The 57,671-nt window shown below is 41.2% G+C and carries 45 protein-coding genes (2 of these 45 only partly in view); 30 read left to right on the top strand and 15 right to left on the bottom strand.

What is annotated here, in order from left to right; genetic code table 11:
• The 4 genes from F981_RS01625 to F981_RS01610 form a co-directional block, all read left to right on the top strand.
• Nucleotides 1–576 carry the 3' portion of an aspartate dehydrogenase gene (locus tag F981_RS01625; protein ID WP_004717614.1) on the top strand. 216 nt of this gene lie to the left of the window's left edge, so only the last 576 of its 792 coding nucleotides appear in the window; the start codon falls outside the window, past its left edge; its stop codon occupies nucleotides 574–576.
• A gap of 12 nt (nucleotides 577–588) precedes the next feature.
• Nucleotides 589–2,055, top strand: coding sequence for an aldehyde dehydrogenase (locus tag F981_RS01620; protein ID WP_004717613.1), 1,467 nt, complete (start codon nucleotides 589–591; stop codon nucleotides 2,053–2,055).
• 38 nt (nucleotides 2,056–2,093) lie between these two features.
• Nucleotides 2,094–3,734: a thiamine pyrophosphate-binding protein gene (locus F981_RS01615; protein ID WP_004717610.1), complete on the top strand. Its 1,641-nt coding sequence runs from the start codon at nucleotides 2,094–2,096 to the stop codon at nucleotides 3,732–3,734.
• 144 nt (nucleotides 3,735–3,878) lie between these two features.
• Entirely contained in the window at nucleotides 3,879–5,072 is a 1,194-nt protein-coding gene (locus F981_RS01610; protein WP_004717608.1) for a hypothetical protein, read from the top strand.
• A 217-nt stretch (nucleotides 5,073–5,289) separates the two neighbouring features.
• Here the strand turns inward: F981_RS01610 and F981_RS01605 are convergent, their stop codons facing one another.
• Together F981_RS01605 and F981_RS01600 are read right to left on the bottom strand one after the other, a co-directional pair.
• Nucleotides 5,290–6,174: a dihydrodipicolinate synthase family protein gene (locus F981_RS01605; RefSeq protein ID WP_004717606.1), complete on the bottom strand. Its 885-nt coding sequence runs from the start codon at nucleotides 6,172–6,174 to the stop codon at nucleotides 5,290–5,292.
• Nucleotides 6,175–6,179: 5 nt separating this feature from the next.
• The gene (locus F981_RS01600; protein WP_004717605.1) at nucleotides 6,180–6,962 is read right to left on the bottom strand and encodes an aldolase; all 783 of its coding nucleotides are present in this window, start codon (nucleotides 6,960–6,962) and stop codon (nucleotides 6,180–6,182) included.
• Between the two features lie 109 nt (nucleotides 6,963–7,071).
• Between F981_RS01600 and pdxR (F981_RS01595) the strand changes: the two genes are divergently transcribed.
• Nucleotides 7,072–8,502: a MocR-like pyridoxine biosynthesis transcription factor PdxR gene (pdxR, locus tag F981_RS01595; RefSeq protein ID WP_004717602.1), complete on the top strand. Its 1,431-nt coding sequence runs from the start codon at nucleotides 7,072–7,074 to the stop codon at nucleotides 8,500–8,502.
• Between the two features lie 101 nt (nucleotides 8,503–8,603).
• Here pdxR (F981_RS01595) and F981_RS01590 read toward each other — a convergent pair whose 3' ends face one another.
• The gene (locus F981_RS01590; RefSeq protein ID WP_004717600.1) at nucleotides 8,604–9,059 is read right to left on the bottom strand and encodes a GNAT family N-acetyltransferase; all 456 of its coding nucleotides are present in this window, start codon (nucleotides 9,057–9,059) and stop codon (nucleotides 8,604–8,606) included.
• 108 nt (nucleotides 9,060–9,167) lie between these two features.
• Here F981_RS01590 and pdxR (F981_RS01585) point away from each other — a divergent pair, with 108 nt between their 5' ends.
• The gene (gene pdxR, locus F981_RS01585; protein ID WP_004717597.1) at nucleotides 9,168–10,646 is read left to right on the top strand and encodes a MocR-like pyridoxine biosynthesis transcription factor PdxR; all 1,479 of its coding nucleotides are present in this window, start codon (nucleotides 9,168–9,170) and stop codon (nucleotides 10,644–10,646) included.
• 146 nt (nucleotides 10,647–10,792) lie between these two features.
• Nucleotides 10,793–13,120, top strand: a complete 2,328-nt coding sequence (locus F981_RS01580) for a TonB-dependent receptor (RefSeq protein WP_004717596.1) — start codon at nucleotides 10,793–10,795, stop codon at nucleotides 13,118–13,120.
• A 238-nt stretch (nucleotides 13,121–13,358) separates the two neighbouring features.
• Here F981_RS01580 and F981_RS01575 read toward each other — a convergent pair whose 3' ends face one another.
• Entirely contained in the window at nucleotides 13,359–13,733 is a 375-nt protein-coding gene (locus F981_RS01575; RefSeq protein WP_016539422.1) for a hypothetical protein, read from the bottom strand.
• A gap of 200 nt (nucleotides 13,734–13,933) precedes the next feature.
• Between F981_RS01575 and F981_RS01570 the strand changes: the two genes are divergently transcribed.
• The 4 genes from F981_RS01570 to F981_RS01555 all read left to right on the top strand — a co-directional run bounded on the left by F981_RS01570 (nucleotide 13,934) and on the right by F981_RS01555 (nucleotide 18,170).
• Nucleotides 13,934–15,082, top strand: coding sequence for an acetyltransferase domain-containing protein (locus F981_RS01570; protein ID WP_004717592.1), 1,149 nt, complete (start codon nucleotides 13,934–13,936; stop codon nucleotides 15,080–15,082).
• A gap of 361 nt (nucleotides 15,083–15,443) precedes the next feature.
• Nucleotides 15,444–16,310, top strand: a complete 867-nt coding sequence (locus F981_RS01565) for a metal-dependent hydrolase (protein WP_004717590.1) — start codon at nucleotides 15,444–15,446, stop codon at nucleotides 16,308–16,310.
• A 16-nt stretch (nucleotides 16,311–16,326) separates the two neighbouring features.
• Nucleotides 16,327–17,262 (top strand): metal-dependent hydrolase, encoded by a 936-nt coding sequence (locus F981_RS01560; protein ID WP_004717588.1) that lies wholly within the window; start codon nucleotides 16,327–16,329, stop codon nucleotides 17,260–17,262.
• Nucleotides 17,259–18,170, top strand: a complete 912-nt coding sequence (locus F981_RS01555; RefSeq protein ID WP_004717586.1) for an alpha/beta fold hydrolase — start codon at nucleotides 17,259–17,261, stop codon at nucleotides 18,168–18,170. The genes F981_RS01560 and F981_RS01555 overlap by 4 nt, the downstream gene beginning before the upstream one ends.
• Before the next feature lie 93 nt (nucleotides 18,171–18,263).
• On the opposite strand, the gene F981_RS01550 is transcribed toward F981_RS01555, so the two are convergent.
• The 6 genes from F981_RS01550 to betI form a co-directional block, all read right to left on the bottom strand.
• Complete coding sequence (locus F981_RS01550) at nucleotides 18,264–19,472, bottom strand: MFS transporter (protein WP_004717584.1); 1,209 nt, start codon at nucleotides 19,470–19,472, stop codon at nucleotides 18,264–18,266.
• Nucleotides 19,473–19,664: 192 nt separating this feature from the next.
• A complete protein-coding gene (locus F981_RS01545; RefSeq protein ID WP_004717582.1) occupies nucleotides 19,665–20,252 on the bottom strand; it encodes a TetR/AcrR family transcriptional regulator in 588 nt (195 codons plus the stop codon).
• Nucleotides 20,253–20,881: 629 nt separating this feature from the next.
• Nucleotides 20,882–21,676 (bottom strand): TorF family putative porin, encoded by a 795-nt coding sequence (locus tag F981_RS01535; protein ID WP_004717580.1) that lies wholly within the window; start codon nucleotides 21,674–21,676, stop codon nucleotides 20,882–20,884.
• Nucleotides 21,677–21,743: 67 nt separating this feature from the next.
• Nucleotides 21,744–23,438 carry a choline dehydrogenase gene (gene betA / locus F981_RS01530; RefSeq protein WP_004717579.1) on the bottom strand — a complete coding sequence of 565 codons (1,695 nt, stop codon included), beginning with the start codon at nucleotides 23,436–23,438 and terminating at the stop codon, nucleotides 21,744–21,746.
• Between the two features lie 90 nt (nucleotides 23,439–23,528).
• Complete coding sequence (gene betB, locus F981_RS01525) at nucleotides 23,529–25,001, bottom strand: betaine-aldehyde dehydrogenase (RefSeq protein ID WP_004717577.1); 1,473 nt, start codon at nucleotides 24,999–25,001, stop codon at nucleotides 23,529–23,531.
• A complete protein-coding gene (gene betI / locus F981_RS01520; RefSeq protein WP_004717575.1) occupies nucleotides 24,994–25,617 on the bottom strand; it encodes a transcriptional regulator BetI in 624 nt (207 codons plus the stop codon). Before betI ends, betB begins: the two co-directional genes overlap by 8 nt.
• A 263-nt stretch (nucleotides 25,618–25,880) precedes the next feature.
• Between betI and F981_RS01515 the strand changes: the two genes are divergently transcribed.
• Nucleotides 25,881–27,473 (top strand): BCCT family transporter, encoded by a 1,593-nt coding sequence (locus F981_RS01515; RefSeq protein WP_004717570.1) that lies wholly within the window; start codon nucleotides 25,881–25,883, stop codon nucleotides 27,471–27,473.
• Between the two features lie 179 nt (nucleotides 27,474–27,652).
• Here the strand turns inward: F981_RS01515 and F981_RS01510 are convergent, their stop codons facing one another.
• From F981_RS01510 to lipA, 4 genes are all read right to left on the bottom strand, one after another.
• Nucleotides 27,653–29,821 carry a TonB-dependent siderophore receptor gene (locus tag F981_RS01510; protein WP_228129008.1) on the bottom strand — a complete coding sequence of 723 codons (2,169 nt, stop codon included), beginning with the start codon at nucleotides 29,819–29,821 and terminating at the stop codon, nucleotides 27,653–27,655.
• Nucleotides 29,822–30,340: 519 nt separating this feature from the next.
• Nucleotides 30,341–31,258, bottom strand: coding sequence for a siderophore-interacting protein (locus F981_RS01505; RefSeq protein WP_004717566.1), 918 nt, complete (start codon nucleotides 31,256–31,258; stop codon nucleotides 30,341–30,343).
• 893 nt (nucleotides 31,259–32,151) lie between these two features.
• On the bottom strand, nucleotides 32,152–33,249 hold the full coding sequence (locus F981_RS01500) for a helix-turn-helix domain-containing protein (RefSeq protein ID WP_004717563.1): 1,098 nt from the start codon (nucleotides 33,247–33,249) through the stop codon (nucleotides 32,152–32,154).
• A 299-nt stretch (nucleotides 33,250–33,548) separates the two neighbouring features.
• Nucleotides 33,549–34,541 (bottom strand): lipoyl synthase, encoded by a 993-nt coding sequence (gene lipA, locus F981_RS01495; protein WP_004717562.1) that lies wholly within the window; start codon nucleotides 34,539–34,541, stop codon nucleotides 33,549–33,551.
• Nucleotides 34,542–34,903: 362 nt separating this feature from the next.
• On the opposite strand from lipA, the gene F981_RS01490 reads away from it, so the two are divergent.
• Genes F981_RS01490 through F981_RS01465 form a run of 6 tightly spaced genes read left to right on the top strand, consistent with a single transcriptional unit; the run spans nucleotide 34,904 to nucleotide 41,727 of the window.
• Nucleotides 34,904–35,866 (top strand): thiamine pyrophosphate-dependent dehydrogenase E1 component subunit alpha, encoded by a 963-nt coding sequence (locus tag F981_RS01490; RefSeq protein WP_004717560.1) that lies wholly within the window; start codon nucleotides 34,904–34,906, stop codon nucleotides 35,864–35,866.
• A 15-nt stretch (nucleotides 35,867–35,881) separates the two neighbouring features.
• Nucleotides 35,882–36,901 (top strand): alpha-ketoacid dehydrogenase subunit beta, encoded by a 1,020-nt coding sequence (locus F981_RS01485; RefSeq protein WP_004717558.1) that lies wholly within the window; start codon nucleotides 35,882–35,884, stop codon nucleotides 36,899–36,901.
• A 1-nt stretch (nucleotide 36,902) separates the two neighbouring features.
• Complete coding sequence (locus tag F981_RS01480) at nucleotides 36,903–38,438, top strand: 2-oxo acid dehydrogenase subunit E2 (protein ID WP_004717557.1); 1,536 nt, start codon at nucleotides 36,903–36,905, stop codon at nucleotides 38,436–38,438.
• A 10-nt stretch (nucleotides 38,439–38,448) separates the two neighbouring features.
• Nucleotides 38,449–39,849 carry a dihydrolipoyl dehydrogenase gene (gene lpdA, locus F981_RS01475; RefSeq protein ID WP_004717555.1) on the top strand — a complete coding sequence of 467 codons (1,401 nt, stop codon included), beginning with the start codon at nucleotides 38,449–38,451 and terminating at the stop codon, nucleotides 39,847–39,849.
• Nucleotides 39,850–39,860: 11 nt separating this feature from the next.
• The gene (locus tag F981_RS01470) at nucleotides 39,861–40,646 is read left to right on the top strand and encodes an acetoin reductase (protein ID WP_004717552.1); all 786 of its coding nucleotides are present in this window, start codon (nucleotides 39,861–39,863) and stop codon (nucleotides 40,644–40,646) included.
• Nucleotides 40,647–40,668: 22 nt separating this feature from the next.
• Nucleotides 40,669–41,727, top strand: coding sequence for a 2,3-butanediol dehydrogenase (locus F981_RS01465; protein ID WP_004717550.1), 1,059 nt, complete (start codon nucleotides 40,669–40,671; stop codon nucleotides 41,725–41,727).
• A 309-nt stretch (nucleotides 41,728–42,036) separates the two neighbouring features.
• On the opposite strand, the gene F981_RS01460 is transcribed toward F981_RS01465, so the two are convergent.
• Complete coding sequence (locus tag F981_RS01460; protein WP_004717549.1) at nucleotides 42,037–42,657, bottom strand: TetR/AcrR family transcriptional regulator; 621 nt, start codon at nucleotides 42,655–42,657, stop codon at nucleotides 42,037–42,039.
• 213 nt (nucleotides 42,658–42,870) lie between these two features.
• Here F981_RS01460 and F981_RS01455 point away from each other — a divergent pair, with 213 nt between their 5' ends.
• From F981_RS01455 to F981_RS01400, 12 genes are all read left to right on the top strand, one after another.
• Nucleotides 42,871–44,676 carry an ABC transporter ATP-binding protein gene (locus F981_RS01455; protein WP_004717546.1) on the top strand — a complete coding sequence of 602 codons (1,806 nt, stop codon included), beginning with the start codon at nucleotides 42,871–42,873 and terminating at the stop codon, nucleotides 44,674–44,676.
• On the top strand, nucleotides 44,670–46,439 hold the full coding sequence (locus F981_RS01450; RefSeq protein WP_004717544.1) for an ABC transporter ATP-binding protein: 1,770 nt from the start codon (nucleotides 44,670–44,672) through the stop codon (nucleotides 46,437–46,439). Before F981_RS01455 ends, F981_RS01450 begins: the two co-directional genes overlap by 7 nt.
• Nucleotides 46,439–47,383 (top strand): ABC transporter permease, encoded by a 945-nt coding sequence (locus tag F981_RS01445; protein ID WP_004717542.1) that lies wholly within the window; start codon nucleotides 46,439–46,441, stop codon nucleotides 47,381–47,383. The genes F981_RS01450 and F981_RS01445 overlap by 1 nt, the downstream gene beginning before the upstream one ends.
• Nucleotides 47,384–47,400: 17 nt before the next feature.
• Nucleotides 47,401–48,327 (top strand): iron chelate uptake ABC transporter family permease subunit, encoded by a 927-nt coding sequence (locus tag F981_RS01440; protein ID WP_035371991.1) that lies wholly within the window; start codon nucleotides 47,401–47,403, stop codon nucleotides 48,325–48,327.
• Nucleotides 48,324–49,094, top strand: a complete 771-nt coding sequence (locus tag F981_RS01435) for an iron ABC transporter ATP-binding protein (RefSeq protein ID WP_004717538.1) — start codon at nucleotides 48,324–48,326, stop codon at nucleotides 49,092–49,094. The genes F981_RS01440 and F981_RS01435 overlap by 4 nt, the downstream gene beginning before the upstream one ends.
• A 6-nt stretch (nucleotides 49,095–49,100) precedes the next feature.
• Nucleotides 49,101–50,075 carry a siderophore ABC transporter substrate-binding protein gene (locus F981_RS01430; protein ID WP_004717537.1) on the top strand — a complete coding sequence of 325 codons (975 nt, stop codon included), beginning with the start codon at nucleotides 49,101–49,103 and terminating at the stop codon, nucleotides 50,073–50,075.
• Nucleotides 50,076–50,217: 142 nt separating this feature from the next.
• Nucleotides 50,218–52,446, top strand: coding sequence for a TonB-dependent receptor (locus F981_RS01425; RefSeq protein WP_004717534.1), 2,229 nt, complete (start codon nucleotides 50,218–50,220; stop codon nucleotides 52,444–52,446).
• A gap of 294 nt (nucleotides 52,447–52,740) precedes the next feature.
• A complete protein-coding gene (locus F981_RS01420; RefSeq protein ID WP_004717532.1) occupies nucleotides 52,741–53,799 on the top strand; it encodes an ABC transporter substrate-binding protein in 1,059 nt (352 codons plus the stop codon).
• A gap of 15 nt (nucleotides 53,800–53,814) precedes the next feature.
• The gene (locus F981_RS01415) at nucleotides 53,815–54,525 is read left to right on the top strand and encodes a class II aldolase/adducin family protein (RefSeq protein ID WP_004717530.1); all 711 of its coding nucleotides are present in this window, start codon (nucleotides 53,815–53,817) and stop codon (nucleotides 54,523–54,525) included.
• 32 nt (nucleotides 54,526–54,557) lie between these two features.
• Entirely contained in the window at nucleotides 54,558–55,751 is a 1,194-nt protein-coding gene (locus tag F981_RS01410) for an LLM class flavin-dependent oxidoreductase (protein ID WP_004717527.1), read from the top strand.
• Between the two features lie 12 nt (nucleotides 55,752–55,763).
• Nucleotides 55,764–57,341: an ABC transporter substrate-binding protein gene (locus F981_RS01405; protein ID WP_004717524.1), complete on the top strand. Its 1,578-nt coding sequence runs from the start codon at nucleotides 55,764–55,766 to the stop codon at nucleotides 57,339–57,341.
• Between the two features lie 2 nt (nucleotides 57,342–57,343).
• Nucleotides 57,344–57,671 carry the start of an ABC transporter permease gene (locus F981_RS01400; protein ID WP_004717523.1) on the top strand. Its footprint extends 824 nt past the window's final position, so 328 of the gene's 1,152 nt are visible here — the first part of the coding sequence; it begins with the start codon at nucleotides 57,344–57,346; its stop codon lies off the right edge, out of view.

The following is a 57,671-nucleotide window of genomic DNA, read 5'->3' as shown; positions in this document are numbered from 1 at the left end:
AAAGAACATGCCCAAAAGGTGTTAGAGAAAGGTTGGACCATTGGTCTGATTTCAGTGGGAACCTTAGCCGATAGCGAATTTTTCTCTCAACTGAAACAGACTGCGGAACAACACGATGCCCATTTACATCTTTTAGCGGGTGCGATTGCGGGGATCGATGGTATCTCTGCGGCAAAAGAAGGTGGTTTGGAAAAGGTCACCTATAAAGGCTGTAAAAGCCCGAAGAGTTGGCGTGGCAGTTATGCTGAACAATTGGTTGATCTCGATCAGGTCAGTGAAGCTATGGTTTTTTTTCGTGGTACAGCCAGAGAAGCAGCACTGAAGTTTCCAGCCAATGCCAATGTTGCAGCAACCATTGCACTCGCAGGTTTAGGCATGGATGAAACCATGGTTGAGCTTACGGTTGATCCAAAAACCAATAAAAACAAGCACACCATTGTGGCAGAAGGCGTGTTTGGTGAAATGACCATTGAATTGGTGGGTGTACCTTTGGCAAGTAATCCCAAAACCTCAACTTTGGCTGCGCTTAGCGTGATTCGTGCATGTCGCAATAGCGTTGAAGCAATTCAGATTTAAAAGGATTTGATCATGGTAAAGGAAATTTATATCGCAGGTGAATGGCGATTAGGTAAAGGCAATACGATTCAAAGTCTGTTTCCAGCAGATCAATCTGTAAATGCTGAAATTTCTACAGCGAGTTTAGATGATGTCAATGAAGCAATTGAAAAAGCAGATTTGGCATGGCGACAAGCAGGCTGGCGCAATAGCATGCCACATGAACGTGCGCGTATTTTGTATAAAGTGGCAGAGATTATTGAAGCGCGTGTAGATGAGCTTGCAAAATTACAAACCCGTGATAATGGTAAGCCACTGGCTGAAACACGTGGTTTAGTGATGAGTGCAGCCGCGACAGCACGCTATGTTGCCGCAGCATGTGAAACGCTGAATGATGAACTCACCACACAACGTGCGGCTGACTTTATGACCATGAGTGTGCATGAACCTGTCGGTGTGGTGGCCGCGATTACACCGTGGAATTCACCGATTGCCAGTGAAGTTCAAAAACTTGCCCCTGCGATTGCTGCTGGAAATGCGGTGATTCTTAAACCGGCAGAGGCAACGTCTTTAATTGCCTTGGAACTCGCCAAAATCTTTGAACAAGCAGGACTGCCAAAAGGCTTACTCAGTGTTTTAGTGGGGCGTGGTTCTGTAATTGGTGATGCCATCGTAAAGCATCCTTTGGTTCGCAAAATTTCATTTACTGGCGGAACCACTACAGGGCGTCATTTGGCTCATCTTGCCGCAGATAAATTGATTACCACCTCATTAGAGCTTGGTGGAAAATCCCCTACGATTGTTATGCCTGATGCAGATATTGAATTGGCTGCTAAAGGTGTGGCTTATGGGATCTTTAGTTCCGCAGGACAAGCCTGTATTGCAGGTTCACGACTCTTCGTGCATCACAGTATTTACGATCAGTTCCTTAAGCGTTTGGTTGAAATTACCAAAGCTTTACGAGTGGGACATCCAGAAACAGCGGGTGTACATTTGGGCTCTTTAATTAATCCAAAGCATTTGGCTTCTGTCGATGCCTATGTGCAATTGGCCAAGCAAGAAGGTGGTCAAGTTGTAGTGGGTGGTCAAGCGCTGACGGATGGTGATTTGGCGAAAGGAAGTTATTACTTACCGACCATCATCACGGGCTTAAATAATACTGCACAAACCTGTCAAGAAGAGATTTTTGGTCCGGTCTTGGTGGTGATGAAGTATCACGATGAAGCTGATTTAATCACCCAAGCCAACGACAGTTGTTTTGGGCTTGCAGCAGGAATCTGGACTGAAAACTACCGTAAAGCTTGGCAAATTGCACGTGCTTTGGAAGTCGGTACAGTCTGGATTAATACCTATAAAAAATTCTCTATTTCGGCACCGTTTGGTGGCTTTAAAGAAAGTGGTATCGGGCGTGAAAAAGGGCGTTTAGGTATTTTGTCTTATATGCAGCAAAAAAGTATTTATATGGGATTAAGCGAACAGCCAAATCCTTGGTGTGAATAATAAATTCATGGAATGAAAAAGTTTTCGAGGAATAAACAATGACAGAACGTGTAAATGTAGGCGAAGCAATCGCGCGTGTTTTAGAAGCACACCAAGTGGAAAGTATCTATGGGGTGATTTCAATTCATAACCTACCAATTGCAGATGCCGTAGGGCGTCGTGAAAAAATTCGTTTTGTGGCAGCGCGTGGCGAAGCAGGTGCAGTCACGATGGCAGATGGTCACTCACGCTTTAAAGGTTTAGGGGTTGCTTTGACCAGTACCGGTGCAGGTGCAGGCAATGCAGTAGGCTCATTGATTGAAGCGATGAATGCTGGGAGTCCTGTGTTGCATTTAACTGGGCAAGTTGAACGTGAATATCTTGATCGTGATGCTAGCTTTATCCATGAAACCAAAGATCAACTGACCTTCTTACGTGCTTCAAGCAAAGCTGCATTTCGTATTACCAGCCCAGACAATGCTGTGGGTGTAATTCGTGAAGCAATTCGTGTTGCAACCACAGTACCGATGGGGCCTGTAAGCGTTGAGCTCCCGATTGATGTGCAAGCTGCAGAAATTGACTTGCCATTGAATTTAGGTCCTGTCAAAGCGCTTGAATTACCGCAGGCTGAGCAAGTTGAAATTGATTTAATTGTTGAAGAAGTTAAAAAAGCCAAACGCCCCATCTTTTGGATTGGTGGTGGCACGTTAAATAGTGTTGATGAGGTGAAAGCCATTGCAGATCTTGGGATTCCTGTTGTTTCTTCGACCCATGCCCGTGGTGTGTTAGCAGATGAGCATCCACGCAGTTTAGGTGCATTCCATAACTCAGCAGGGGTTGAGCAACAGTTAAAACAGGCTGACTTATTGGTGGTGGTGGGCTCGCGTTTACGCAGCAATGAAACCAAAACCTATTCGGTACAGTTCCCTGATAATCTGATTCAGATTGATGCCAATCCAGTGGCGCAGCAACGTAATTATAAAGTTCGTAACTTCATTTGTGCTGATGCCAAAGATGTATTACAACGTGTGCTCACAGGGCTAAGCGGTATCTCAAAAGTTGATGCAGATTATGATGCAGCGGTTGTTGCAGCAAAACAGTCCGCTATTGAGGCACTGCGTACTCAGCTGGATCAATATGCACTGATCTGTGATCACTTACGTGCGGCACTGCCACAAGATGGCATCTTTGTACGTGACATTACCATGTCAGGCAGTACTTGGGGCAGCCGACTATTTCCAGTACAAGCACCGAATCAAAATATTCACTCACTTGCAGGGGCAATTGGTCTTGGTTTAGCCACGGCAATTGGCGCTTCGATTGCCAATCCAGATAAAAAAGTGATTGGTCTCGTGGGCGATGGTGGTTTGATGCTCGGTATCGGTGAGATTGCCACCATGGCGCAAGAAAATACCAACATGGTGCTGATGATCATGAACGATGGCGGTTATGGCGTAATGCGTGGTATTCAAAAGAATTACTTTGGTGGGCGTCAATATTTCAACGAATTGCATACCCCAGATTATAAAGTCTTAGGGGAAGCAATGGGAGTGAAAAGCTGGAAAGTGGGCAGTGCAGATGAGTTTAAAAGCGTGATTCAACAAGCAGTCGATTTTCAAGGGCCAAGTGTGATCGAATTGGATATGAATTCGATTGGACCACTGAACTTTGCAGGACCGCCGCAGAAAAAACTCTATTAAACCCAGTTGAACATTCGATGTTGGCATCGGATGTTCAGTAAATTCACCAGCAAATTTTTTTGCTCAAAATACAATAAAAACTATGTTTTATAGGTAAAACAAAAGTCCAACAGGATCGTTGGAACACAAGGGAAGGAAGCAATTATGAAAAAGACAGCTATCGCGATACTACTTGCAGCATTGTATTTGGGTACCACATCCAATGTTTTGGCGCAAAGCTCAGCATTAGAATGGAAAAGTGAAGATGAGACGGACTCTATAAAATTGGGTGGCGTGGTGCGATTAAACCAACGCTATGAAAATTGGGAAGGACCGAATGATGGCTTTGGCAAACTCTATTTTGATATTTTTAGAGTCGATGTCAAAGGTAAATTTGACGATGCCTATTTTAATGCAAGCTACTTGTTTCAAGACCAAGAGAAACGCTCGATCGAAAAAGCCTACGTGGGCTACAATTTAGATCAACAGAATAGTTTAGAAGCCGGCTTTGTATATAAACCTTTTGCGATTTATCCTTATCCGCAAAATGGTTGGACTTACCATATCCCATTCTTTTTGGGCTATGGCAATAACATTGCGCCAGGTTTGAACTGGAATTTTCATAATCAGGACTGGGATGTAAAACTGGGCTATTACCCAGAAATGCTGGCAACCAATCTGCGCTATTCGCCCGAAATTGCCACTTATGATGACCTAGCCGACAATGCATTTCCAAGTCAAAAAGCTTATCAAAATGAAAAGCGCCATCAATTCAATACGCGGATTGTGCGCAAGTTAGACACCAAGGTGGGTAAGCAGGAAGTCGGGGTATCGGGGGCAATTGCGCAATTGCATAATAAAACCACCGATAAAAATGGCCAATATTACGCAGTGGGTGTGCATAGCGATAACAATTACAAACGCTTTAATTTACAAAGCTCTGTGATTCATTATCAATATGATGCAAAGAACCCTGACGGGGTCAATAATGATATGACTTTAATGGGGAATAATGGATTTACCCCTGCTTATTTTATTGCCTCTGAAGCGACAGTTGCCAGTTTAAATCTTGCCTATACCTTACCTATGCAAAATATGGGCAAACTCAAAGCGATCCGTTTCTACAATGATTATAGTTATATGGATAAGAAACGTGATGATTGGTCGGATTCTCAAATGAATACCACTGGGATGATGTTTATTGCGTCACCCTTTATGGTGTGGGCCGATTATACTTGGGGGAAAAATGCCAATATTATTGGTGGTGCAATGAATTCAACCGGTTTTAGCTCGACCGTTTCACCCTATAGTGACCAATGGTTGTATCGTATCAATTTAAACCTTGGATTTAGTTTTTAGAAAGCTGATTTGGGAATTGATTTGTTTGTTATGCCGATATTTACTGTGGCAATAACCGCTTTGTTGCACTTAGATTTAAACTCCGCTGGATGACATTTACTTATTATTTGAGTATTTGTCAAATGAGAATCTGTCAAAGCAGCGGATCGGCTATGTATGCAACAAAGCATGTTTATCGGATCAATTTTATAACTTCACAAGCGCATACGACGATCGGTTACGCTTGTTTTGCTAAGGCCATCAACGACTTCAATTGCTGAACTTCCAGTGGGGTGGCATGTTGTAATGGCTTTCTTGGTTCACCTACAGAAAAACCTAATTCATTTAAACCTGCTTTGACTGTTTTCGGTAGGCCGCCTTGTACAATAAAGCGCAACAAAGGCAATTGACGATAAAACAAGGCTTTGGCGTGGTCTAAATCACCATCTTTGACTGCCTGATATAACTGACTTGGTAGCTGACCGAGTAGATTTGGCGCCACAGTACACCAACCACTTGCCCCTGCACAAAATGCCTCAAGCGCTAAAGGATTACAGCCATTATAAAAGGGCAACTGTCCTTGAGATAATTCATGAAATTTATGCATGCGCTGAATATCACCCGTACTGTCTTTAACCATGCAAATATTCTCAATTTCTTGAAACATTTTCACGATCAATTCTGGTGACATATCTACGCCACTGGTTGCTGGGTTGTTATAGACCATGATCGGCAGTTTGGTCGATGCGGCAATTTGCTGATAATAATCATAGATTTCTTGATCATTGAGTTTCCAGTAAGATACTGGGATCACCATAATTAGATCAGCGCCAAGCTCCTCGGCTTTTTGGGCTTTTTGAATTGCCATCGCCGTTGTGAGTTCAGAAATTCCCAACATGACCGGGACACGGTGATTAACGACTTCGATACTTTTTTGTGCGACTTGTTGCCATTCTTGCCAAGATAAATAAGCACTTTCACCAGCACTGCCCAATGGCACAATCGCATTACATTGTTGTTCTAGCAGAGCATTTAATGTGATGGTCAGTGCATCCACATCGACAGCTTGTGTGTCTGGGTGAAATGGTGTGATTGGGTATGCAATAATGCCTTCTAATTTCATTTTCATTACTCCTCGATACAGTCCGCATGATTTTTTAAAGCTTTACGCGCATAGTAGGCAAAATTGACATTATTACGCTTGTTGGTAGAGACCCAGTCATGAGCTTCTTTTGCCAGTTCATGTGGGATCGGTTGAATTTGTCCAGCAGCCATTGCCAAAAGCTGAAGTCGGGCAGCGCGTTCAATTAAAATGGCTAAGTTGCAAGCCTCTTCAATGGTTTTACCTGCCACCAGCTGACCATGATGTGACAGCAGTACAGCGCGGTTTTTACCTAAGGCTTCTGAAATAAAAATACCTTCTTCATTGCCGACGGGGACTCCCGGCCACTCTTCCACAAAAGAACAGTCTTCATATAAAGCGCAGGTATCCATTTGTGCGATCGCTAAGGGCACACGGAGCATCGACAACGCTGCAATATGTGTTGGATGGGTATGGATAATGCAATTCACTTCAGGATGTTGTTTATAAATCCATGTATGAAAGCGATTTGCAGGATTTGCCATGCCTTGTTGATCAAGTGGCTTTAGATCTTCATCAACTTCCAATAAGTTTTGCGCGGTAATTTCATCAAAGCCGAGACCAAAACGCTGGGTGATAAAGCTATTGCCTTGCGTGGTACGACAAGTGATTTGTCCCGCTAAGCCAGCATCATGGCCGTGGTCAAATAAAATACGGCAGGTTAATGCCAACTTTTGTCGATCTGTGTAGTTTGAATCTTGAATAAATTGCTGCATATTTTGCTGCGCATTTTGCATCAATTGCTGTTTATCTAGTTGTGCCGTTTGCATAAATAAAACCTCTCGCTGAGTTGATTTTCACATCGCCTAAGTACAGAATAAAAATTCTGTGGATGGATTAAAATATCCAGTTTCTAAAACTTATATGGGCCAGAGAGTTATGCGTCAGCCTTGGAAAATTCGGTTACATTTAGAAGATCGTGAGGAAAAGACCCTTTTTTTAAAGTTGGCAAATCAGATTATTCAAGAGATTTTATCTGGCAGAATTACTCAGGCAACACGCTTGCCAGGTTCACGTACACTGGCGGATGAACTCGGGATTAACCGAAAAACCGTACAATCGGTATATGAAGATTTGGAGGCACAGGGTTGGCTGGTTTCAAAAGCTAGGCAAGGCACCTTTGTCTCTGAGAATTTACCGGATTTAAAAGCGCAGTCATCGCCTACACTTGATCAACCTAATTCCACACCCGTTTTACCAACTCAGGTGCTGATCAAAAATGATGGTGTGCCAGATAATCGGCTGATCCCGTATGAATTGTTTTCACGGGCTTATCGGCATGCATTGATTCAAGTAACACGCCATCAAACCATGGGATATGGAGATCCGCAGGGCAGTTTAGAACTTCGTCAAGCCTTATTAAAGATGTTGTCTATGGAGCGTTTTATACAGACCTCTATGGAAAACATTTGTGTGGTTCGAGGCAGTCAAATGGGGATTTTTCTAGCTGCGCGGGTTCTGGCTCAACATCAGTCTCAGCGTCATATTATTGTGGTAGAGCAATGGGCTTACCCACCTGCAGTGGAAACATTTCTGTCTAATCATTATCAAATTATTCGCGTGCGTTTGGATAAGCATGGTCTAGATACCAATCATTTAACTGAAATTTTGTCCAGCCATGCTGTTGCTGCGGTTTACACCACACCTCATCATCAATATCCAACGACAGTGACGATGTCTATGGATCGAAGATTAAAGCTGTTAGAGCTGTCTAAAGCCTTTGATTTTTATATTATTGAAGATGATTATGACCATGAGTTTCATTATGACAGCCGCCCCATTCCGCCGTTAATTAGCTTACCGGCAGCAGACAAAGTGATTCATATCGGCTCTTTGTCTAAAGTGTTTGCGCCCAGTTTAAGAATTGGTTATGTGGTGACCAATGTGCAAATTATTCAGGCGATGAAACAAGACATTTTGCTGATCGATAAACAGGGCAATGCGATTACTGAATTGGCAATGGCTGAACTGATGCAGCAGGGTGAAATTAAGCGGCATATCCGTAAAATGCGTAAGATTTATCAGCAACGTAGAGACTTTGCTGTGAGGGCTTTTCAGCAGACTTTTGAGGAGTGGGTTGAAATAGCCCCACCCGCAGGCGGCATGGCGTTGTGGGTAAAGTTTAAGTTACCTTTTCAACAGCAGTTTTTAACGGTTTTAAAACAATTACATATTGATTCTGAATATGATTTTGGTTCGGAATGGCATCATTCCGATCACAGTTTCTATATTCGTTTTGGTTTTGCAGCCCTGACCGAATTGGAAATCCGTCAAACTGTTGAAAAGTTGTATCAGGTTTTTGTGAGCTGATGATGCTCAAGAAACTTAGAAAGTATTTTGAATCTTGTTGAACTGACTTTAGAAGGGTTTAAGCAAAAACCAGAAGCATTGTGTTTCTGGTTTTTTATGGATTAATTTAACGCCATACGATATTCAATGACCCCTGGTTTTTCAGCGATCCAGTCATAGAGTTTTTGCGCAGTTTGATTGCTTTGTTGAGTATGCCAATACAAGCGCGCGCAGGGTTGAACAATCGCTTGCTGTTGTACATATTCAATCAGGCGCTTGCCTACATGTTGACCTCTTGCCTGTGGAGAAACATATAAGTCTTCTAGATAGCAAAAGTTGGTCTCGGCCCATGTCGAGCGATGGATCACGTAATGTACAAAGCCGAGAACATGCTCAGCTTGTTTAGCAACAGCACAATAGATCGGTTCTTGATCATCAAAAAAACGTTGCCAAGTGGTTTGCGTAACAGTATTGGATAAAACCACTTTGTAAAAGTCTTGATAAGCCAGCCAATACTCCACCCATTGTTTATAGTCTTGTTGTGCAACAGGCACAATTTGAACCACTAAATTTTCCACAGGTATTCTCCAGTCATCGGGAAAGAAAGAGGAGAAATGAGTTTAAGTGTGATTGTGGTATTGAAATAAGATACACTTTAAGTATTTTTAATAGTACCAGTTTTACTTATGGCGACAGCAGCATCGGCTTATTTCCCCCATTTGATCTTGCCTAAAGGGGTGATTAAAGAGGGTTTATATAGTGTTTTACGTGTTGCAATTTTAGATGGTCGACTGGCTTCTGGAACCAAACTGCCCTCTAGTCGTGTCTTGGCGGAAATGATGTCGATTTCTAGAAATTCAGTCTTGGCTGCAATGGATCGTTTACTGGATGAAGGCTATGTTGTGACTAAGCCAAGCTCTGGTACTTATGTCGCAGAGCTGATTCCTGACCAATTAATTTCTATACAAGAGATAGCGACAGAATCTGCATCTGACATCTGTCACAAGCTAAATATTAATCCGCATATCGCAAATTTATTACCTGCTTGGCAGAAACAAAATGTATCTGGGCAGGGTGAAAAAATATTTCATGTCGGCGTTGGTTGTACCGATTTATTTCCCCATTCACTTTGGGGTAAATTATTGGGACGTGCTTGGCGGCAGTCTCATCAGCAATTGGGTCAGTTTCATGATTGTCGTGGCTATTTGCCTTTACGTCAGGCTATTTGTGATTATGTTCGTTCTACGCGGGGGCTAAAATGCGATGTACAACAAATTTTGATTGTAAATGGTACCCAACAAGCGATTCACCTTGCAGCTTATGCATTATTACAACCTTTGGATCAGATCTGTTTAGATGAGCCTGGCTATGATGCCGCTTTAAATATTTTTCGGAGTTTTGGCATCCAAGTTCATCCTGTATCAAGTGATCACGAAGGGATGAAAATTGCTGAGATTATTCAGCATTATTCCAAAAGTAAATTCATCTATACCGCACCCTCTCATCAGTTCCCTTTAGGTGGAACACTTAGTTTAAGTCGACGATTGGCCCTATTGGAATGGGCAGCGAGTCAGCAAAAATGGATTTTTGAAGATGATTATAACAGTGAGTTTAGATATGGAACGCACCCAATTCAAGCCTTACAGGGCTTAGACCAACAGCAAAGAGTGATCTATTCGGGTACTTTTTCTAAAATGATGTTTCCTGAGTTTCGACTTGGATTTATGGTGGTTCCAGAATCGCTGATAGAAACATTGAGTCTGGCAAAATATTATACCGATACGCGGAGTGCTTATTTAGAACAAGCGGCTTTGGCTTTGTTTATCAAAGAGGGGCATTATGCACGCCATGTACGTAAAGTGCGTAAAGCTTGCCAAGAACGTCAACAGGCATTAATTGCTGCGATTCAACAGTTTCTTGCAGATGTATTGACTGTTCAGCCAACCGACTCAGGGATTCATGTGATTTGTTGGCTAAAAGCCCCATGGACTGAGCAAAGCTTTATTGATCAGTGTCTTGCTATTAATCTGGCTGTTCAGCCTTTATCTCGCTACTGTCAACAGCCTTATGAAAAAGCTGCGGTATTGTTTGGCTATGCAGCGCATACTCCAGATGAGATTAGCATGAATATTCAGAAGCTGGCGCAACAGATCAAGCAGACCTAATACGGCTTCCTGTTTCATCTTCTATATTTCTTCATTTCCTATATAAAGCGCTAGCTGGTCTAGCTGTATAAGCATTGATGATAATTGTTGTACATCTGTTTATGTAATGTTATAACATAACAATAAATTACAATTCGGAATCCATGATGCGTCACCATACTTTAGCAATCGCTATTTCTTTACCGGTCTTTCCTGCATATGCGATTGAAAATAAACAGCTGACTGTACTTCCAGTGATTCGAGTCAATGCCGAAAATGATCCATTTATCAATCAAAGTATCATTGTAGAAAATAGAAATGCAGATAATAAAACTTTAGGTGATGCTTTAAAGCATCTTTCAGGGGTACAAAGCAGCGCTTTTGGTCCCAATTCAGGTGCGCCTGTGATTCGCAGTTTAAGTGGAAACCGGGTGCAGATTTTGGAAAATGGTCAGTCTATTTATGGAATGAATAGTATCAGCGGCAATATTAATATCCCTTTTGATCCTTTATTCACTCAATCTGTTACTGTCAATAAATCTTCAGACAGTGTGCGTTATGGTGGTAATGCCATTGGCGGAAGTGTGAATATTGATTCTGGTCTAATCGATACAGCGATGCCGAATAAAAGTTCTCAATTAGAGCTTGTAGCGAAAAAGGGCTGGAATGATTTTGATGCCAAAGGTTTTAAACTCAATCTCAATAACCAAAGTAACTTTTCTACCAATTTATTGTTTTCTAGCCAAGATATGTCAGCTTATAAAATTCCGGGAGAGGGTAAAGCGAGCGTATGTAATAGTGGTGTATTTCCAGCGACGGGTGGGGTAAATACAGCATTGGCAGATGCTTGCCAAAAAGAAGTACGCATTCAAAAAAATTATAATACTGCATCACAGCCTTATATTGACCAATTTATGACGGAAAATCCCGATTGGGCAGATGGTTCATTTTCCTTCTATACAGATAAACCTACCTCAGTTTGGAGTGGAAAAACCTATACCAATCCAGTAAACCCTAAATATGTACCCAATACCCAGCAATATACTGAAAACAAAATTAATAAAGATGTCACACCCAACTATAAAAACAAGCTGGGCAATAGCTATTTAGACAATCAACACTTTGCGATTGGAAGCACTTATTTTCTCAACAATGGACGTATTGGGCTCAGTGCTGATTCAAAAAAAAGTGAATATGGGGTACCCGGATTTTCTCTTGAAAATAAATCTTTTCAATCTACCAGTGACAGCATACCAGTCGGGGTGAAAACAGATCAGCGAAGATATGCCTTAGACAGCGAGTTTAATTTTAGCCCGTTGTTATTGAAACAAATACAATTTGATGTGAGTAAGAGCGTTAATACATCAGGGGAATATTTAGGATCAAAAATGGCCAATAACTATAAATTTGATACCCAACAGGCTGAATTATTACTGAAGCATAGACCTGTTGAATTTTGGAATGGTTTTATTGGCTTTAATCAGATTGATCGTAAAGTGGTAGGACATGGAAATTTACGTTATTTACCGAATATCAATACGCAAACACAAGCCGTGTTTATCAAGGAAAAATTAGACTTTGATTGGCTAGAACTCGATGCTGGTTATCGTAACGAAAAGGTTGAACATAAAATTCAAAAAAGTGATTTTGTACCATCCAGAAATTCACCGAATACAAAACTCACCGATACAAAATTTAATCTTGAAAGCTACAGTTTCGGTTCATACCTAAAATATAATGATCTATTGGGTTTAAAGTTGCGTTATTCAGTGTCAGATAGAGCGCCTGAAATTAATGAACTTTATGCCAGCCATCCACATTATTCAATTATGTTACAAGAAGAAGGTAACCAAAAACTCAAAGAAGAAAAATCCAAAAATCTTGAGTTAACAGGTCTGTTCAATTATAAAAATTTTAATTTTGAAGCGACTGTATATAAGATGAAATATGACAAGTATTTGTATTTGACCCATTCAGGGGCACAAATGCGTAATCGCTTGCCACTTAAATACTGGACTCAGACAGATGCTGAAATTACTGGATTTGAAATTGATTTAAAACAAAAGTTTGAACTCAATCAGTATGGCAATCTTTTGATCTCTGCTTTTGCTGACTTGGTGAAAAATAAAAACCTTAATCCAAACAAAACCAGTTTGGCAAATGATGGAAATTACTTACCCAACATGCCAACGAACCGTTATGGGCTAAACCTTGAATGGAATAAAAATGATTGGTCAGCACGCTTATCCAATATTTACTATGATCAAGCTCAGTATTTAGGCAAAAATGTGTCTAAAGAAATTCCATTGCCGTCTTATAACTTGCTGGATCTACAAATTCAGAAACACTTCAAATTACAAAATGCCAATTTTGATGTTTTCCTCAATGGATCTAATTTGTTAAATGAAGATGCACGACCACAGAACTCGCCATTAAAATACATTGCACCACTTCCTGGGCGTGGGGTACAGCTGGGTATAAGTATGAAAATTTAATCGCTTAATTTTGTTGGCTAAGTTTTATATGCTGGGTCTTAACTTAAGATTTATTATCGGGGTCAATAAGTTGCTGTTGTTGAGAAGACTTCAAGCAACGTGTTGGCCCCTTTTATTTTGATAGATTGAGAATGAAAAATTGATGTCAACAGACCCTAAAATTAATTTAAAAAATAGCTGTTAAAAATAATCTATTCGATTTAATCATTACAGTTTGATTTATTGCAGCATCAATTTTTTAACATGCAATGGCTGCTTCACGTTCAAAAATAGATTCAACACTTTCAAATGCCAAATGACAAGCATGGTTTTGATATTGTCGAGCATAACTGTTTACTGCACTTTCAAGGACTTGTAAAAAATCATTATAATTCTGTTCAAAGTCTAATAAGTCGAGTAAGTCTGATTTTTTGCTGTTATGGCAGTTATATTTTTGAATAAAATCAAGCATTAATTTTTGAATAGGGGCATGGGTAAAATAAATTAAATAAGTTGCTGCCGAACCACAATGCAAACAACCTTGTTCAAGATAAATTTCTTCACTGTTTAACCAGCAGCATTGTAAGGTAAAAAATGCTCGAATCGCTTCAGTCGCTAGAGTAGGCTGTTCCAAAGTGTTCACCAATTTTTCAGATAATGAAATTGATAATCATTATCAATTAAATTTTGCAAAAAGTCTATGTGATAATTGGTAAATTTTTTAAGTGTTGCTGTGAAATAACGGTACAAATTGATGTTTTTTAATGAGATGGTTTTAAAATAATGAAATTAATTGTTATATTATATCATAACGTTTAATTTGTTGTTTTTTTTATGTCTATTCCTTCGCAACGCTTACAAGCGATTGATGCATTACGAGGCTTGGTGATTTTGATTATGATGGTTGATCATGTCAGAGAAACTTTTTACCTCCATCATCAAGTTCCAGATCCAATGCTGATTCCAGGCACAGAAACGTCACTTTTCTTTAGCCGAATATTGGCCCATTTATGCGCTCCAGTATTTATTGTTTTGACAGGCTTATCCGCCTATCTCTATCAAGCTAAAAATAATAGTCTAGCGATGACACGTGAGTTTTTGATTAAACGCGGGTTATTTCTGATCTTTCTTGAGTTAGTGGTGATCAATTTTGCATGGACTGGCAAGTTTCCACCTGATGTGATTTATCTACAAGTGATTTGGGCGATTGGTTTAAGTATGCTGGCGTTGGCGGCTTTAATTGGATTGCCACAAAAATTATTATGGATAATCAGCATCGTGATTATTTTTGGGCACAATGTGCTTGATCAAGTGTCTTTTGAAAATGTACCTTTCATACAGAATTTATGGTTCATTATGCATGAACGGGGCTGGATTGAGTTTGGCAATCTGATTCGTATTCGAACCTCTTATCCTGTTTTACCTTGGATTGGTGTGATTACTTTAGGATATTGTATTGGTTCAAGTGTTTTTGCTTCATCTCAACAAAACCAATCAAGAAATACAAAATTACTCATTTTTGGTTTTCCCAGTATCGCTTTATTTTTGCTTTTAAGAGCGATCAATGTATATGGAGATCATGCTTGGACGGTCATGCCGACATGGACTGAAACATTCATGAGTTTTATGAATCTAACCAAATATCCACCATCTTTATTTTTCATTTTATGGAACGTTGGTGTTGGACTGGTTCTTTTGGTCTGTCTGCAAAAAATCGAAACAAAACCTTGGATCAAACCCTTGATCATATTTGGTTCTGTACCAATGTTTTTTTATATTGTTCACTTATATGTTTTAAAGGCTTTATATTTACTCGTGGTTGCCTTTTTGGGGAAAAATCATGGAGATTATTTTGGTGTCGATTCGGTGTCTACATTGTGGTGGATTGCGATTATTCTCAGCATAATTTTATATCCTTTAATGGTTAAATTTTCTGATTACAAACATAAAAACAAACATATCGCTATTCTTAAATACTTATAAGATAAGTTAAGTATTGTTTTAATTTAAAAGCATATCTAGCATCTAAAATAGTGATGTCCAGTAATGATGGATATCACTATTTTTTTAATATCTTTGAATGCTTAACCTAGTGCTGAACAGCCTAAAGACGACTTGGGCTGTATTAAAGCTATTTCATCTTCAATATTTTAATTTATTTTTCACCTTTTATTTATAGCCTGTCTTTATCGAGATGTCTTTATAGGAATGATACTGTCATTTAAGGACAACCTTGAGCCAAAGCATATTCACTTGATTGACAAGATCTGCATGGATCATTATTTTGATTTTATTAGTTCCTTTTTGGAACTTGTTATTTTGTGATAAATTCTTGAGGTGAACCATGTCTATATCAGCGGTGAAAGAAAAATCAAAGCAAAAAACACCTGCATCATTTCCAGTACGTCGTATGGATTATGAGTTTCAGGATATGCCCAAGTATTGGTGTAATGACGAACCTACCTTTACTCATTACTTCACAGGTCTATCAACACTTTTTCCAGAAGGTGAATCGTACTTTGTCCGTTCAGTGCGAGCCTTACGTAAAAAAATTAAAAATAATCCACAATTAGACCGTGATATTGGAGCCTTTATTGGACAAGAAGCCATGCACTCTAAAGAACATCATGCTTTTCATGTCAGTGCACAACAATATGGTTTAGATCCTGAATCTTTAGAAAAAGTCACAGGGATCATATTAAAAGCAATTGAACGTACTTTTCCTAAAAAGTGGAATCTCTTGGTGACTGTGGGTCTGGAACATTACACCGCAGTGTTGGTGGTGGAGATGATGAAAGATGTCAATGAATTGATGACGAATGAAAGCATTCGTAATTTATGGTTATGGCACAGTGTTGAAGAAACCGAACATAAGGCTGTGGCTTATGACATGTATGAATACTTATATGGAAAGGGCTTAGCTGCTTATATTCCTCGCGTGGCGATTTTCACGTTTAGTCTGGTTTTGATTACTGCATTGTCGAGTGTTTATCAAGTTGTGCTGTTAAAACGCGATCGCCAATTATTAAATCTAAAATCATGGCGCAAATTTGCTCAGCATGGTGTGGAAAAATATAAAGTTTTTATTCCTAAATTTATAGATTACTACCGTTTTAATTTCCATCCCAATGATACGGATGAGTCTGAAATCGTGGCAAAAACCAAAGTAAAAATAGGCCTATCTGAAACGCCTCATCATTTACCATCATAACTCTGAGGAAAGAATTATGCGATCTGAAGCATCAAAAGCAAGTTGGGCAATGATTCCTCGACAGGTTAAATTTGAATGGGATCACTCGCCTTTACACTGGATACCACAAGACCCATTGGCAAGTCATGGTGTCAATCATTTTAGTTTTACCTTGGTTCGAGGAGAGTATTTTTTCTGCCGAATGTTCAATAAAGCTTTACCTTTTATTCATGATGAAAAACTTAAGCAAGATGCCAAAATTTTCATTCGACAAGAAGCCATTCATTCACAAGCGCACAAGGATTCAATCGAAGAATATTTGCTACGTTATGGGGTGGATGTGGAGAACCAATATAAACGAGTTGTTGGCTTATTTGATCGGTTACTCGCGGACAAACCTTTGGGTTTTAACTTACCTAAAGTCTGGCAGCGACCTTGGTTAAATGCGCGAGTTGGGTTAGTGGCCGCGGCTGAACATTTTACTGCAGCAATTGGTCAATATGTATTAACCCGTTCAGATTGGCAGGCACGTGGTGGAGATCCTGTGGTAAGTGACTTGTTTACTTGGCATAGTGCTGAGGAAGTTGAGCATCGTACGGTTGCTTATGATGTTTATCAGCATATTTCAGGGAGTTATTTATTACGTGTTGCGGTGATGGCTGTGACCGCTCCTATTTTTACCTATCTCATGGCGGCTGGTACTGTACAACTGGCTCAAGATGATCCTGCTATTCCACAAAACCAAAAAAGCTTATGGCAACCCGCTTTTTGGAAAGCTTGGCATCGTTCTGATTTAAATGGTTATATACCAGGACCAGTGTGGTTTTTTAAGACCAGTTTACGGTTTTTTAAGCCCAACTATCATCCCTATTACGAAGCTTCAACTGAACTTGCTCAAGCCTACTTGGCACAGTCAGCAGGGGTACTTGCATATCAGCAAAAAACTGAAACTGTTCCGCGGGTGGTTTCATGAAGCATTTTGATAAGACCAAGCTATATGTTCATTCAGGAAATATCTGTTTGGCTGCTTACCATTGGGGCAGCTTAGATGTTGATCAAGATACTATTGTATTGATACATGGTTATCCAGATTCTGCTGAAGTCTGGCACGCGGTGGCACAATATTTAGCCCCTCATTTTAATGTGGTTGCTTATGATGTACGTGGTACAGGATTATCTGATATTCCAAAAACAACAGCAGATTATGCTTTTGAACATTTGATCGAAGATTTATCCCAAGTGATTAAAGCAGTGAGCCCACATCAATCGGTCCATTTGGTTGGACATGATTGGGGCGCTTTACAAGGTTGGGAAGCGGTATTGGCTGACCGATTAAAGTCTCAAATTGCGTCTTATACTGCATTGGCGCCAAGTACAGATCATGTAGGGTGGTGGTTTCATCGCCAGTTGGCCCAAGGTAACTTACAAGGCTATTTCAACGTGATTAAGCGAGTGTCAGCATCAAGTTATATGGCAATGTTACAAATCCCTGTACTTCCTGAACTGACTTGGCGTTTAGGTCTTGGCAAAGTATGGCCAAAACTGGTGGGGTATTTAGAAAAAACCTCAGTTGATAAGAGCCCGACCCAACTTCGCAATGCCATCAGTGGTTTAGGTCTATATCGTCAAAATTTAACCAAAGCATTATTCAAGCCGACAGGTCGAACCACAACCATTCCTGTGCAAATGTTATTGATGAATCAAGATCCATTTGTACCGCTTGCTTTAAGCCGTGGGATGGAAGAGTGGGGGGATGATATTCGCTATAGCGAAGTTTCGGCAGGGCATTGGGGGATTTTAAGTCAACCACAGGCAGTGGCGGATAAGATTCAGCAATTTGTGCAACTGTTTTTAGTCAATAAAGCCATAGCTATCGTTTAAGAGACGGATCAAATAGCCCAATCAACGATGATGGTGCTGTTTGATCCAATAGATGTTGTCATCGAAGCATGTTGTTAAATGACAGCTTTAAATTTATTTGCTGCCTAAACGATGTCCTGATTTAAAACCATTTTCATGCGCAAAAAATACAATAGATAACCCCAATAATGATAATGCGATGATACAAACAAAGAATGAGTCTATTCCTACATTTTGTAGTAGGATGCCACCTAAAATACCGCCCCCTGCAACAGCAAGATTAAACACCGTCACCAGCATTGATTGGGCAATATCCACATTTTCATCTGCGACATCTGCCAGCGCAGTTTGTAGTAGAGTTGGTGCACCGCCAAAAGTCATTCCCCAAAGTACGATACCTAGCATCACAAGCCAGATGTGATGACCGCTCAAGCCCATGAAAAGAGCAGCGATGGCAAAGCCTGTTAAACTGATTAGGGTTAATTTGCGTAATGATCTATCGATCCAAATCCCTGTAATCCAAATGCCAAATATTGAAGAAAGACCAAAAATAAGAAGAATAAGATCAATATGCTCACTCAGCTGTACAGCAGACAAATAAGGCGAAATAAACGTATAAAGTATGTTATGTGCCAAAATCCAAACAAAAATAACCGCCAAAATTGTGCCTATACCGGGGTGTACCAAGACCTTGAGAATGGATTGTTGTTTGCTCGCGGGTTGTCCAGCCAAATGAGGGAGGCTTATTTTTATCCAGATGATCAGGATTAAAGCAAGTCCTGAAATCACCCAGAAAACCCCACGCCAGCCAAACAGATTGCCCAATCCAATAGCTAAAGGCACACCCATACATAATGCAATGGGTTGACCGACCCCAACGATCGCCATCGCTCTGCCTTGTAGATGGGCAGGAACTAGACTTCGAGCATAACCCGCCAAGATACCCCAGATAATTCCAGCTGACATTCCCGCAATAAATCGTGAAATCAGGATGACAATATAGCTGGAAGATAGCGCTGTTAGACTATTGAAGACAAACAAGCCTGTGATTGCCAATAACAATAAAGGTTTTCTTGACCAACTCCGTGTTGCAGCAACCACAGGGATCGTCGCAATGACCGATCCTAGGGCATAAACTGAAATCATTTGCCCTGCTAAAGCTTCAGACACCTCTAAGTCATGACTGATCAATGCCAATAAGCCCGCAGGTATGATTTCCGTCATAATGGTAATAAAACCTGCAACCGTAAATGCCAATAATTTCCATATCGGTAAGCTGGGCGCAGATCGGTTCTGCTCTGATCTGTTGTTGAACTGATTCATGCGCTATACCTCTGTGTATGATTGACAGAAAGTTCATCTCGTTTATGGAATATAGGCATCACAAAATTTTGAAGATCAATATTCATTGTAGACTCCATGTTGTCATTTATATTGGAATGATCGTTCCATTTTTAGGTAAATAAAACCCTCAGCATTGCAAATTAGCCAGTCTGCTAAGGGGGAAACTAAAAATTAATACAAGGTATTCAGTGCGACTTCAGCAACATTCTCTAGATATTGCTGACGATTTTCTGCGCTACAGCCTTTGCTTAAAACGCGAATGCCTTGAATGGTATTCACGAAAAAAAGTGCTAAGGCTTGCGAAGAACTATGTAGGGTGATTTCACCAGATTGCTTTCCTCTGATCATGAGCTGTTCCAGTGCGTGCTGTAATCGTTCAAAGTTGTACGTGACAGATTCTGCAGTCTTTTGATCGTGTCCTGCTAACTCCAAACAGGCATTGGCCATCAGGCAACCCCGATGTTGCGGATCATTTAATTCATCTTCAATGATACGAGATAATAATTGTTGCATGATACTTTTGACTGATCCATCACTGGATAACAAATCAATATTTGATTTACTGATCAGGCGTTGATAGCGAGATAAGGCTTGTTGGTATAGCTGCTCTTTATTTTTAAAGGAACTATATAAACTGCTGCGTGAGAGTCCAGTTTCCTCAACCAAATCTTGAATTGATGTCGCTGCAAATCCTTTACGCCAGAAAACTTGCATAACTGCATTTTCAACTTCTTCAGGATCAAACTCTTTAGTACGCATAATGTTAATTTATACTGGAACAATCGTTCCTAATACTTTATACAAACAATCAATGGGTGTCTAATGATAATTCAACAGTATGGGGAGATTTGAGTTTGCTTTATTGAATTAAGCCAAGATATAAGTCAACCTGTCAAAAAAGCTCAGACACAAGAATATAATTTCTTTTAATGAATATTTTTAATTAAATCAATTGCATGAGAAAATAAATTATTTAATTATAAAAAGCTTGCAATGCCACACCTTACCTTCAAAGTTTAAATAGCTTTGCGTAGGCGATGCCTCACTTTTCGTAGGGATTGCCAAACCTTGCGCTGCAAACAAAGCAGTGCTTTGTTTTTGCTCATGTTGGGCGAGAGGTACGTCCTGTACCCCCGCCCAACGGCGACATCCATGTCGCCTCACGGTAGAATCACCATCTATAATTCAAAAGTAAAAAAAAATGAATTGATAACCAACAGTTTCTAAAAGCACATACAAAAACATAAGTTCATTTCTGATCAATGACTTGATAGAAATCACTTGTATGAATAATTAGGGGGGTGACTATAGACATTAAAAAACCACGCTCATGAAGGGCATGGTTTTTGGTTGATCTATAACAGGTTACTAAATATCTAAACTTTAGCTTAAAACTTTTTAGTGAGTGAAAAAGTGAGGGTGGAATCAATTGGATTTGAAACTTTGGCATTGGGATTGCCATTGCTGTATTTTTGATAATATCCGTCTTTGTCCCATGCTTTGCTATAACTTAAACTGGAAGATAAGCCATAAGGCAGCGCTTTGTTAATGGCAACACTGGCATCTTGAAAGCTTGCGGCAGAAAAGTTTTTTATACGTTGATTGCCATAATGCATATTCAGCGACCAACCTTGAGCGATGGGTTGTAACCAATTCACATCTAAATAGCCTGAACCACGAGAGTGCTTATTGGAACCAATTGCTAAAGTGTCAGAATTATTGCCAAAATAATCTTGAGTATAGGTAATTGCATATTTAACACTCAGCGGACCATAGCTGATTTCTGGAATAATTTCACCATAATCAAAACGGGTATGACCTGTTTCAGCAGTGGTTTTTGCCCCAGGATAGTAGTAATAAGCGACTTTAGTACCCAGATTTAACTGACCGAAACTACGGCTATAACCAGTATAGACATCCCATTCAACATTGGCATCACGGATGAAGTCATCACTCACAGTAGAAGCCCAAGTTCCTACATAAAAACCATTGGGATGAGCATAATCAAATCCGCCTTGTACAGCAGGGTTGCCCCAGGTCTGTTGAAAACCACGTGAGATATATTGGCTGGCTACTGTCAAATTTGCACTATACGGAGACGGCGTTTCTACACCAGATTCATTGGCATGTAGGGTTTGAAAAAATAAACTCAAAGGGATGGTCAATAATAATTTTTTTCTCATTTTATTCGTCCTTGAAAGATGCGACACACTCAGTCAAAACTGAGGTGTCGCTAAAATATGAATACTTTTACACGATCGGACGTAAAGGCGCTTTGCGCACAGGTGCTGTGCCAGCTTTGTAATAACCCGCTTCAGAACGTGGCAATTTTTTGCCACGAATTTGATCTGCGATTTTTTCAGCGATCATAATCGTTGTGGCATTTAAATTTCCAGTAATGATCAGCGGCATAATCGAAGCATCAACAACGCGCAAGCCTTGTAGACCGTGTACACGACCTTGACCGTCAACCACTGCCATTTCATCTTCACCCATCTTACAACTACATGAAGGATGGTAAGCAGTTTCAGCATGGTTGCGCACGAAATCATCCAGTTCAGCATCAGTTTGCACCTGTTTTCCAGGACTGATTTCATCGCCACGATATGCATCTAATGCAGGCTGTTGCATGATTTCACGGGTGATACGAATGGCATCACGGAATTCACGCCAGTCTTGCTCAGTCGACATATAGTTGAACAGAATACTTGGATGTTCAAATGGATCTTTAGATTTCAGCTTAATTCGACCACGTGCTGGTGAGCGCATAGAACCAACATGCGCTTGGAAGCCGTGTTCTTTCACTGCATTACTGCCGTTATAGTTAATCGCAACGGGTAAGAAGTGATATTGAATATTTGGCCAGTCAAATTCATCTGAGCTGCGGATAAAACCACCTGCTTCAAACTGGTTGCTTGCGCCAATACCAGTCCCATTAAATAACCATTCAGCACCAATTGCAGGCTGGTTAAACCATTTTAAAGCGGGGTAGAGTGAAACAGGTTGCTTACATTTGTATTGTAAGTACATTTCCAAATGGTCTTGTAAGTTTTCACCGACACCCGGTAAATCATGTACAACATCGATGTCCATTGATTTAAGGAAGCTACTTTCACCAACACCCGAACGTTGCAAAATTTGTGGTGATGCGATAGCACCCGCACAAAGCAAGACCTCACGGTTTGCACGTGCTTGTGTGAGATTGGTTTTATCCGCACCGATGATATATTCCACACCAATCGCTTGCTTTTGATTAAATAAAATTTTATTGGTGGTGGCATGGGTCACGATCGTTAAATTAGGGCGACCTTTTGCCATGTCTAAATAACCACGTGCGGTACTAGAGCGACGGCCTTTTGGTGTCACGGTACGATCCATTGGACCGAAACCTTCTTGTTGATAACCATTTAAGTCATCTGTACGTGGATAGCCTGCTTGTACACCTGCTTCAACCATGGCATGGAACAAGACATTATTGCCATTTTTAGGGGTTGCCACAGATACAGGGCCATTGGCGCCGTGGTAGTCATTGCCACCAATATCACGGGTTTCAGCTTTTTTATAATATGGTAAGCAGTCTGCATAGCTCCAGTCTTCTAGCCCTTTGAGCGTCGACCAGTTATCTAAGTCCATTGCATTACCACGGATATAACACATCCCGTTAATCAATGAGGAACCACCTAAACCTTTACCACGGCCGCATTCCATACGGCGATTATTCATATGTGGTTCAGGATCAGTGAGATATGCCCAGTTGTAACGGCGTCCTTGTAGTGGGTAGGCCAACGCTGCTGGCATTTGAGTACGGAAATCTAAACGGTAGTCTGGGCCACCTGCTTCCAAGAGTAAAACAGTAACGTCTTTGTCTTCTGTTAAACGTGTTGCGAGCACATTTCCGGCAGATCCTGCGCCGATGATAATGTAGTCATATGCTTGAGTAGTCATAATTATCCTTTTTGTATTTTTTAAAAGTGCCAATGCAATCAGGTGATGACATGGCACATAGGATTGATATACGGAGAAAGTGTGAGTGCATTAAAAAATGCTTTGATACTCACCTAACTCAACTTGAACTGATTTGATACGGGTGTAATGCCCAAGTGTGGTTAAACCATTTTCACGACCGACGCCTGATTGCTTATAGCCACCCACTGGCATTTCAGCAGGGGATTCGCCCCATGTGTTGATCCAGCAAATACCTGCTTCGATTTGATGAATAATACGATGTGCTTTGGTGATGTCTTGTGTCACAACACCCGCTGCTAAACCAAAAGTGGTGTCATTGGCACGACGAATGACTTCTTCTTCAGTTTCATAACTGAGAATGCTCATGACAGGGCCAAAGATTTCTTCTTCTACAATGCGCATATCATCTTGGCAGTCACTGAAAACTGTCGGTAACACATAAGCACCTTGCGCCAATTCAGCTTCTGTCGCACGGCCACCGCCAATGAGCAGTTTGGCACCTTGTTGTTTGCCTGACTCAATGAAAGACAAGACTTTTTCCATATGCGGGAAGCTGGTGAGTGGACCAAAGTTGGTTTGCTCAGCCATTGGATCGCCGATACGGATCCGTTTTACCCGTTCTACAATAGCGGCTTCAAAATCTGCCAACAGTGCTTTTGGAACAAAGACACGTGTACCATTGGTACAGACTTGACCTGAACTAAAGAAGTTTGCCATCACCGCAATGTCTGCTGCACGATTGAGGTCAGCATCATCACAAATAATTAAAGGGGATTTACCGCCGAGTTCCATGGTCACTTCTTTGAGTGTAGAACCTGCGGCACTTGCCATAACTTTCTTGCCTGTTTCAACACCACCAGTGAAAGAAATTTTTTCAATAATTGGATGTTCAGTTAACCATTGTCCAATCTCACGGCCTGCACCTTGTACCACGTTAAATACGCCATCTGGTAGTCCAGCTTCAGTATAGATTTCAGCAAGTTTGAATACGCTCAGCGGTGTGGTTTCACTTGGTTTAAAGATCATGGCATTCCCAGCAGCTAGCGCAGGGGCAGATTTCCATAATGCGATTTGAATTGGATAGTTCCAAGCTCCGATTCCCGCGACAACACCAAGCGGTTCACGACGGGTATAGAAAAAGCTTGATTCACGAAGCGGAACTTGCTCTCCCTGAATTGCAGTCGCGAGACCTGCATAATATTCGAGTACATCAGCACCGGTGACAATATCAACGGTCGATGTTTCGCTATAGGCTTTACCTGTATCGAGGGTTTCTAAGCGAGCGAGTTCATCATTACGCTCACGTAAAATGTCGACAGCGCGACGTAAAATACGAGAACGCTCCATCGCTGTCATTGCGGCCCAAATTTTTTGACCTTGTTGTGCGCTTTGAACAGCCGCTTCAATGTCTTGTTGTGATGCTTGTTGAAGGGTTGCGATCACTTCACCGTTGGCAGGGTTAATACTGGTAAAGGTCTTACCACTGGTCGCTGCTACATAGCGACCATGGATGTACAATTGATGAACTTGTGAATCACTCATTCTGTCTCTCCTGCAAAGGTTTTTTCGCAAATTGCAATTGCGTTTTTACATAATCGTAAGCAATGGAACGTGCCAGCTGGCTGTCAAATTCATCATGACTGCTTAAACTGCCACGTAACCATAATCCGTCAATCAATGCCGCTAAACCACGAGCGGCAATGCTTGCCTGTTCTTTATCCAATAACTTGAGAAAGTGAAACTTCAAGTTTGAATACAGGCGTTGATCATTAATTTGTTGCAAGCGCCCAAGTTCGGGTAGGTGCATGCTTGCAGACCAAAAGTCTAACCAGATGCGCATGGCTTGTTTATTGACCTGACTAATATCAAAGTTAGAGTCAATAATCGCTTTAAGTTGGCTTTCTGGATGCTCGTCTGCTTCAGTTTTATTTTGGTCGGTTTTGCGACGTAAAACATTCAGCATTTCTTGCATGCAGGTATTTATTAATCCCTGTTTATCACCAAAATAGTGACTCACAATACCTGTGGATAGCTCGGCTTTCTTTGCGATTTGTGCAATGGTCATATTGGATAAGCCCACTTCATAAATCACATCAAATGCGGCGTTAATAATTTCTTCACGTCGCACATGCTCTGGTTTGACTCTACGTTTTGTCATGTATATCCACTTAAAGTGCTGAAAAGGCACTTTTTATTTAACATTACTCAATGTAGAACATCTTAGCATTTTTTTATAATACTTTTTATTGATTGAACGTTCAATCAATAAAAAGTATAATCTGCAAAAATCAATAATTTTTTGATGAGTAATAAGAAATGTAAGTGTATACATCAACATTCTGATCCATCAGGATGTTCAGTAAAAATAGTACATATCCTATTATTTTTTAAGAAAATACACCGATTGCAAGGAGCAATAGCATGGTGTCAAATAGCCATAAAGGATATTCATCCGAACGGATTCGATTAAATTTATTTGTGTTTGGAAGTTCTGCAATCAGTATCGGTATTTTTGGCCTATTGTTTGTTTTATTTCCAGAAAGAAGTCAGTTTTGGCTAACCTATGTGCAAGAGCAGGCCAATCAACTCTTTGGTTGGTATTACATGCTGGTGATTGTGGCATGTCTGGGTTTTGTCGGATGGTTGGCTTTTTCACGTGCTGGACAACTTCCACTTGGAAAAGATGGTGATAAACCTGAGTTTGGTTACTTGGCTTGGGTGTCTATGCTGTTTTCAGCAGGTATCGGTATTGCCTTACTGTATTATGGTGTTGCTGAACCTGTCGATCATTTCTTAAGACCACCTGAAGGCGAGGGCGGCACAATCCAAGCTGCCAGAGATGCCATGATGTATAGCTTTTTACATTGGGGTATACATGGCTGGGTGCTCTATGCCTTATTGGGTGTCACCTTGGGCTATTTTGCCTTTCGCTTAGATTTACCTCTGGCTCTACGTTCTGCGCTTTATCCAATTTTTGGCGATCGGATCTATGGTTTGATCGGCGACTTTGTGGATGGCTTTGGGATTTTAGCCACGGTGATTTCTTTGGTCACCAATCTAGGTATTGGTGCACTGGTGTTGGTTTCGGGCATCAGTTATTTAGTCCCAGCCATTCCCGACAACAATGTTACCCTGATTGCAGTGGTATTGGTGATGATGTCTGTTGCGACAATCACCACGGTGGTGGGGATTGAAAAAGGACTGGCTTGGCTTTCACGGATTAACTTACGTTTACTCTATGCGTTATTGTTATTTGTGTTCTTAACAGGGCCAACTAATCATTTACTGAATGGTTTGGTACAGAACGTGGGTGACTATCTCAACCATTTTGTTGCGAAAAGCTTTGATGTGTATTTATACAATCCACAAGCAAAAGGCTGGCTTGGTTCTTGGACGGTGTTTTATTGGGCTTGGTGGATTGCTTGGGCACCTTTCGTTGGGATGTTTATTGCGCGTATTTCAAAAGGGCGCACCATTCGTGAAGTGGTCTTGGGTGTGTGTCTGATCCCTTTAGGCTTTACTTTGGCTTGGATTTCCATTTTCGGAAATACTGCAATTGATTTAATTTTGACTCAAAAACAAAAAGTTTTGGGCGATATGGTTCTTACCGATCCAGCTTTGTCTTTGTTTAAGTTGCTCGAATATTTACCTTTTAATCCTTATGTGGCAGGGATTGTTGTGGTGATTTGTTTTGTACTGTTCTTGACCCCAGTGGGTTCTGGTACGCTGATGATTGCAAATCTGTCTACAAAAGGCGGAAGCAATGAAAGTGATTCACCGATTTGGTTGCGAATTTTCTGGTCTGTGGTGATTACGATTGTCAGTATTGGTTTACTGTTAGCAGGTAGTTTTCATTCGATGCAAAGTGCCGTGGTGCTATGTGGTTTACCATTCTCGGTGATTATTTTGCTGTATATGTTTGGTTTAACCAAAGCAATTAATCAGGACTTAGCCAGCCCGCAACCACCACAAGCCATCAACAAAACGACTGATTCTTCTGAACTCGTCAAATAATAAGATCCACAGATCAACATGAGGATTTAATACACAATTAGGTTGATGCTAGTGCAGGATGAAATGAGATCAGTGATTTTGGCGCAATAGCAAAAGTTGATTGCGCATGTTAAATAGAAGAAATTCCTCTAGGCAGTATGGAGTTTGCTTATTGCCTAGAGGAAGTCAGTTAAACCGGATTAAAACTTATATTTAAGTCCTAAATTATAGTTACGGCCTTCGCCCCATGTATACGTGCTATACCAGCTAAAAATCGTATAATATTTTTCATCTAAAAGATTGTTTACATTAAAAGAAACAGATAGTTGATCATTGACTTCATAGTTTGCCATTGCATCAAATAGCCAATAATCAGACACCACATGTTTAACAGGATCTTTATACAGTGGATTGGTGACATCGCCCCAAGTCTTATCTTGCCAACGTGCACCACCACCAATAGTTAAACCATCCACCCATTGATTGAGCTTATAACTGGTATAAAGGCTAAATTCATTTTCAGGGGTCAAAGTGCTCTGCTTTATCCCATCTTGTTTAGATATTTTATGATTAAAGCCAGCATGTAAATTCCAACCCGGGCGAATTTCACCAGTAACTTCGAGTTCAGCCCCTTTGGTTTTGACACCTTGTAGCGCTTCAGATGCGACACCACCAGATGGTGTAAGGACGTTTGGAATCTCTTTCGCAAAATTGTCTTGTTTGAGTTGATAATATGCCAAGCTAGCATTTAAGCGACCATCAAAAAATTCACCTTTGATTCCAGCTTCGTAGTTTTCTCCCTCAAGCGGATCAAGTGTTTTACCGTTTGGATTTTGTGCAGATTGAGGTTTAAATATGGTGCTGTAGCTTGCATAAACTGAGTATTGGTCATTTAAATCATAAACCGCACCGACATAAGGTATAAAGATACCTGACTCTTTCGTCTCTTCTGACTTATAGTTTGCAATACGTCCACCCAAAATGACTTTTAAATCATCATGTAAATTCAAACGGGAAGTGAGATAAAATCCATTCTGCTTGGTGGTTTCATTGTTTGACCAATGATTACCTCTTTGCCAATCAGGCTCTGCAACATTCCCGTTCCATTGATAATATTGATCTACACTGGTTTTATAATCAGTTGGTGTACCATAACCATTATTTTTCCAAGTGCTTTCAGAAATGCTTGCACCGACAACCAGCTCGTGTTCACGGCCAAAAAGTTGAAATGGACCTGTTGCATAGATGTCTGCAGCATCACTTTTGGTTTCGCCTTTATAGTTTCCAGCCCACATTGAAACACCAGTGCCAGTCGATGGATTTGGATGACCACCAGCCGCTGCGCCTAATTGTGCATCATAGCCATTGATTTGATGATTTAACTGGATTTTTGCGACCCAATCATTATCAAACTTATGCTCTAAGGTTGAGAAAATGGTTCGGGTATATTGCTCCCAATTACTCCAATTTGCACCATTGTTAAAGCCACGCGGCATTTTATTGAATTGGCCCGCCGAATTATAAATCGGGATACCGCCCCACGTTGATCCCTTAGGTTTATTGTCTTGATAATCTGCGCCTACAGTCAGTAGGGTATTGTCGGTTAAATCTGCTTCTAATATGCCGTAGAACACAGGGGTTTTGCGTTCATAGCGATCTAATTGAGATTCTTTGTCTTGATACGCAGCAACTCCACGCGCACGAATACTGCCCGTTTCGTTAAGTGGACCACTTAAATCAATTTGGCCGCGGTAGTTATTCCATGTGCCTAGACCAAGAGAAACATTTCCTTGGAAATCTTTGGTTGGTTTTTTACGAATGAGATTAATGGTTGCACCAGGATCACCCACCCCAGTTAAAAGCCCCGTTGCTCCTTTTAAAACTTCGATACGATCATAAATCGCCATATCACTCAGGGTATTTCCTGCTGAGTAGGCCGAATCACGATTCATCGGGATCCCATCGTACTGGAAGTTTTGTATTGCAAAACCACGGGAGTAATATTCTGTCCGTTCACTGTCATAGGTCACCACACTAACACCCGGGGTATGCCGCATAACATCATCGATAGAGTTGAGATTAAAATCATCCATTTCTTGGCGAGTAATCACACTAATCGTTTGTGGGGTTTCTTTGGGTTTTAAAACCAAACGCGTTGCTGTGGCAATTGAACCCGGAGTATAGACACCACTGTTTTCTGTAATTTCACCCAATTGGTTTGCTGTAAACTTGAGTGTTGGCAATGCGAGAGGTTCTGCATTATTTTGAGTCGTTTCTTCAGCAGCATGCAAAAGGGTAGTAGCAGCTACAGAAGTGAGACCTAACATGATCATTTGAATCATTTTTGACAGGTATTTTTTGTCTGTCATTTGCATTCTTGTTGATGACATCGAAAGCGGCCTTATAAGATGTGAGGAGTACGCTTATAATGTCGTTTGAGATTTAAAAAAGGATCAAACAAATTTATCCCTGTCATTTTGAGATAACATTGGCTCATCTGTTAACGCGGGTAGATTGGTTTTAAGTTTTGCACTTGGCTAGAGAAAAACAACCTTGGTAATCTTATTTTCAGCAATTACATCACCATGTTTTCGCGGCAGTTATAATTAGTCATCATGAAAAAAATGCTGTAGTGGATTCGCTTTGGATCTTTAAGCAGACCATGATGTATAGCTATGCAACACAGGCTGAGCAATGAATAATAAAAAAGACTCGGATCGCGAGATCCGAGTCGGCTGCTGTCAATTGTGTTCAATCATCATTGAGTTAGGCCATAATAAAGCCAGAGCATCAACCTCAAGAATTGATTTCCATTCCAAATTCTTCCCCTAAATAACCGTCTTAAGAACAGTGAGAGGGGGGTGATTTAAATCAGGCAATGGCTTGATTTAAACAGGCATATCTAGATCATCAAATGTTTCTAGTGTTTTACCTTGTTCTAGATGTTTTTGATAATATGCGACTCGGCTCAGATCTAATGTTGAGCTGGACATTCCGACATTCCAATAGCCCGCCACACGAATATCATCTTTACTCAAATGACTATGTTGGGTAAACAGCTTACGTATCGCTCTTGCTTCATTACGTTCACAGGCTGCCCAAACGCTTATATCTTTACGATCTTTAAACTGCTCGGCAACTTTAAGTAGTATGCCCAATTTACCCGCTTGCTGTGGTTTTTCCCGATGGAGTAAATGCATATTTACTCCATGATGTTTTGGCAAATCATCAATAATATTGGCTTCACAACTTTCAATATAAATCTCTCCCTGAATCCCCGTTTGCCAATGCTGTAAAATTGAATAGACGGCAGGAATGGCGGTTTCGTCAGCAAACATCACCACGCGTTTGGTTGGGGTAAAATTGGGGATGAAGTGCGGTCTTGGACCAGTAAGTTGAATTTTAGTGCCAATTTTTGCTGAATCTAGCCAAAGCATTGCTGGACTTGGGTCAGCATGTAGAACAAAGTCAATTTCAATTTGGCGGGTGCTTGGATCAAAGCAACGCACGGTATATACACGTGATATGGGTAAGCTGTCTGCTTGTTGATGCACTTCTAAACGAATGGCAAGGTTGGGTGTTGTCCATAAGTCTGGCTGTGTTGTATTGATTTCGCCCCGGATACGTACAATTGAAGGAAAAGGATGAGATATCGCCGTTATCGTCATCTCAATGACTTCCAGATTCCGCATATGATCATCTTGTTTCAGTATCGCTTTTGGGTCTGATACTGTTTTTTTGTCTGAAACCGTTTTTTGGTCTGGTACTATTTTTTGATCTGATGTCGTTTGTTGTTGGCTATTCATTATTAAGTCTACCTATATTTATTAAGCAATAAACCACAATTGCCTTTCTTTCAGTGCTGAGCGGATCGAGAAGATCTGCATGGTGTTAAATGTAAAATATAATCATTATCATTTAAAGGGCATTTATGTTTAAATTACTTGTATTTTAATTTTAGCAATTGATTTATTGCGGAGAGAGGTAAGATTGTGAGGCATTATAGTATTGATCAGGCTAATGGTTTATTTTAATTGCGTGAAAAATATATTAATTTTAATCTTGTAATTTTCTATATAGTCAAATCACCTAATTATTTCATACAAGTGATTTGCATCAAGTCATTGAGCATAAATGAAGCTTATGTTTTTGTATGAACTTTTAAAAATTGTTGGTTATCAATTCATTTTTATACTTTTGAATCATAGCTGGTGATCCTACCGTGAGGCGACATGGATGTCGCCGTTGGGCGGGAGTACAGGACGTACCCCTCGCCCAATAGAAGATTTTTGTCACTTTTCATCTCTGAAAAGTGAGGCATCGCCTACGCAAAGGGATTTAAACTTTGAATGTAAGATGTGGCAGTGTAAGTTTTTATATAATTAAACAATATCATTTCATCATATGTTTGATTTAATTAAAAATATTAATTAAGAGAAATTATATTATTGTGTCTGATTTTTTTTGACAGGTTGACTATATTTGCCGTGCATTTTCTGTCGTTGGCCTTAAAATTAATCTTAGATCGATTCATTTATCATTTTTTATACAAAGCAATTTTAAGCAAAACAACTTCAAGCAAAAACATAGCTCGCTTGAGGAGATGTATTCTACTTTACTCAACTTTATAGCCTTAAACATCGGAGCAAAACGGCACTGTGCTACAAGTTGTGCAATAAAATATCTAAGTTCATTGAGCCTAAAGTAATTTTAAAAAATACGCGCGATGCTGACTTTGTTCAGGCAATAATTCCAGTACCCGTTGTATTGCATCATTACGTTCAGGAAGACGACTAATAATTTTTAAAAGTGGGTCAATATCCTGAATTTGATAAATCAGATGACTTAAACGCGCATCGAAACAATCACGCCATGTGGTCAAGAAAGGGCTTTCTGATTTGGCCAAAAAACTACCTTTGTAAAGTGAAAATGTACTGGCGAGAAAACCTGCATTGAGAGACTGTTCAGCTCTGGTAAAGTCGGTTTGAATCTCACAAACTAACTTATAAGGGCGCGATAAAATACAGTTGGGAAGTAAGGTGCGTAATTGTGACATTTCTGCTTTTAAGGTTTTTTCACTAATGTCCCGATCACCGTATAACGCATAGTGCAGTTCATCTAGGTTAATACCCTCTGGGTGTAACACAAGAATGCATAGAATTTCAATTTGTCGATGGGTTAAAGTTAAAAGCTGTTGGTTAAATTGAACTTTGGGTGTACCAAAAACTTTGAGGTAAAGCATGTTTTTTTGTTCAAATTGAATCGCACGTTGAACCAACTCTGCGCAGCGCTCTACAGCCAATACACCCAGTGAAGTATGCTTCTTGTACTTGGTCGATAAATTAATCACACCATGAAATTGTCCAGATACAGGGTCAACAATCGGCGCGGCATAACAAACCCAATCCTGTACACTGTTCATCTGATTTTCATGTGAATAAACACAGCTAGAGAGATGATTATTTAAAGCCAAACCAATCGCATTTGTACCGACAGCCTGTGTTGACCAATGTCCACCTTCGACAAAATGCACTTGCTCAGCAGAGGAGAGCATAGCACGACTGCTCCATGTCCAAAGTAATGTGCCATGATGATCTGTGATTCCAATTGCCATTTCAGAATCATCTGCAATTTTTAGTAAATCCGCATAATTATGTTGAAGAGAACGACGAAACAGTGACGGTTCTAGTTCGGTAGGTAAAGCGAGAAGTGGCGCAGCAGTGACGGATTCGATATTGACAAAATGTGTGGTCTGTAAACGAAGCGCTTGTGGCTGTAATTGATTCAATAGCTTCATATCATATTCCTTTATGATGAATGGTTATGCCATTAATACCTTGTATTCTTTGTCGTTGTGTCTGGTGATTTTAGTTGATGATCACACCAGATTTTAAGCTATATTCAAACAAATAGTGTTCCGAAAATAATCATCTTTATTAATTCATTTATTTCACTTTAGAAGTTAATGTTTCGCTTTGAAATGAGTTTTCTGCTCACAAATGTTAAATAAAGTTACCAATAAAAAGACAGTGTGATCTTTTTAGTACTCATTGTTTAATGTTTAGGCGTCCATATTCACTTTAACACTTAATCATCCTAAATTTCTGTTGCAATGCTTTCACGTGTAAACGGCTTGGGTACAGGCTCGCCCTTGTATTGACGATCAGCAAAATAGCTGGAACGAACCATTGGCGCACTCCATATATTTTTAAACCCTAATAACTCACCATGTGCTTGATAATGTTCAAACTCTTTCAATGAAACAAAACGATGTATTGGGGCATGAGATTTAGACGGCTGTAAGTATTGACCAATGGTGACATAGTCCACCTGATAGTCACTGAGGTCATTCAGCAACACAATAACTTCTGCTTCGACTTCACCCAATCCCACCATCAAGCCACATTTCGTTGCGATGTCTGGACGTAAATGCTTAAACCGTTTTAACAGTTCCAAGGAATGTTGATAATCTGAACCTGGACGCATTGCACGGTACAAACGAGGGACCGTTTCAATATTATGATTAAATACATCTGGCGGGGTTTCGCTCAGAATGTTGAGGGCAACTTCTAATCTGCCCCGAAAATCAGGGACTAAAATCTCAATTAGCGTATCTGGGCTACTTTTACGGATTTCTCGAATACATGCAGCAAAGTGTTGTGCTCCACCGTCAATAAGATCATCACGGTCTACTGAGGTAATCACCACATAGTTTAAATTTAGATTTTTAACGGTTTCTGCTAAATGTTTCGGTTCATCAGCATCTAAAATATTTGGACGTCCATGGGCCACATCACAAAATGGGCATCGACGGGTACAAATATCTCCCATAATCATAAAGGTCGCTGTTCCACCACCAAAGCATTGTGGCAAATTGGGGCACGCGGCTTCTTCACATACGGTATGTAGTTTTTGTTGACGTAATAAATTTTTAATACGTTGCACTTCTTCAGGCTGGCTGATCTTGGCGCGAATCCATTCAGGCTTTTGTGGGATCTGTTCAGTACTGATAATTTTTACTGGAATACGTGCCAATTTATCTGCACCACGTAGTTTTTGTCCCGTGGTAACTGAAACTTTTAAATCCATTTTAAATAGTCCATTAAATAAAATAATTCAATATAAAATGACATTTTTATCTATGATGTCAAATATATTTAAAATATTTATAAATATAATAAAAGAGTGCAAAATATTAATATTATAAAATAAAGGTTGGTTAAAGGTTTGATTTTTTAAGTTTTTGAAAATTATAAAAATTTACAAATATTTTTTGCTTTATAAAGTACTGTTTTTAATATTTTTATTGTGTTTTATAAATAAATATTTTTTTAGTCTAATATTAATTTTAAATGAAATAATTTTATATAAATATACGAGTTTTAAATACCAGTGTTTGTTTTTAAATATATGGTTTTTACTTTTAACTGTGAGCATGAAGGAATAAGTATATGCAATTAACGGAAGAGCAATTGCTAGCAGCATACAGACGGATGCGAGATATTCGTGAGTTTGAGGATCGACTTCACGATGAAAATAATACAGGTGATATTCCCGGATTTATCCATCTTTACAGTGGTGAAGAAGCGGTAGCCGTTGGAATTTGTGAAAATTTGACCGACAAAGATTTTATTACCTCAACCCATCGTGGTCACGGTCACTGCATTGCCAAAGGATGTGATATTCACGGCATGATGTTGGAAATTTTTGGTAAAGATGATGGTTTGTGCCGTGGCAAAGGCGGTTCAATGCATATTGCTGATCTAGACAAAGGCATGTTGGGAGCCAACGGTATTGTCGGTGGCGGGCCGCCTTTGGCAATTGGAGCTGCGTTAACCGCAAAAACCTTAAAGACGGGTGGAATTGGTCTGTCATTTACTGGGGATGGTGGTTCTAACCAAGGTTTGACCTTTGAAGCTATGAATATGGCTGTGGTTTTAAAACTCCCAGTGATTTTTGTTTTTGAAAATAATGGTTTTGGTGAAGGTACTGCGCATGATTATGCAGTCGGAAGCAAGGACATTGCAGGTCGTGCTGCGGCTTTTGGTATGCCTGCTGAAAAAGTAGATGGGACAGATTTCTTTGCTGTGTATGAGGTCGCCCAAAAAGCTATTGAACGTGCACGTCGTGGCGAAGGCCCAAGTGTGATTGAAACCATTACCAATCGTTTTTATGGACACTTTGAAGGTGACCCAGGACTGATTCGTTCAAAAGAAGAGCTCGATTATGTCAAAGAGCATAAAGATCCGTTGAAAATTTTCCGTGAAAAAGTCAAAGGCAAGATTGCTGAAGCCACACTGGATGCAATTGATGTTGAATCAAAAACCAATGTCGATGCTGCTGTCGCAAAAGCACGTGCTGCCAATTATCCAGAACTTTCTCAACTTCTTACCGACGTTTATGTCTCTTACTAAAGGAATAGTAAAGCAATGCCAAATAAAAGTTATCGAAACGCGATTAAAGAAGCGATTGAATCAGAAATGCGCCGTGACCCAAGCGTGATTGTTGTCGGTGAAGATGTCCGTGGCGGGCATGGCGGTAAAAATACGGATGACAATAAACTCGAAGGCTTTGGCGGCGTACTTGGTGTCACCAAAGGGCTATGGACAGAGTTTGGTTCAGAGCGTGTGATTGATACCCCGATTACTGAATCTGCAATTATTGGAATGGCAGCAGGGGCTGCTGCAACAGGTTTACGACCTGTGGCTGACCTGATGTTTATGGACTTCTATGGCGTATGTCATGACATGTTGTATAACCAAGCGGCCAAATTTCGTTATATGTTTGGTGGAAAAGCCAAAGCGCCTTTGGTGGTTCGAGGCATGATCGGCGCAGGCTTTTCTGCTGCCGCACAACATTCACAATCCCCGTATAACGTGTTTGCTGCTGTACCCGGTTTAAAAGTCGTGGTGCCATCTAGTGCGTATGATGTAAAAGGCTTATTGATCCAAGCCATCCGTGATGATGATCCCGTGGTTTTTTGTGAACATAAATTGCTTTATGACATCAAAGGTGAAGTTCCTGATGAACCATATACCATCCCTTTTGGTGTAGCAAATTACACCCGTGAAGGAACCGATGTCACGATTATTGCGCTAAGTTTAATGGTGCATCGTGCCAATGAAGTCGCGGATAAGCTTGCCAAGGAGGGGATTTCTGTAGAAGTTGTCGATCCAAGAACGATTTCTCCACTGGATGAAGAAGGCATTTTAGAGTCTGTTGCGTCAACAGGGCGTGTGGTGATTGTTGATGAGTCTGCTGCCCGTTGTGGTTTTGGGCATGATGTGGCTGCATTGATTGCACAAAAAGGCTTTCATTATCTCAAAGCACCCATTGAACTGGTGACACCACCGCATTCACCTGTGCCATTTTCACCCGTATTAGAAAAACAATGGCTACCAAGTGTAGAACGTATCGAACAGGCTGTACGTAAAACGTTGGAGGCTTAGGATGAGCGAAATTAAAACTTTAGAAATCCCAAAATGGGGTTTGTCGATGGAAGAGGGCACCATTGCCCAATGGTTGATTCAAGAAGGTGAGCAGTTTAGTAAAGGACAAGAAATTTGTGAAATTGAAACCACAAAAATCGTCAATGTCCTTGAAGCACCGTTTGATAGTACCTTGCGTAAAATCATTGCCAATAATGGCGATACTTTAGTGGTTGGCGGGATCATTGCAATTTGTGCAGATGCGCAAGTTTCTGATGCTGAAATTGATGCCTTTGCTCAATCTTTGGCTGGTGCACCTATTGTCAATGAAAGCAAAGCTGTTGAAGTGGTTACTGAAAAGCTGACAGCGACTCAGCCTGAAACCAAGACACAAGCTGTGCCTAAACAGAATCGTACTGAGCAGGTATCAAAAGCTGTTGCCCAAAATGGCTATGTAATTCCTGCGGCATTACAAGGTTACCAACATGTTGAGGATGTTTTTGCAACACCGCATGCCTTGAAATTGGCTGAAAAGCATCAAGTGAATTTGGCGCTGGTTTCAGGCTCAGGGCGTGAAGGTCGTATCAGTGTGCAAGACATTCAAACCGCAGTTCAAGCTGCGGGTGGATCATGGCCCGATATTCGACAGCAACCGAGTGGTAAAGTGGCGAAATCTAAAGCAGATGATAGCCAAGTGTTGGCAACACCAGTTGCACGTCGTTTAGCCAAACAATGGGGCATTAATTTACATGACTGCCGTGCGTCAGGTTCCAGAGGGCGTATTTGTAAGGAAGATGTTGAAGCAGTTTATCAGCGTGAAAACCCTGCACCTACTCAAAATAGCGCTGATGTAACGCTGACTGAAGCGGCGAAAGTGACCACCATTGCGATGAATGGCATGCGTAAAGCCATTGCTTCACGCTTACAGACAGCAAAACGCAATGCACCACACTTCCGTTTAACAGTAAATTTAAATGTAGATGCCATTCAGGGATTACGTCAGCAAATTAATGCCACTGTGCCGCAAGTGAAATTGTCAATCAATGACATGCTGATTAAAGCGGCAGCAGCTGCATTGAACAAAGTGCCGCAGGTCAATGTTCAGTTTGATGAAGAGAATCAGCAGATTTTGCAGTTTGATCAGGCGGATATCTCTGTTGCCGTAGCGATTGAGAATGGCCTTATCACTCCAATCATTAAAGCTGCCAATACCAAGTCTTTGGCACAAATTTCCAATGATATGCGTGATCTTGCAACACGTGCCAAAACCGGAAAATTGGCGCCTGATGAATTTCAGGGTGGCAGTTTCAGTATTTCGAATTTAGGTATGCTCGGCGTTCAACAGTTTGACGCGATTATTAACCCACCCCAAGGTGCGATTTTAGCTTTAGGTGCAGCAGAAAAACGGGCAATTGTTGAAAATGAGAGCATCGTGATTCGACAGATGGTGACCGCGACCTTGTCTTGTGATCATCGGGTGATTGATGGTGCGTTAGGCGCACAGTTCTTGGCAGCATTTAAGCAGTTTGTTGAAAATCCTGCATTGATTTTGGTGTAGGAGCATGAGCATGTCAGACACACAATTTGATCTTATTGTGATAGGCGCTGGTCCAGGTGGCTATGTGGCTGCGATTCGTGCAGCCCAACTGGGCTTAAAAACAGCGATTGTTGAAGAACAGCATTTGGGTGGCATTTGCCTGAATTGGGGCTGTATTCCAACCAAAGCTTTATTGAGTGGCGCGGCACTTGCACAGCAATTTAAACATTCACAACAGTTTGGTTTTTCTTTGGGGGCGATTGATTTTGATATCCAACAACTGGTACGTCATAGCCGTCAGGTGTCAGAACAGTTGGTACAAGGGATTAGGCAATTACTGAAAAAGAATCAAGTTACTGTTTTTAATGCAAGCGCTCAATTTATCGCGAAAGAACGCTTAGAACTGACTGATACAAAGGGTCAAAAACAACAGATTTCTGCACCGCATATTATTGTGGCAACGGGTGCTAGAGCCGCCAATTTAGCGCATGTTCCTGTCGATGGACAGCATGTCTGGAGTTATAAAGAGGCTTTAGTCCCAGAACAATTGCCGAAATCACTTCTGGTGATTGGTTCAGGGGCCATTGGCAGTGAGTTTGCCAGTTTATATCAGGACTTAGGCTGTCAAGTCACCTTGGTTGATATTGCCAAACAGATCCTACCCAGTGAAGACCTTGACGTTGCCAAATATGTGCAAAAGCAATTTGAACAGCATGGCATGACGGTTTTGACTGAAGCCGCTGTACAAAACATCGAAATCGACAAGGGCCAAGTACATTGTCATGTTGAAACTGCAACAGGTGTACAAACCATCACTGTTGAAAAAGTCCTTTCCGCAATCGGTGTGCAACCCAATACTCAAAATCTGGGTTTAGAAACATTGGGTATTGAGTTTGAGCATGGTTTTATCAAAGTTGATCCGTGGTGTAAGACCAATGTGGTTGGAGTGTATGCCATTGGTGATGTCGCAGGTGCGCCATGCTTGGCACATAAAGCCAGTCATGAAGCAATTTTATGTGTGGAGAAAATTGCTGGACTGACGCATGTACATGTTTTAGATCGTAGCCAAATTCCAGGGTGTATTTTTACCCATCCGCAGGTTGCAAGTATTGGGCTAAGCGAGCAAAAAGCCAAAGCAGCAGGTTTTACAATCAATGTGGGTAAGTTCCCTTTACAAGCCAATGGTAAAGCTTTGGCTTTAGGCGAGACCACAAGATTTGTAAAAACTATTTTTAATCAAGAAACAGGGGAATTGTTGGGGGCACACATGGTGGGTCATGAGGTCACTGAACATATTCAGGGCTTTGCCATCGCTAAATATTTAGAAGCCACTGATGAAAGCCTAGCACAGGTTATTTTCCCACATCCTACGTTATCTGAGGCGATGCATGAGTCGGTTTTATCGGCAATGCAACGTGCAATCCATATTTAAGGAGTCGCAACATGCCTAGAGGTCTAAACAATAAAGTCGCATTAATTACTGGTGCCGCACAGGGCATAGGACGCGGTATTGCTTTACGCTTGGCACAAGAGGGCGTACATATTGCCTTGGTTGATCTTCACCAAGAAAAGTTAACTGCTGTTCAGCAAGAGATTCAAGCATTTGGGGTAAAAGCCACCACATTTATTGCAGATGTTGCCGATCCTGTACAAATCAGCAGTGCGATTGATCATGCAGAATCGACATTAAATGGCTTTGATATCATCATTAATAATGCAGGGATTGCCCAAGTCCAAGCCTTGGCGGAGGTGAGTCCAGATGAATTTAATCGGATTATGAATATCAATGTGGGTGGTGTGCTGTGGGGAATTCAGGCCGCTGCCGATAAATTTAAACAGCGCCAACATGCTGGCAAAATCATCAATGCATGTTCGATTGCTGGGCATGAAGGTTTTGCCTTGCTTGGTGTCTATTCAGCCACTAAATTTGCCGTTCGTGCCTTGACTCAAACCGCAGCAAAAGAATATGCCAGTGCTGGTATCACGGTAAATAGTTACTGTCCTGGTGTAGTTGGTACAGATATGTGGGTCGAGATAGATCAACGTTTTGCTGATATCACAGGTGCACCTGTTGGTGAAACTTATCAGAAATATGTGGATGGAATTGCTTTAGGACGTGCCGAAACCCCAAATGATGTTGCCGCATTGGTTGCTTTTCTAGCCAGTGAGGACGCTGATTATATTACTGGACAGTCAATTTTGACCGATGGCGGAATGGTTTATCGTTAATACTGGAATGAGGAATGCATCAATGAAAGCAGCTCGTTTTTATGATAAAGGGGATATCCGTATTGAGGATATTCCAGAACCACAGGTACAACCAGGAACCGTTGGAATCCAAGTCGCATGGTGTGGTATTTGTGGAACAGATTTACATGAATTTATCGATGGTCCAATTTTTATTCCTCCGTGTGGTCATCCGCACCCGATTTCGGGTGAAGCTGCACCCGTGACTATGGGGCATGAGTTTTCAGGCGTGGTGTACGCTGTAGGGGATGGCGTGGATGATATTCAGGTGGGGCAACATGTTGTGGTTGAGCCTTATATCATTGCAGATGATGTTCCGACTGGACCACATGACAATTATCACTTGTCAAAAAATATGAATTTTATTGGTCTAGGTGGTCGCGGTGGTGGGCTATCTGAAAAAATTGCGGTACAACGCCGTTGGGTACATCCCATTTCTGACCAAATTCCCTTGGATCAAGCCGCATTGATTGAACCTTTATCTGTCGGACATCATGCTTTTGTAAGAAGTGGAGCACAGTCAGGTGATATTGCCTTGGTTGGTGGAGCGGGCCCGATTGGATTGTTATTGTCTGCAATTTTAAAGGCCAAAGGCTTAACTGTCATCATTACCGAGCTCAGTGCAAAACGTAAAGAAAAAGCCTTAGAAGCAGGTGTTGCCGACTATGTGCTAGATCCGTCTCAAGTGGATGTTGTGGCTGAAGTAATGAAAATTACCCAAGACCGTGGGGTGGATGTGGCTTTTGAATGCAGTAGTGTTAATAAGGTCATGGATACACTGGTGGCAGCCATGAAACCGACGGGTGTGGTGGTGATAGTTTCAATCTGGAGTCATCCTGCAACGATTAATGTGCATAGTGTGGTGATGAAAGAGCTGGATATTCGCGGCACGATTGCCTATGTCAATGACCATCAAGAAACCATTCACTTGGTTGAGCAAGGTAAAATTAATTTAGAACCTTTTATTACCCAAAGAATTGCTTTAGATGATTTGGTTTCACAAGGCTTTGAAACCTTGATTCATAACAACGAATCTGCGGTCAAGATTATTGTGCATCCTTAGAAACCATACAACTCGATGAGGCTTGTTATTGGTTGATGAATAGTTTGTGGGAGGCATCACAATCATTGATCAATAACCAATAACAGGCTTTAGATGAAGTGAAATAGAGATCTTGGTTTAAAATCTTTAAATTGAGCAATCCAAGCCAAGAGTTATTCAAGCAAGTCTTGAGGTTTAGCTGCAAAAAAGCTTTTATAGATAAGTTTAAACTTGGGTCTATGCTTGGTTTAGATATACTTAGCCATTACGCAATGATCTTAGCGAATCAGCTGTTAAAGACAGCCTGATTCAATAAAGTTTTATATCTGGTTATTTTAAATCATCTCTTTCATTGATCATGGTTAGTGCCCCAATGATTAATGCCTCCATACTCTGGATAAATTCCGCCTCCATTTCTGCTTCTTCAGCGGCACGTTGGGTGTCTTTAATCGGTTCTTTACCCGCCACAGAATAAATCGTATCTGCAACCGCGATACAGTGAAATGCAATGGTTGCATTTAACCAACCCGCCTGCTTTTCAGAAAGAGAATAAGCCGCCGCAACTTGATGATGATGTTTTTTAATTTTGGTAATCATCGAAGGTGTAGATGCCATGCGACGAATTAAATAGGGGGTAAAGCCGGGGTTGGACTTCACCAGTTCTCGAATTGAATGCATAAATTCAAACAGATATTGTTTTAATGGAATCGGATTTTTTTCTAAAGGTTGCGGTATTTCCCAACGAATAAAAATTTCTTCTGCAATCAAATATTTGAGGTCTTCTAAACTGGCAATATGTTTGTATAACGCCATATGACTGACCCCAAGTGCAGCTGCAACGCCAACAAATGTAAGGTTCAATAAACCGATCTCAATCCCAGCATTCATGATGCGTTCATGGGTGATGGTACGTGGGCGACCGCGAGAAGACGGTTTGCTCAGAGAAGACATATTTATTCCGTAAAAATTAATTTTTTAATGTTGCCATGTGAATGGATGAGGGTCAAATCGTTTACTTTGCTTAATTAGTTTACTACAATGCAACTAAATCTATTGATATTAATTCTCATTATTGTTTGATGGCATATCTAGCGGAGTTTTAGTCAGAATCAACTGACCAAAAGCAGATTGATATGAACGATCAGACACAGGATTTTTACTGTTATGTGTGCAAGTCATGTAAAAGAAGTTCAGGCTCAGTATTCAAATCCATTGAATTTTATATTGCATCCAATTCGGCTCAAGTTAATTCTGGCTTCGGTCATAGCAGCGGTTGGTTCAATGCTCACCTTGGTGCCTTTGATTGCGATTACATGGGTGATCAGTACTATATTTACCGAAGTAACTACACTCGGTGGATCACAACAGGGTGACGATAAAATCCTATGGATGATGTTACTCAGTATCGGGTGTTTGTTGCTCGGCATGCTTTTGTTGACTGTCAGTGAGTTAATCGCGCATTTGGCGGATCATGAAATTACTGGGCAATTGCAAAGCAAGATAACCCAGCATCTGACCCAAGTTCCTCTGGGCTGGTTTACAGGCAGAAGTTCGGGAGAAGTTAAACAAATCATGCAGGATGACATTGGTCTACTGCATAGTTTAACTGCACATTTTTATCCCGCTGTTGGACGTGCATTCGGCACAATTAGTGTTGCTGTAATTTTTCTATTGATGATGGACTGGCGCATGGCAATTTTAGCATTATTGCCATTTTTAGGCTTTGTCATATTTTTACGCAAAGCCATGCGTGCCAGTGGAAATAATATTCAGCAATTTGCCAATCAGCTGGGTCAGATCAATAGTGCCGCTGTTGAATTTATCCATGCGATACCCGTCGTCAAAACCTTTGGCAAAAGTGGTCAGGCTTCACAGGGCTATCAGCAGGCCGTTCATTCATTTGCAGATGCTTTTCGAATATTTACTCGTCCCTTAGTTAAATCTATGGCACATGCCCATGCGATGATTTCACCGATCACCATATTAGGTGTTGTACTGCTGAGTGGAACACTATTGATTTCTTTGGGTTGGCTTAAACCCATAAATTTACTGCCTTTTATGTTGATTACACCAACCATCTGTGCTCCCGTTTTATTGTTACATACCTTATTACATGATCTACAGGCCAGTCAGGCTGCCGCACAGCGAATTTTGGCATTATTGGATACACCAGTATTGCCAATGGCTAAAGGGAATCCACAGTTACAGATTAAAGACAGCAGTATTGATTTTCATCAAGTCAGCTATGGCTATGCAGCGCAGCATCAAGTGCTATCGGATCTTAATTTTTCACTTAAGTCTGGAACCATCACTGCAATTGTCGGTCCATCGGGTGCAGGGAAGTCAACCATTGCTCAGCTGTTGCTACGCTTTTTTGATCCTGTTGCAGGAAAGATCATGCTTGGTGGCGTAGATCTACGCGATATTCAAACCACCACACTTTATCAACAGATCGGATTTGTTTTGCAGGATACCCGTCTCATTCATGCCAGTGTACGTGACAATATTGCTCTCGGACGTCCAAACGCCAACCAACAAGAAATAGAAAATGCAGCAAAGGCTGCAAATATTCATGATCGAATTATGGCGTTGCCACAAGGCTATCAATCTATTGTGGGGAAAGATGCCCAGTTGTCAGGGGGTGAACGTCAAAGGATTAGTATTGCCAGAGCAATTTTACTGGACCCACCGATATTGGTGCTGGACGAGGCCACAGCTGCTGCTGATATTGAAAATGAAATTGCAATTCAGGATGCACTTTCAAAATTTGCCCAAGGTCGAACCCTTTTAGTTATTGCACATCGTTTAGATACCATTATGAATGCTGACCAAATTCTTGTCCTTGATCAAGGAAAAATTGTTGAACAGGGTACCCATGAAGCGTTGTTCGCTCAGCAAGGTTTATATCACCAATTATGGTCCTATACCGAAAAGCATGTTCACACGCAAATGGGAGAAGCATCATGCTAAAAACCTTTTCTCAATTGCTGGGTGATGATGTCACTATTCTTCACCGTTATCTGGCGATGGCAGTTGTATATGCTGTGTTTTGTGGCCTGAGCCTGATCATGTTGGCGTTGATTTTGTCTCAATTGATGCTTGCTAATCTTGATCAAATGGCGCTTTGGCTGATCTTATTATTTTTTGCAATCATCCTGTGTTGGTGTCTTCGCCGTGTAGTGGAGCAAATGGGAATTGCTGTTGGTATTGCTGTTTTAGAAAATGCCCGTTTGCGTTTGGGGCATCATGCCGCAAGTCTACCTGTCGGTTGGTTTACCCAACAAAATACCACTCAATTCAATCATCTTGTCACTCAAGGCATGATGTCGGTTGCGCAATTACCAGCGCACGTTTTTACCCCTGTGATTAGCAGTGTGATCACTCCTTTGGTCATTGTCATCGCATTGTTATGTATACATGGTGTGTTCGGCTTGATTGCATTGGTTGCGCTTCCGTTGATTGTGCTGGTCTTTAGATTGACTAGCCAAATTGCCCGTTTTACAGATGAGCGATACCAACAGAGTTTTGCTGAAACAAGCCAACGTATGGTGGAGTTCGCGCAAGCTCAATCCGTTTTACGTGCTTTTAATGGTGAAGGTCGTAGCACCCGATTTATTCATCAAGCCGTAGACCAGCAACGACATTTCGGTTTAAAGCTTATTTTAATGTCGTCCTTATCGGCGGTATTGAATAGCTGGGCCATTCAAATTGTGTTTGCGGTATTTTTGATTGTTACGGTGTTTTGGCTGAACATCCACAGCGCAAATCAGCTCTTATTGGCAGACATTGTCAACATTACCGTTTCACTGCTCTTAGTTTGTCGATTTATTGACACCTTGCTTGAGGTTGCAAGCTATAGCGAAGTATTGCGTAGTGCAGGCAGTCAACTTGAAGCCATACAACAGATTTTTAACGCCAAAGCATTAGCACAAGTTGAAATTTCTAAAAGCCCGAATGATGCATCGATTGAATTTAAAAATGTTCAATTCCGTTATGCAGAGGATGAGCCTGATGTCTTAAAGGGTGTGGATTTATATATCCCCTCAGGCAGTATGATGGCGCTGATAGGTGCTTCTGGTTCTGGAAAAACCACTTTAGCCAAGCTCGTGGCTCGTTTTTTTGATGTCAATCAAGGGCAAGTGCTGTTAGGTGGGGTGGATGTCAAGCAATTACGCTATGAACAACTGACTACACAGATCAGTCAAATCTTCCAAGACAACTATTTGTTCTCGGGCTCGATTGCTCAGAATATTCGTATGGGTAAAGCCAATGCAACCGATGATCAGGTGATGCAGGCAGTCCAGCAAGCGGGCATCACAGAAATGCTGGCGCGTCTTCCTTATGGTCTTGAAAGTATGGTGGGAGAAGGTGGTGTACGATTATCAGGCGGTGAACGACAACGGATTACCATTGCACGCGCGTTGATTAAAGACGCACCTATTCTTTTGGTGGATGAAGCAACTGCCGCTTTAGATGCAGAAAATCAGGCGATTATTTGTGAATTGCTGAATCGCTTACGGGGTCAAAAAACAATATTGGTGATCGCACATCAACTCTCGACAATTGCCGCTGCAGATCACATTGCGGTATTAGAAAAAGGCCGAGTGATTGAGCAGGGAACACCCGCACAATTACGCTTGTTGCATGGACATTATGCCCGTTATTTAGCGCAGGGGCAGGCAGTTAAAGGATGGCGACTAGGCAAAAATGTACAGGTCGGAGAGCATGCCTAATGCCTGTCGTTTTATTGTTGCTGTTTGGTATGTTGTGCATCGCATCCTTACTACTCGGTGCTCAGCAAATCGCATGGTCAGACTTATTTTCTGCATCGAGTGATGCATGGCTCACCCTTAGTGCAAGTCGGATTCCACGTTTGATCACGATTGTGTTAACGGGTGTGGGCTTGTCAGTGTGTGGCGTGATCTTACAGCATATTGTCCGAAATCGTTTTGTTGAACCGGGTACAACTGGGAGTTTGGATGCCGCCAAGCTTGGAATTTTAGTGTCATTAACCCTTATTCCAGCCGCAAGTGTACTCAGTAAAATGCTGTTTGCGATGCTTTTTTGTTTTCTTGCCAGTCTGATTTATATCGCCATCATTCGCCGTATCCAATTTAGGAATACTGTTTTAGTGCCCGTGATTGGTTTGATGTATGGCGGCATATTGAGTGCATTGGCAGAGTTCTATGCTTATCGCAATAATATTTTGCAGAGCATGCAAGGCTGGCTCATGGGGGACTTTTCAAGAGTCATTCAAGGCCACTATGAAATGATTTATATCATTTTGCCCATCGTGGTACTGAGCTATATTTTTGCTCATCGCTTTACGGTACTGGGGATGGGCGAGGAAATGGCCTCAAGTCTGGGGCTAGGCTATGCAAGGATGGCTGCAATTGGCTTGTTGCTGGTTGCAATCACTGTTGCAGCAACGGTGATTACCGTTGGCGCTATTCCTTTTGTAGGATTGGTGGTTCCCAATCTGGTTGCCTTGATGTATGGCGAAAACTTGGCAAAAACCTTACCCATTGTGGCTTTGGCAGGTGCTTCTTTACTGCTGGTCTGTGACCTTATCGGACGTTCTGTACTTTATCCCTTTGAAGTGCCTATCGGTTTAACTGCTGGTGGTGTCGGTGGGGTTTTATTCCTTATGTTGATTCTGAGGGGGCTTCGATCGTGACAAAGTTGAAGCTATCGATGCTGGTATTCGGCGTAATTATGCTGGCGGTATTGTTTGTCTTTCTAAATGCAGGATTTGATTTTGCTTATGTCATTCCGCAACGACTGGTTCGGCTCGCCACTATCGTGCTTGGCGGAATATGTGTTGCATTTTCTTCGATTATCTTTCAGACCATCGTCGGCAATCGTATTTTAACCCCATCCATCATGGGCTATGAAGCCGTCTATTTGTTATGGCAGGTCATGTTGCTGTTTTTTCTTGGCACTTCTGGATTGTCATGGCTGGGTTTAAATGGAAATTTCTTTGTTTCAATCTTGCTGATGCTGTTTTATTCGTGGGCAATGCACCGTTGGTTGCTGACCCGAGTGCGCAATGATGTTTTTCAACTGCTGTTATTTGGCTTAGTACTCACTATGGTGATTAGTACCGTCACTCAGTTTATCCAGCTCAAAATAAGCCCCGGTGAGTTTTCAGTATTTCAAGGACTCAGCTATGCCTCATTTAATCGTTCTCAACCTGAAACATTAATTTATGCAGTGGTGACGGTTGTTATGGTTCTTGGGTTACTGAGAAAAAAATATGCTGTTTTGGATGTGATGGTGCTCGGTCGTGAACAGGCAATTTCATTGGGGATTGATCATCATCAATACGTCAAATTTTATCTTGCCTTGATTGCGGTCTTGGTTGCAATTTCAACCAGCTTGATTGGCCCTACCGCATTTATGGGGGTGTTTATTGCCAATATTGCTTATGCACTCGCTGGAACACATCAACATAAATTTACCTTAGCCATCGGCTGTGTTGTGGCGATTGCCATATTTATTATCGCTCAGATTTTAGTTGAGCATGTTTTTAATTATAAAACGACAGTCAGTATTTTAGTCAATTTGGTATGTGGTGTGTACTTTCTTGTACTGACAGTTCGTGCCAGAGGTGTTTCATGATTAGGGTGCGTAATATCCATAAATCCTATGGGGGAAAAAGTGTGCTTTCAGATGTCAATATTGAATTTCCTGAAAAGCAGGTGACTTCACTCATTGGTCCAAATGGGGCGGGTAAATCGACTTTATTGATGATGCTGGCAAATTTATCGAGCCCTGATCAAGGTCAAATTTTATTTCAGCAGAAAGATATTACCCAGATCCGAACGGCTGAATATGCCAAATATGTTGCAACCTTACGACAGTCTCCAAGCTTTAACTTACGTATGAGCGTAGAAGAACTGGTGTCTTTTGGGCGGTTCCCTTATAGCGGTGGTGCTTTGACCGCAAACGATCATCAGGTGATTGATGAGGCAATTCAATTTCTAAATTTAGAAGCATTACGTAAAGCCTATATCGATGAATTGAGTGGAGGCCAACGGCAGATGGCTTTTCTGGCGATGACCATTGCTCAGCAGACTGAGGTGCTTTTATTGGACGAGCCTTTAAATAACCTTGATATGAAACATGCTGTTCAGATCATGCATGCATTACGTCGTTTATGTGATGAACAGGGGCGTACCGTGATTCTGGTGATTCATGACATCAATTTTGCAGCGAATTATTCTGACAATATTGTTGCATTGAAGAATGGCAAACTACGTTTTAGTGGTCCAGTCAAACAGGTGATTACTGCGCAACAATTAGATGATCTGTATGAACTTGATTTTGAAATTACCTACAGTGAACAAGGCTGTATGTGCAACTACTTCAACTCAACAGGAGCTTGAATACACATGAAATGGAAAAATAACAGCTGGAATCTGGCACTGAGCATGATAGCCGCAATCAGCTTATCGGGATGTGACAAAAAACCTGCTGCTGATGCGAACCAAGGGGCTCAAAAATTAGCAACCCCGATCATGGTTAAACATGAACTAGGAACCACCAGCATTGCCTATCATCCACAACGTGCTGCGGTATTGGATATGAATGAAGCTGATTTTCTTGATCAACTGAGTATTCCTATTGCGGGTATGCCCAAAGATTATGTACCACATTTTTTGCAAAAGTATAAAGATGATCAAAAGGTTCAAGATCTAGGTGCGATTGTTCAGCCCAATATGGAACGGATTTACACACTCAAACCAGACATCATCTTAATGACGCCACTGCAAGCAAATCAGTATCAAGCGTTGAGTAAAATTGCACCGACTGTGCACTATGACATCAATTTCAATAACAGTCAGCAGCATCACATTGAGGCGATTAAAGCGCATTTGATCACTTTAGGCCAGATCTTTAATCAACAGCAATTGGCGACGCAAAAAGTAGATGCATTGGATGCCAAAGTAGCAGAAGTACGAAAAATAACTGCAAATCGTCCTGAAAAAGCTTTGGTGGTCTTACATAACAATGGTGCCTTTAGCAACTTTGGGGTTCAGTCACGTTATGGCTTTGTATTTAATGCATTCGGGGTAAAACCAGCCAGTACAGTGGTAGATACAAGTTTGCATGGTCAACCGATTTCTAGTGAATTTATCAAACAGGCTGATCCCGATATTTTGTATATCGTCGATCGTACAGCCGTCATGGAACATCGTCCGACGATTGATGCTGAGCGGATGAGTAATCCTTTATTACGCCAAACCAAAGCATGGAAAAATGGCAAAGTGGTTTTTGTTGATGCAGATGCTTGGTACATCACTGCGGCAAGCCCAACCTCCATGCATATTTTAATTGATGATGTCATCAAGGGGTATCAGCTATGAATTAGGTCTTTACACGATAAATTTATAGCCAGATAAGCTCTAGCCAAAACACCCATACCGTGAACAAGTGACTACAGCATACTTTTCAATAAAAAAGTGTGATAGGGAAACTTGTGCTTAAAAAATGAAAGGAAATTTGTATATGAAATATGGTCGACTACTTTTTCAGCACGCTTTGAAACCACAGTGCCGAGATTTAAGCCCGCAATTTAAACTGAAAAACTTGATTTCTGCTCAAATGTTGTTGGGTTTCGGATTAACTTTGGTGATTCCGATCTCAACAATTCATGCGCAAACACCTGATCTGCCATCATCAGAGCGCGAGGAATTACAAAATTTACCCACCATCCATGTACAAGCTGTGAATGAAAAAAACAGTGTTTTAGCGGGGCAGATTTCTTCGCAGAATAAGTTAGGTTTTTTAGGTGAAAAAGGCTTCTTAGAAACGCCATTTAATAGCATTGGCTATACAGACCAATATATTGAAAATCAACAGGCAAAAGATATTACCGATGTCATTGCTAAAACCGACCCATCGGTATTTACCAATGGTGCCAGTGGCGGATGGAGTGAAAACTACTATATTCGTGGCTTTGCTTCGAGTACAAGTGATATGTCAATGAATGGTATGTTTGGCATCACACCTTTTTATCGAACCTCTCCTGAAATGTTTGAACGAATTGAGGTACTCAAAGGACCTACAGCATTACTCAATGGTATGCCGCCAGCAGGATCGGTGGGGGGCATGGTCAATTTAGTCAGCAAGCGTGCAGGCGATGATCCACTGAAGCGTTTTAGCGCGACCTATATGTCTGATTCACAGTTTGGTGGTCATCTCGATATCGGCAGACGTTTCGGTCAAAATAAAGATTTTGGTGTACGTTTAAATACAGTATATCGTGATGGAACAGGGGCAATTAAAGACCAAGATAAAAAAACAGCCTTAGTTTCTTTAGGTCTGGATTGGCGTGGTGAACGTGCACGTATTTCAGCAGATCTCTATACAGCTGAGGATCGAGTAGATGGTGTCAACCGTGGGATTAATTTACTCTCAGGGGTTGCGATTCCTAAACCACCAAAACCAGACACACTATTAAATCCAGACTGGTCTTTTGTTGAAACCAAAGATAAGGGCGCTATGCTTCGTGGCGAATATGACTTGAGTGATCGAGTTATGGCATATGCCGCTTATGGACAAAGTAAAACCGATTATAAATATAATGGTGCCATGTCAGCGACCGTGCTCGACAGTCAAGGCAGGCTCGAAACCAAGATTGGTCAGTTGGCTTTTGATCTTGAAAAGAAATCAGCTGATCTGGGCATAAAAGGAAAATTTGATACAGGATCTATTGGTCACCAATGGGTTGTCAATGCAACGTATTACCAACATGATCAAAATGACTATGGGGTAAGAAACGTGGCTGGGGCTGAATGGATCACCAATCTTTATCATCCAGTTTGGGGAAATCCAGTTCGCTTTAATGCGCCACATATTTCTAAAACAGCATCTCGTTTAAACAGTTATGGGATTGCGGACACCTTATCTTTTGCTCAAGATCAAGTCCAATTGACCTTGGGTGTACGACAACAGAATGTGCTGAGTGAAGCTTTTAATATTGTTACAGGCAGTCGAACATCACGTTATGATGAAAGTGCCACCACACCTGGGGCTGCGATATTGTTTAAAGCCACAGCGCATATTTCCTTATATGCAAACTATATAGAAGGCTTAAGCCAAGGCTCAACCGCACCGTATACTGCGGCAAATGCGGGTGAAGTTTTTGCGCCTTTTAAAACAAAGCAAAAAGAGCTTGGGATTAAAATGGATTTAGGGAAATTCTCAAACACTTTGAGTCTGTTTGAAATTGAAAAACCAAGTAGCTATACCGATCCCGTCAGCAATATTTTTACTGCTGATGGCGAGCAGCGCAATAGAGGAGTTGAATGGAGCTTCTTTGGAGCACCTATTGCGAATCTTCGTGTAATCGGTGGTGTTGCCTATATTGATCCTGAATTAACCAAAACTGCAGGTGGTAAAAATCAAGGCAATACTGCGACTGGGGTTGCAAAGCAACAGGCGAAATTAGGCATGGAGTGGGATATTTCGATGTTGCAGGGATTAACCTTGACTGGAAATGCCACAGCAGTTTCAAAGCAATATATCAATCAGGAAAATACACTACATGCTTCTGGACGAACACTGTTTGATGTTGGGGCGAGATATAAAACCAATGTTTCAAGTTTTCCACTGAGCTTAGCTGCGAGTATCAATAACGTGACCAATAAGGCGTATTGGGGCATGCCACAATTGTCCAGTTTAGCCTTAGGTGCGCCTCGAACTTATATGCTGTCGGCTTCTATCGATTTTTAATTTAAGCGATACAGCACTATATTTTTATATGGTGCTGTATGTTGATTCAATGAGGCGCTTTAAATCATATAAATCTGTTTAATCAAAAATAAAGCGGATGGGGGTGTTGTCTCAAGGCAGGCTTGCTTAAAGCGCTGTTGATAAACCAACACTAAATCTAAAACAAGTGATGAAATCTAAACATTTATTAAAATTATATTTTGCATAAGGCATTGAAAATTATAAAAATAAATATTGGCATAAAAGCTGCTCAATACAAGTGATATGAAATTGGAAGTATCTTAAGGAATACCTATGTCACTTGTCATCGATAAAAAAGAAAATTCTAAAGAATTTGTAAAAAGTACTTTATCTGAAATTTGGGTCACACGATGTCCAGTACCCACTGCAACAGGAATCTCATTAAAGCGCGGCACCTTAGTCGAAAAATTTGAGCGACATGGTATTGATGTTGCGGTATTGCAAGATGCGCGTAAAGGCTTGTCTGTGCATCATTTTGATCATCAGCTTCCGGCTTTATTCCGTGAGGGTGGCAATGTACCTGCTTTGGCTGCACGTTCAGAAGGTGCCCCAAGTCGTCTGATTGGATTAACTTGGATTGATGAATGGCAAGTGATTATTGTTCGACCTGATTCAGCAATTCGTCAACCTGAAGACTTAAAAAATGCCAAAGTGGCTTTACCTGAATATGCCGATAAACGTGCAGGCAGTATTTTTAGAGCCATGTCATTGCAAGGTATTCGAGGGGCTTTACAACTTGCAAATTTAAGTTTTCGTGATGTTGATTTTATTGAAGTTCCTGAGCGAGCTGAATCGAAACAAGATCGTGATGCCAGTGCCTATTGGTCAGGCCTTGATGCCTTGATTACAGGTGAGGTCGATGCCGTATATGTCAAAGGGGCATCGGCTGTTGAGGCAGCCACCAAACGTGGTTTAAAAGTCGGTATCGATTTAGATCAATTTGCAGATGTGACTTCGCGTGTGAACAACGGGACACCTCGTCCTATCACGGTACATGAAGATTTATTGGAACATCACTTTGATGTCGTCGTAGATTTTCTGGAAGAGCTTTTTGATACCGCAGACTGGGCAGAAGATCATTTAGATGAAGTGCTGGTTATTCTACAAGATGAAACCATTGCGGGTGCTGAAAGTGTGGCTACAGCGTATCGTAATAATTTCCATAAATCTTTACATCCTTCATTAAGTGAAGAACGCCTTGAGCTTTTAAAACAACAAAAAGATTTTCTTTGGTTACATGGCTTCCTTGAAAAAGACGTAGATCTTGATACATGGGTCGATCATCGCCCATTACTCGAAGTTTTAAAGCGTCGCCAAAATAAACAACGTTAAAACAGGATATTTATCATGACTACACTGATTCAATCGCCACTTTCGCCTGAGCTCAATGATTTTATTGAACGCAACCGTGAAAAAGCTGAATTTGCATTTGAGGTGTTCCGTGAGACGGGCACAATCACTGCCAATGGCACGGTCAATTTTGTTGAACGCGCCCCTGAGAATACCTTGGTGACCTTTAACTATGCAGGTCCTTGGTCACGAGATAAAAAAAGCAAAGTACTGGTAGAAAAACTTGATGGTGAAGTTTTATTGGGACGAAAAGGTGCTGGTGGCCGTTATAACAAACTGTTTCGTGAACATGCAGATGTCACCACAATCTCTCATGTACATGCACCGAATTTAGGTGCTTGGGCCCAAACACACCGAACCCTACCGATTCGATATGTGCCTGTTCAGCGTTTTCATTTATTTAATGAATTACCGATTTATATCGATCGCCGTCAGGCAGAAGTCGATTTCATTTTAGATCAACTCAAGATTGATATTGAGCATCGGGCTATTTTGGAAGCCAATGGCGGTGCCACAGTTTGGGGGCGTCAAGGTCTACAGGAAACTGCTGAATTTATTTTATTGCTTGAAGAAGGTGCTCAAATTCAACTGTTAGCAGAACTGGTTGGAGGAAGTCGTGAATATGGGCAAGGGGTGTTACAGCAACAGTGGAAAATGAGCGGATTGACTGAAAAAGCAAAATCACTGGGATTACTTCCACTCCATTAGAAACATGATTTAAAACAAATATAGAGAATATTATGGCTGTAAAACTTTTGTGGTATCTCACCTCTCCTGATGGTCCCTATCCTTGGTTGGAGTCGGGACGCTGGGATACCGATTATGAACATTTGCAACAAATTGCAATTACCGCAGATCGTCTGGGGTTTTACGGTTCGCTCATGGGTACAAGTGAGTATGAAACACTGGCGGTTGCTGCGAGTTTAATTCCTTTTACTGAACGCCTGAAGTTTTTGGTTGCACAGCATCCAGGTGAAGTTCAACCCGCAGTTTTAGCCAAATATGCACAAACTTTTGATGCATTCTCTCAGGGACGTTTGTTGTTTAATGTGGTCAATGGCAATGATCAGGGACTTGCCGCTTTGGGTATTCATTATTCACATGATGAACGCTATGACTTTAGTAAAGAATACTGGAGCACATTTCAACAGAATTATTTAGGCGATAAATCTGGTTTTCAGGGTGAGTTTATTCAAGTGGCTCCACGTCAAGAGGGTGCTTCACCGATGTCAAAATGGCATGGGGCAACCCAAAAACAAGGCGTACCGCTGTGGGGAGCTGGCACATCAGCGAAAGGGGTACAACATTCAGTGGAATTGCTGGATGTGTATTTAAGCTTTGCCAACACACCGCCGCTGCTGGGAGAAAAATTCAGTAAGGTTGCAAAAGAAGCCGCTAAAGTTGGGCGAACTTTGCAGTATGGAACTCGCTTACAAATTATTGTTCGTGAAACCGAAGAAGAAGCGTGGCAATACGCGCAGTCTCTACTCGATAAAATTGATGTGAATTATGCGATTGAAGCAGTAAAACGTCAGCTTCCACCCAATGAAACTTTCGAAAGCTATCAAAGTAATAACCCGATTGTTCAAAAAAATTTAGAACGTTTACGTCAGGGGATATTACCTCAAGCTAAAGATTTTGAAATTTATCCAAATATTTGGACAGGGCCATCACTGTTTGGCTTTGATATCTTAAATCCCGCTGCGGGGACCGCATTGGTCGGGAGCGCTGAAAATATTGCTCAACGTATCCAAGAATATGAAAGCTACGGTACATCTGCATTTATTTTGTCGGGTTTTCCTTTAATCACTGAAGTTTACCGTGTTGCAGACTTGTTGTTTCCTTTACTTGAGCTCGATCATGGTTTTGAGTTACCGAAGTTAAAAAATCGCTCCTCTGTAGATTCTCTGTTGAATCAAGAAACTGTGGTTTAAAAGGAGAATCCTATGAGTAAAATTACGCGCAGAGCATTAATTAAAAATACTGGTTTAGGTCTAGGTACGATTGCAGCAGCAAGCCTAATCGGGTGTTCTCGTTCCGATTCCTCAGCATCCAATGAAGCTGCTGCACATACAAGCCAGCATACCACACCACAAAAAGGTGGAGTGATCAAAATTGGGGTGATTAATGGTAATCAAGCTGGAAATTTAGATGCCCATAAGCCGATTGGAATGTCGAGTGCCTTTAGAGGTTGGCCGTTATATGCCAAATTATGGGAGTGGGGGCGAGATATTCAACCTAAATTGGCGCTTGCTGAATTTGCAGAACCCAATGAGGATGGCACTAAATGGACAATTCGATTAAAGAAAGGGCTTGAGTTTCATCATGGTAAAACCATTACAGCCGATGATGTCATTTTCTCTTTACGTCGTTTGACCGATCCTAAACTGGCGTCTCCCTTTGCTGCTTATCTGTATTCATTACAGCGCGATGCGATTAAAAAGCGTGATGATTACACCGTTGAAATTCCATTTGCTCAAGGCAAAGGCTTAGTAGCCCTACCTGAAGCATGGATGAGTTGGGGCGGTATTGTTCCAACAGATTATGACCCAATCAAGAATGTCGTCGGAGCAGGCCCGTTTAAGCTGGAAAGTTTTACCCCAGGTCAACGTTCCCGTTTCGTACGTTTTGAAAATTATTGGAAAGACAATCAGCCTTATGCAGATGCCATTGAAATTATAGATTTTAAAGACCAAACCGGGCGTCTTGCTGCTTTGCAATCAGGGCAAATTGATATTGCATCGGGTATTAGTGCCGAGCATTTATCTTTGATTCAAGCCAATAAACGACTGAATGTTGTTTCATCTGAAACAGATGCTTGGCAATCCTTTGACATGAATACCACTAAAGCACCGTTTAATGATCCTCGTGTCAGACAAGCATTTCGTTTGATTGCCAATCGGGATGATTTAGTGAAACGGGCATTGGCGGGACAAGGGCGAATTGCCAATGATCTGTATTCATTTAGTGATCCTGTTTATAACCATGAAATTCCACAGCGTAAGCAAGATTTAGCCAAAGCTAAAACACTATTAAAAGCCGCTGGTTTTGATCAAAACTTAAAAGTTGATTTATATACAGGACCAGATAGCAATGCCGCCTTGGTGTTTGCGCAACATGCAGCGCAAGCTGGCGTGATCGTAAACGTTAAACAAGTTGAAGCTGCAACATTTGCAGATGCAGTCAAACAAGATTGGGCATTGAGTACAGGTTCAAATGTTTCTCGTCCATTTTTATTGACGGTATTGCAGATTGATGGACCCGGTGCAGCCAATAACAAAACCCGTTTTAATCAAGCCCGTTTTACTGAGCTGGTGCATCACGCATTGCAACAGCCTGATCTGGAAAAACGCAAAGTTCTGGTGCATGAGGCACAGCAAATTCAGCATGAACAAGGTGGCTTACTGATTTGGGGTTTTAACAATGTTTTAGATGCACATTCTCATCAGATTGGTGGTGTAACACCTGATCGAACTGGTTTTGCAGCATGGCGAACTGATGAGTTTTGGCGTAAAGGGGAGTGATGATGACGACTCAAGCCAGCAAAATTGAAAGCTCGATTCAACATCCAGCTATCGCCAAGTCGTTTGAATTTCCTGCATGGTTACCTTGGTTTTTGATCCGTATCGTGTCAGGAATTTTGGTGATTTTTGTGATTAGTTTAATTGTATTTATCGCGACTCAAGCGCTTCCATCTGACCCTGCGCGGGTCATTTTAGGGCCAGAAGCACCAGAAGCTACGGTTCAAATACTGCGTGAACAATTGGGGCTGACTCAACCGATATTGGTGCAATACTGGAATTGGCTGACTCAATTATTACAAGGTAATTTTGGACGCTCAATTGATTCTAATG

This window comes from Acinetobacter guillouiae CIP 63.46 (assembly GCF_000368145.1).
Taxonomy (GTDB): Bacteria; Pseudomonadota; Gammaproteobacteria; order Pseudomonadales; family Moraxellaceae; genus Acinetobacter; species Acinetobacter guillouiae.
Note: the sequence above shows the minus strand (reverse complement) of the source record. Positions and strands in the feature narration are given on the sequence as shown.

What these genes read in the sequence shown, in the direction of transcription:
- F981_RS01620 (WP_004717613.1), top strand. Translation starts at nt 589, where the DNA reads ATGGTAAAGGAAATTTATATCGCAGGTGAATGGCGATTAGGTAAAGGC.
- F981_RS01615 (WP_004717610.1), top strand. Translation starts at nt 2,094, where the DNA reads ATGACAGAACGTGTAAATGTAGGCGAAGCAATCGCGCGTGTTTTAGAA.
- F981_RS01610 (WP_004717608.1), top strand. Translation starts at nt 3,879, where the DNA reads ATGAAAAAGACAGCTATCGCGATACTACTTGCAGCATTGTATTTGGGT.
- F981_RS01605 (WP_004717606.1), bottom strand. Translation starts at nt 6,174, where the DNA reads ATGAAATTAGAAGGCATTATTGCATACCCAATCACACCATTTCACCCA.
- F981_RS01600 (WP_004717605.1), bottom strand. Translation starts at nt 6,962, where the DNA reads ATGCAAACGGCACAACTAGATAAACAGCAATTGATGCAAAATGCGCAG.
- pdxR (WP_004717602.1), top strand. Translation starts at nt 7,072, where the DNA reads ATGCGTCAGCCTTGGAAAATTCGGTTACATTTAGAAGATCGTGAGGAA.
- pdxR (WP_004717597.1), top strand. Translation starts at nt 9,168, where the DNA reads ATGGCGACAGCAGCATCGGCTTATTTCCCCCATTTGATCTTGCCTAAA.
- F981_RS01580 (WP_004717596.1), top strand. Translation starts at nt 10,793, where the DNA reads ATGCGTCACCATACTTTAGCAATCGCTATTTCTTTACCGGTCTTTCCT.
- F981_RS01570 (WP_004717592.1), top strand. Translation starts at nt 13,934, where the DNA reads ATGTCTATTCCTTCGCAACGCTTACAAGCGATTGATGCATTACGAGGC.
- F981_RS01565 (WP_004717590.1), top strand. Translation starts at nt 15,444, where the DNA reads ATGTCTATATCAGCGGTGAAAGAAAAATCAAAGCAAAAAACACCTGCA.
- F981_RS01560 (WP_004717588.1), top strand. Translation starts at nt 16,327, where the DNA reads ATGCGATCTGAAGCATCAAAAGCAAGTTGGGCAATGATTCCTCGACAG.
- F981_RS01555 (WP_004717586.1), top strand. Translation starts at nt 17,259, where the DNA reads ATGAAGCATTTTGATAAGACCAAGCTATATGTTCATTCAGGAAATATC.
- F981_RS01550 (WP_004717584.1), bottom strand. Translation starts at nt 19,472, where the DNA reads ATGAATCAGTTCAACAACAGATCAGAGCAGAACCGATCTGCGCCCAGC.
- F981_RS01545 (WP_004717582.1), bottom strand. Translation starts at nt 20,252, where the DNA reads ATGCGTACTAAAGAGTTTGATCCTGAAGAAGTTGAAAATGCAGTTATG.
- F981_RS01535 (WP_004717580.1), bottom strand. Translation starts at nt 21,676, where the DNA reads ATGAGAAAAAAATTATTATTGACCATCCCTTTGAGTTTATTTTTTCAA.
- betA (WP_004717579.1), bottom strand. Translation starts at nt 23,438, where the DNA reads ATGACTACTCAAGCATATGACTACATTATCATCGGCGCAGGATCTGCC.
- betB (WP_004717577.1), bottom strand. Translation starts at nt 25,001, where the DNA reads ATGAGTGATTCACAAGTTCATCAATTGTACATCCATGGTCGCTATGTA.
- betI (WP_004717575.1), bottom strand. Translation starts at nt 25,617, where the DNA reads ATGACAAAACGTAGAGTCAAACCAGAGCATGTGCGACGTGAAGAAATT.
- F981_RS01515 (WP_004717570.1), top strand. Translation starts at nt 25,881, where the DNA reads ATGGTGTCAAATAGCCATAAAGGATATTCATCCGAACGGATTCGATTA.
- F981_RS01510 (WP_228129008.1), bottom strand. Translation starts at nt 29,821, where the DNA reads ATGACAGACAAAAAATACCTGTCAAAAATGATTCAAATGATCATGTTA.
- F981_RS01505 (WP_004717566.1), bottom strand. Translation starts at nt 31,258, where the DNA reads ATGAATAGCCAACAACAAACGACATCAGATCAAAAAATAGTACCAGAC.
- F981_RS01500 (WP_004717563.1), bottom strand. Translation starts at nt 33,249, where the DNA reads ATGAAGCTATTGAATCAATTACAGCCACAAGCGCTTCGTTTACAGACC.
- lipA (WP_004717562.1), bottom strand. Translation starts at nt 34,541, where the DNA reads ATGGATTTAAAAGTTTCAGTTACCACGGGACAAAAACTACGTGGTGCA.
- F981_RS01490 (WP_004717560.1), top strand. Translation starts at nt 34,904, where the DNA reads ATGCAATTAACGGAAGAGCAATTGCTAGCAGCATACAGACGGATGCGA.
- F981_RS01485 (WP_004717558.1), top strand. Translation starts at nt 35,882, where the DNA reads ATGCCAAATAAAAGTTATCGAAACGCGATTAAAGAAGCGATTGAATCA.
- F981_RS01480 (WP_004717557.1), top strand. Translation starts at nt 36,903, where the DNA reads ATGAGCGAAATTAAAACTTTAGAAATCCCAAAATGGGGTTTGTCGATG.
- lpdA (WP_004717555.1), top strand. Translation starts at nt 38,449, where the DNA reads ATGTCAGACACACAATTTGATCTTATTGTGATAGGCGCTGGTCCAGGT.
- F981_RS01470 (WP_004717552.1), top strand. Translation starts at nt 39,861, where the DNA reads ATGCCTAGAGGTCTAAACAATAAAGTCGCATTAATTACTGGTGCCGCA.
- F981_RS01465 (WP_004717550.1), top strand. Translation starts at nt 40,669, where the DNA reads ATGAAAGCAGCTCGTTTTTATGATAAAGGGGATATCCGTATTGAGGAT.
- F981_RS01460 (WP_004717549.1), bottom strand. Translation starts at nt 42,657, where the DNA reads ATGTCTTCTCTGAGCAAACCGTCTTCTCGCGGTCGCCCACGTACCATC.
- F981_RS01455 (WP_004717546.1), top strand. Translation starts at nt 42,871, where the DNA reads ATGTGTGCAAGTCATGTAAAAGAAGTTCAGGCTCAGTATTCAAATCCA.
- F981_RS01450 (WP_004717544.1), top strand. Translation starts at nt 44,670, where the DNA reads ATGCTAAAAACCTTTTCTCAATTGCTGGGTGATGATGTCACTATTCTT.
- F981_RS01445 (WP_004717542.1), top strand. Translation starts at nt 46,439, where the DNA reads ATGCCTGTCGTTTTATTGTTGCTGTTTGGTATGTTGTGCATCGCATCC.
- F981_RS01440 (WP_035371991.1), top strand. Translation starts at nt 47,401, where the DNA reads ATGCTGGTATTCGGCGTAATTATGCTGGCGGTATTGTTTGTCTTTCTA.
- F981_RS01435 (WP_004717538.1), top strand. Translation starts at nt 48,324, where the DNA reads ATGATTAGGGTGCGTAATATCCATAAATCCTATGGGGGAAAAAGTGTG.
- F981_RS01430 (WP_004717537.1), top strand. Translation starts at nt 49,101, where the DNA reads ATGAAATGGAAAAATAACAGCTGGAATCTGGCACTGAGCATGATAGCC.
- F981_RS01425 (WP_004717534.1), top strand. Translation starts at nt 50,218, where the DNA reads ATGAAATATGGTCGACTACTTTTTCAGCACGCTTTGAAACCACAGTGC.
- F981_RS01420 (WP_004717532.1), top strand. Translation starts at nt 52,741, where the DNA reads ATGTCACTTGTCATCGATAAAAAAGAAAATTCTAAAGAATTTGTAAAA.
- F981_RS01415 (WP_004717530.1), top strand. Translation starts at nt 53,815, where the DNA reads ATGACTACACTGATTCAATCGCCACTTTCGCCTGAGCTCAATGATTTT.
- F981_RS01410 (WP_004717527.1), top strand. Translation starts at nt 54,558, where the DNA reads ATGGCTGTAAAACTTTTGTGGTATCTCACCTCTCCTGATGGTCCCTAT.
- F981_RS01405 (WP_004717524.1), top strand. Translation starts at nt 55,764, where the DNA reads ATGAGTAAAATTACGCGCAGAGCATTAATTAAAAATACTGGTTTAGGT.